The organism is Prevotella sp. P5-126 (assembly GCF_002251185.1).
In the GTDB taxonomy this organism is placed as follows: domain Bacteria; phylum Bacteroidota; class Bacteroidia; order Bacteroidales; family Bacteroidaceae; genus Prevotella.
On the sequence record NZ_NPIZ01000050.1, the window covers coordinates 57,672 to 115,342 of the forward strand.

The following is a 57,671-nucleotide window of genomic DNA, read 5'->3' on the forward strand; positions in this document are numbered from 1 at the left end:
CGTTTGGATAGCTACCGACCATACAGGACTCTTTCTTGTTGACCGCCAAGCGCATGAGGTGCGCCAGTTCTTGACTCAGAAAAACGACGGTACGTCTATCAGCGAAAACACCCTCCGCTTTCTTTATCGCGACCAGCAGGGTCGTATTTGGATTGGTACCTATATGAATGGCGTCAATATGTTTAAAGAGGGACTCTCCAATTTCCGCCATCTTGATCTGGGAAATATCACCACCATCACTTCCGATAAATCCTTCTTCTGGCTGGGAACCAATGATGCGGGTATCATTCGCATGGATCGTAAAACTGGCGAACAGGTTGTTTTCGACCGCAACAACAGTGGCATTGCCACCAATACCATGGTCAGTTCGTTGGTTTCACGTGACGGTACCGTATGGTTTGGAACCTATGAAGGTGGACTGATACGTTTCCGTGGTGGTGCTATCACTAATTTCCGCTCATCGGGTAAACCGGGTGAATTGGCCAATAACAATATCTGGTCGATATGTGAAGACCGTCAGGGCAATATCTGGATTGGCACATTGGGTAACGGTATTCAGCGCTTAACCCGTGCAGGACGCTTTGACACACCTATCACCAGCCATAACTCTATCTTGGTATCAGACTATATCTCGACTGTCAATTTGACGAAGAAAAACTGGTTGATGGTATCCCATTCCAATTTCTATTCGATTGTGAATCCCGTTTCTGGCAAGATTATCAATCGCAATATTATTGACAATAAAGAGGGCATCGGTATTACCGAATCCTCAATATGTACTATGGAGGACAGTCGGGGACTTGCCTGGCAGGGCTCTTCATCGGGTGCAACCATCTGGGACACGAAGACCAATGCTGTCTATCTGATTGATATGCGTTCCGGACTCATTGGCTCTACCGTCAATGCCATGGTGGAAGACAACAACCACACGGTATGGTTGGTGACTGATCATGGCGTATCAAACGTCATCCCGCAGCAAAAAGACGGACGATGGAACTTTATCATCCGCACTTTCAATAGCAACGACGGTCTCCAGAACGGTCCGTTCAACCAGCGTGCCATCTGTAAGACTGCCGATGGACTTATCCTGGTGGGTGGTCAGGAAGGTCTTGATGTCATCAATCCGAAGCTGATGCGCGAAGAGAAGTATAAGGAATATCCCGTATTCAGCGGCCTGAAACTCTTTGAACAGGACGTAAAGGTTGGTGAAAAGATTGACGGTCGCATCATATTACGTAAGGCACTGAACATCTGTCGTGCCGTTCGCTTGAAATACAACGACCAGTTTACCATTCAGTTGGGAAGTTCCAATGGCGAAATCCATCACCGCTCGCGCTTCCTCTATCGCCTCGATGGTGTGAACAACGACTGGATTAGAACCGAAGAAGCCAACCCCAACATTACTTATATGAGTCTGCCTTCAGGATCTTATACCCTGCGCGTACGCATGCTCAACGACGATGGTACCATTGGTAGTGAAGAGGCAACACTCACCATTATCATACAGCCTCCGTTCTGGCGTTCATGGTGGATGATCATGATGCTGTTGCTGGTTGCCGCCTTTGGCATTTGGTGGTGGCGCAAGAATTATATGCGTCGTCAGGCTAAACGCCAAGCCGCCTTCGCATTGCGCCTTGAGATGGAGAAGCGCCAATGGATGGCAGAGATGAAAGCATCGATGGCAGCAGAACAGCCAGCAACAGGAGATGCTGTTGTTGAAGAACCTGTGCGCCACCTTATGATGCATACGGAATATGCCGACCTTGTAGCAGTGATTAAGAAGCAATGTGCTGAATATGTGAAAGGCAACAAGGGTGTAAAGATTAGCAATGTCATGCTTATCGACGAACTCTTTATGGAGTTTGACGTCGTTCTGATCAAGCGCATGCTCAACATCTTGTTTACCAATTCACAGAAATTTGCCGCCAAGAACTGCCACATTAGTGTTGGGCTCATTCGAAAGGACAATGGTAACGTACAGATTCAAGTGGCTGACAATGGTATCGGAGTGGCTGATGAGTATAAACCACATATGTTTGACCATACAGCAGGTGTTGACGAACTCGAACTCGCTCTTGTCAAAGACATCATAGTGGCACATGGTGGCACCATCGAAGTGAAGGACAACCCTGGTGGCGGAACCATCATGGTGATCGACTTGCCAGCAAAAGGCATGGTAGAAGAAGCTGAAATTATGGACGACGACCATGCTGACGATGAAATAAAATAATTGAAAAAAGTAGTATATAATAACCCTAAATGATCAAATGAATATTATTAAAACCCTCATGGTCGGTGCGTTCTCAATGACCGCATTGACAATGGCTGCAGCAGAAGTGCAGCAGAATGGCAACAAGGTAATGGTCAAACCCGATGGTGGTCAGGCCAAAGTTATCTGTCTTGAGGTGATGAACGACAACATCATCCGTGTGCGCGCCACATCCGAGAGTGCATTACCTGTCAAGAAACCCAGTCTGATGATTGTACCGCAGATAGCTCCTGCAAAAAAAACCTATACGATAAGTGAGGACGAGCAGTCTGTAATAGTCAAAGCGAAGAATGTGACTGCCGTAGTCAATAAGGCAACGGGTGCGATCGTATTTTTTGATGCCACAGGAAAACAACTGCTTAAAGAGGCTAAGGATGGCAAGAAATTCCAGAACTTCACAGTCCCTGAGCGCGAATACGGTGTACGCAACATCGGTGGAGTGACCGAAGAGATGAAGCACGGACTGACTTGGCAGATGCTTTTCGACAGTCCTTCCGATGAAGCCTTCTATGGATTGGGACAGCATCAGTCTGAGGAATTTAATATGAAAGGCAAAAACGAAGACCTGTTCCAATATAACACCAAGGTCTCTATTCCTTTCGTACTCTCCAACAAGAACTATGGTATCCTGTGGGACAGCTACAGTTATTGCCGCTTTGGCAATCCTAACGACTATTTGCAGCTGAACCGCGCCTTCAAACTCTACGACCGTCGCGGTAAAGAAGGTCATCTGACTGGTACCTACGTCGATAAGAATGGTAAGAAACTGGTGCGCGATGAGGATAGCATCTATTATGAGTATGCTTGCCCTCCAACTTCAGAAATTGCCAACAAGACCGATAATGGCGGTCTGAAGAACCTCCCCAAGGGCTTCAATCTCCAAGGTGCCACTGTGACATACGAAGGATTTATCGAGCCTGAATGTTGTGGTCGTTGTGCCAAGGCTGGCAAGAATGAGAAGCAACTCTATCAGTTTATCCTCTACTATGCCGGTTATATCAAGGTGTATATCGATGGCAAGGAGGTGGTGCCTGAGCGTTGGCGTACCGCATGGAACCCCAACAGCTATAAGTTTAGCACCGAACTGACCAAGGGTAAGAAGGCACAGTTGCGCATTGAGTGGCAACCCGATGGTGGCGATTCCTATTGCGGACTGCGTGTCTCACAACCTCGCAATAAGACAGAGCGTGAGCAACTCAGCATCTGGAGCGAGATGGCGCGCGATATGGATTACTACTTCATTGCAGGTCAGAATTTCGATGACGTCATCAGCGGCTATCGCACTTTGACAGGAAAAGCATCGCTCTATCCGAAATGGGTGCTCGGCTTCTGGCAGAGCCGCGAACGCTATCAGAGCAGTCAGGACATCGAGGATAACCTCGCAGAGTTCCGTCGTCGCCACATTCCTATCGACAATATCGTGCAGGACTGGAACTACTGGAATCTGCCCGATTGGGGTGCTCACGACTTTGAAGCAAGCCGTTATCCCAACCCACAGGCTATGCTCGACTCTGTTCACGCTATGCACGGACGCTTCATGATTAGTGTATGGCCTAAGTTCTACGACACCACCGAACACTATAAGGAACTCGACGAGAAGGGATGGATGTATCGTCAGGCTGTCAAGGACGATATCCACGACTGGCTTGGCTTCCGTGGTTCGATGTATGATGCCTATGATGAGGGAGCTCGCAAACTGTTCTGGAAACAGATGGACGACCATCTCTATAGCAAGTTTAATAAGAATGGTGTGCCTGGCATCGATGCTTGGTGGATGGATGCCTCAGAGCCTAATGTGCGCGACTGCACTCCGATGTGGTATCGCAAAGCACTTTGCGGACCTACTGCCCTCGGCACTTCTACCGAATATTTCAATGCCTATTCTACCGTCAATGCCGATGCTATCTACAACGGACAGCGTTCGGTATGGAAGGGTAAAGCCAACGAACCTCGTGTGTTCCTGCTCACCCGTAGCGGTTTCGCTGGTGAACAGCGCTATTCTACAGCCACTTGGAGTGGTGATATCGGCACCCGTTGGGAGGATATGCGCGCTCAGATGACTGCCGGACTCAACTATTCTATGTCGGGTGTGCCTTTCTGGGGAATGGACCAAGGTGGCTTCTGTGTAGAAAACCGCTATGTTGCGGCTCAGAAACTCTTCAACGAAACAGGTGAAGAGAACGAAGATTTGAAGGAATGGCGTGAACTCCAGGCTCGCTGGAATCAGTTTGGAGCCTTCATCCCCTTGTTCCGTTCGCATGGTCAGTGGCCTACTCGCGAAATCTGGAACATCGCTCCCGACAATCATCCTGCCTATAAGTCGTTTGTTTATTACGACCAGTTGCGCTATCGCATGATGCCTTATATGTACAGCATGGCTGCATGGGCTCACTTCAAAGACTATACGCTGATGCGTGCACTCGTTATGGATTTCAATGGCGATAAGGAAGTGGAGAATATCGGCAACCAGTGGATGTTTGGTCCTGCGCTCATGGCTTGTCCTGTTGGCTACTACAAGGCTCGCAACCGTAGCGTATATTTCCCCAAACAGTGTGGTTGGTATGATTTCTATACTGGCGAACACTATGATGGTGGTCAGCATTTGGTAGTTGATGCACCCTACGAGAAGATTCCTGTTTTCGTACGTGAAGGTGCCATCATTCCATTTGGTCCTGCCATGGAGTGGTGCGACGAGAAACCTGCCGAACTCATCAATCTCTATGTCTATGAGGGTCAGGACGGATCGTTCCAACTCTACGAAGACGAGGGAACCAACTACAACTACGAGAAGGGTAAGTATGCCACCATCGAGATTGCCTATAACGATGCCGACAAAACTGTCAGCTTCGGCAAGCGCAATGGTGCTTTCAAGGGTATGCTGAAAAACCGTCGTTTCAATGTAGTACTCGTGAAGAAAGACCAGCCCCGCGACCTCAACCTCGACAATCCTGAGGGTAAAATGGTGCAGTACAGCGGTAAGGCTGTTAGCGTGAAACTCTGATTTTAAAGATATTGCAATAGGAGGGGTGTGCCATACGGCACACCCTTCTTGTCTTATATAATACCCAATGACTACCCATTGACCACCTGCATAACCATCGTACTGACATCGCCCTTCTTCTATATACAAGTTGCCTAAATGTTCCATTTACCATGTACAAGATATTGCCCGTTATTTTGCCAAGGCATTTCCAATGTTTTGCAAAAGTATTACCCCATGTTTTGCAAAAGTATTACCCCATGTTTGGCAAAAGTATTGTCTAACGTTTGAAAAAGATCTTTTCAACGATTGATAAAGATGTTATCCAACGTTTGATAAAGATGTTATCCAATATTTGATAAAAGTATTATCCAATATTTGATAAAAGTATTATCCAATATTTGATAAGGGTATTATCCAACGTTGGATAAAAAGATTATCAAGGTTTGGAAAAACGTTGATAAACGATAGCTTTTTATAAGGGAAATAGGATCACACTTTACTTTTGTCCTTTCATGGCGTTAGTTAATTGTTTATGTTTTGTATCCTCAGGGCGTTGCAGGGGTGGTCGAATGGTGGTCGAAAATCTAAAAAACAGAAGGTTCGACCACCCGTTATGGTGTTGTGTTGTAGTCACTTATCTGATTCTGGTGGTCGAGTGGTCGATTTTTACGACGTCGCGTGTGCGTGCGCATATACGCGTACATAATATAAAGGAAGTTCGCCGATGCTCATTGTTCTGTTTTTGTTAGATTCATCCTTTGGTGCGCTACATCCTTGATTCGTCTCAATATCATTCAACAGCCCCGTATGGTTAAGCGCAGATTCAAATTAAAATGATGCTTAATACGACGATAGACAGAAATTGTTTTTTGTGTAATGAAAGTTCTCATTTCCATCCATCTTCATAAATTTGCTGGAAAAATCATAGCAGTTGCCGTTGGGTGGAGGTAAAAAAAAGACAGAAAGCCTTTGTCTTCTTGCTGAAAATCGCTAACTTTGCCCAACGATTTACCAATACTAATTTCTTATGTATAGATTCTTTATTCTGGCATGTGCCATTGGCTGTATGTTGACCGCACAGGCACGCGACCGCCAGAACTTTGACAACGGATGGCGATTTGTGCTGGCAGACTCGGCACAAATGTCAAAAACCGATTATCATGATACGCATTGGCGTGCACTAAACCTACCACACGATTGGGCTGTGGAGGGTGATTTCCTCTGTTCTAACCCATCAGGAGCGGGTGGGGGAGCACTTCCTGGCGGCATTGGATGGTATCGCAAGACTTTCAATCTGCAGAAAAAACAAGGAGAACGCTACTTCATTGAGTTCGACGGAGTGTATATGAATGCCCGTGTCTATATCAACGGTAAGGAAGTGGGCTACCGCCCTTACGGTTATAGCTCGTTTGAATACGACATCACACCTTATCTCATAGCCGGTCGCAACGTGGTGGCTGTGCGTGTGGATAATAGCGATCAGCCTAATTCCAGATGGTATAGCGGATGCGGTATCTACCGCCATGTGTGGTTTACCAAAACCGCCGATGTGCATGTGAAACACTGGGGGATGCATGTGGTTGCCAATCCCGACGGACGTATCTCCGTGACTGCCGATGTGGAAAGTCAGGGCAAAGCCTATAAGGTGCGCAACCAAGTGTTTGATGCCCAAGGACGAGCAGTTGGTTTGAAAGTGCGCCGTCCCCATCTGTGGTCGGTTGATGACCCCTATATCTATAAGGTACGCACGCAAGTGCTGGTAGGTGGAAAAGTGGTCGATGAGGTGTGGACCAACACCGGATTCCGCTCGTTCCGCTTTGATGCCAAGACAGGTTTCTGGCTCAACGGCAAGAACATGAAGCTCAACGGGGTTTGCGAACACCACGATTTCGGTTGTTTGGGTGCTGTGGTCAACGAAGATGCCATGCACCGCAAACTCGTGCGACTGAAGGAAATGGGTGTGAATGCCATTCGGTCATCACACAATCCGCCAGCTCCCGAACTACTCAACATGTGCGACACCATGGGACTTATCGTCATGGACGAGTCGTTTGACATGTGGCACCGCCGTAAGACTCAAAACGACTATGCACGCTTCTTCGACGAATGGCATGAACGCGACCTTGCCGACTTGATACTGCGTGACCGCAATCATCCCTCCATACTGATGTGGAGCATCGGCAATGAGGTGCTCGAACAGTGGTCGTCTGCCGATGCTGATACGTTGACTCTTGAGCAAGCCAACCTCATACTCAATGCCGGACACGATGCTTCGACCCTTGCCAAGGATGGCGAAACCAGCGTCAATACATTGTTGGCAGACCATTTGGCTGACATTGTGCGCCGCTACGATACGACACGTCCCATCACCGCAGGATGTAACGAACCATCACCCGACAACCACTTGTTCAAGGGTAAGGCGCTCGATATTGTAGGCTTCAACTATCATCATCAGTGGATTAAGGATGTACCCAAGAATTTCCCCGGTCGTCCGTTTATCATGACCGAAAGCGTTTCAGCCCTGCAGACAACGGGTTTTTACACCATGCCCAGCGACTCTGTCATCAAAGCACCTAAGGAATGGTGGTTGCCCTATACCGATCCTTCGTTCAAATGCTCGTCTTACGATAACATGCATGCCTCATGGAGCAGTACTCACGAGGAAACATGGGATGTGGTGAAGCATACTCCCTATGTCGGTGGACAGTTTATATGGACCGGTTTCGACTATATCGGCGAACCCACACCTTATTCTTATCCTGCTCGCAGCAGTTATTTCGGCATCATCGACTTGGCTGGTCAGCCTAAAGATGTCTATTATATGTATCAGAGCGAATGGACCAATCGCCCCGTTCTGCATCTCTTCCCCCATTGGAACTGGCTCGATGGCGAACAAATCGATATGTGGTGCTACTACAATCAAGCCGACGAAGTGGAACTCTACATCAACGGCAAGAGTCAGGGCGTGCGCCGCAAGGCAGATAGCCACCAGTATCATGTGATGTGGCGCGTAACCTTTGAACCCGGAGAAGTGAAGGTCGTGGCACGCAAAGACGGTAAAGAGGTGCGCCAGCAGACTATCCATACTGCCGGACAGCCCCATCATTTGCAACTCAGCATCGATTATCAAGGTAAAAACACCACCTTCGTCAAGGTGGAAGTGGTTGATGAGAACGGCAACCGATGCCCTTGGGCAGAGAACCAAGTGTTTTTCGATACCGATGCCACCATCATCGGTGTGGATAACGGAAACCAGACATCACTCGAACGCTTCAAGGACAATAAGCGCAAAGCATTCTTCGGCAGATGCTTCGTCGTACTCGACGGACATGGCACGCTGAAAGCTAAATCATACGGACTACCAACAGCAACTATCAAATTATGATGAAGAAAATCTTATTATCAGCAGCGATCCTGCCCATGGCAGCCGTTGCACAGATACAGACATCGGCAGGTGTACAGTATCTGCAATGCCAGGCAAAAGATATGTCGGGCGAGTTCTCTGACTTTTCCAACACCTATTTCCTGGCTGACAGTCTGGCAGGCTTCGACCTCAACAAGGGTGAAGGACTGCTCAACTGGAAACGCTACCGTCTCGTACCGCGACAGGCTTTCAACCTCAATGGCTATTGGCCTGTGCGCATGAAGATGCTCGATTTCCCCGACACACAGTATGACAACGACCCCAACCTGCGCATCAAAGTGCAGAAAATAGACAACCGCACGCTTCGTGTCACCATCTTCACTTCACCCATCGAACCGAAGATGGACGATGCCAACGACCCCATGTTCTCACCGGAGTTTATTGCACAGCAAACTGGTGAACAGGCTAAAAACGGTCGTGGACGCTGGAACGTGAAAGCTACCGACCAAGCTATTGTCTATAAAAACAATAACGGATCACTCGAAATACAGAAGTATCCGTTCCGTATCGTGCTGCGCGACGGACAGGGCAAACTGCTCACACAGACCCGCCACATCATCGATAACGACAGTACACAGGTGAAACTCCTGCCCTTCAACTTTATCAAACGCGGTTCAGACAATTCGCGCAGCATCAATCCCGTACTGATGCTCTCACCCAACGAGCGCATTTACGGTTGCGGCGAAAGTTTTACATCGCTCAACAAAGTAGGACAGAAAGTGCAAATCTCGGTAGTCGATCCACAAGGACCAGAGACCGATGGCATGTATAAACCCGTGCCTTTCTATTTCTCTAATCGGGGATATGGTATCTTCATGCACACCTCGGCACCTACAACAGCTGATTTCGGCGCCTCTTACATCGGTGCACAGCGCCTCTTTATGGGCGACGAAACGATGGACTTCTTCATCTTCTTCGGTGAACCGAAAGACGTGCTCAATGCTTATACCGACGTCACTGGTAAGTCACCTATGCTTCCCCTCTGGACTTTCGGCACATGGATGAGCCGCATCACCTATTTCTCTCAGGAGGAAGGACTCGACATTGCCCGTAAACTCCGTGCCAACAAGATACCATCAGATGTTATCCATTTCGATACAGGATGGTTTGGCGTAGATTGGCAGTGCGACTATGAGTTTGCCAAAGATCGTTTCAAAGATCCAGTAGCCATGCTCAAGTCGATGAAGAAAGACGGTTTCCATACCTGTCTTTGGCAGTTGCCCTACTTCACACCGAAGAACCGCTACTTCCGTGAACTCGTTGATGGCGGCATGGCTGTACACAACGGCAACGGAACATTGAGCTATGAAGATGCGGTGCTCGACCTCAGCAATCCCAAGACCGTAGCATGGTATCAAGGCAAAATCGCTAACCTCATCAAACAAGGAGTCAGCGCTATCAAGTGTGACTTCGGTGAGGCTGCACCATACGATGGCATCTATGCCAGCGGTAAAACAGGATTCTATGAGCACAACCTCTATCCCCTGCGCTACAACAAAGCACTCTGGCAGGCTGTGCGCGACAATACTCCCGACCATGAAGGTGTCATCTGGGCTCGCAGCGCATGGGCTGGAAGCCAGCGCTATCCGCTCCATTGGGGTGGCGATGCTGCTACCAACGAGATTGGTAGCGTAGGTATGTTGGGCGATCTCCGTGGCGGTTTGTCATTCGGACTCAGCGGATTCTCCTTCTGGAGCCATGACATGGGTGGCTTTGTCACCAAGAGTCCCGACGATCTCTACCGTCGTTGGCTGCCATTCGGATTCCTTTCAAGCCATACACGTGCCCATGGAGCACCTCCTACCGAACCTTGGCTCATCAGCGAAAGCTTTACCAAAGCATTCCGCCAGTCGGCAGAAATGAAATACAAACTCATGCCTTATGTCTATGCACAGGCAAAGGATTGCTCTGAGCGCGGACTGCCTATGGTACGTGCACTGCTCGTGGAATTCCCCGATGATCCAGGTGCATGGTTTGTGGAAGACGAGTATATGTTTGGTTCGCAGATTCTTGTTGCTCCAATGCTCGAAACTGGAAAAAGCCGCACCGTATATCTGCCCCGTGGAAAGTGGATTGATTATCAGACAGGAAAAGTCTATGAGGGGGGCTATCAGACTATCCCAACTGCTGAGATTCCCTGCGTCATCCTCGTCAAGGATGGATCACTCATTCCCCATGTACCTGTCGCACAAAACACAGGCGATATCAAATGGGACAAGGTCGAGCTGAAAGCCTATAAGGCCGATGCTACCAAATGTACAGGACTCCTGTTCCGCCCTGGCGATAAGGAACTGCAACATATCGAGAAATAACTATTCATGAGCCGGGGGATGAACATCAACAATGTTTCATTCCCCGGTATTTTTTATAACTACAATCCCTCTTTGGTATATACGATAACGCTTTATTATCAATTATAGGTACATGCTATGAAAACAATATGGGTGGCACTTGCAGCCATGACCATGGCGGCACCGATGCACGCACAACTGGTCATCAATGAAGTCATGCAGTCTAATATCGACTGTATCATGGACGACATGAACGAATTTCCTGATTCGTGGGTGGAATTATACAACAATGGCGAAAGTAGCGAACAGCTTTCTAACTACAGTATCGGACTTACCAATGATGCTCAAAAGGCATGGGCTTTGCCGGCATCACTTATCAACAAAGGATATCGTGTACTCATCTATTGCGACAAGGCAGCATCGGGTATGCATACTGATTTCCGCCTTGAGTCGGGAAAGAACGGCGAAATCTATCTGTTCAAAAACAATAAAGTGGTCGATAAACTGACCAAAATGAAAAAACAGCCTGCGCCTAATATTGCCTATGGGCGCAAGACAGACGGTAGCGACACATGGGGATATATGGCTATACCAACACCAGGCGGCACCAACTGCGGATCTACCTGCAAGGATCTCTTGGGCGATGTGGTATTCAGCGAACCTGGACGGGTCATGGAAAATGCGCAGACTCTCAAACTCACCCTGTCACTTCCTGACGGAGCGCCTGCAGAAACTGTCATCCGATATACTACAGATGGTAGCGAACCAATAGCATCAAGTTTGCAATATACCGCTCCAATCACCATCAGCGCCTCACAGGTGGTGCGCGCAAAACCATTCTGTACGGGGTATCTGTCACCTCGGTCAGTCACCCAGTCGTATATCTTCCACGGACGACAGATGACGCTTCCCGTTATTTCCATCGTTACTAAGAATGTGTATTTCTATGATAACAAACAAGGAATACTGGTGAAAGGCAACTATAACAGCAGTCAGGAAAACTATAAATACGACTGGCGACGCCCCATCAACTTGGAACTTTTTACTGCCGCAGGTAGTAAAAGTGAGCTCAACCAACTCTGCGAAACACGTGTCATGGGAGGTGCTTCACGTGATAATATGATGAAGTCGATGGCTATTTATGCCAACAAGCGATTTGGTACGAAGCGCCTTCAATATGAATTTTTCCCTGACCAGCGACCGGGTATCACCGATTATAAGTCACTCGCACTGCGCAATGCCGGCAACGACTTCGACTATCTCTACATGCGCGATGCTGTCATCCAACGGTCTATGGCTGCCTATGTCGATCTTGATTGGCAGGCATGGCGTCCTGCCATTGTCTATATCAACGGAAAGTACAACGGTATGCTCAACATCCGTGAACGAAGCAACGAAGATAATATCTATACCAACTATGAGGGATTGGAGGATATTGATATGATAGAAAACGGATGGGAACTGAAAGAAGGCGATTGGGAACATTTCAACCGCTTCAAGGCGTTCTATCAAGAACATGGACATACCCTGGCAGAATATGAAACATGGATGGATTGCAAGGAGTATATCAACCTGATGATCATGAATCTTTTCTACAATAATCAGGACTTTCCCGGCAATAACATCGTATGGTGGAGACCACGCACAGAAACTGGCAGATGGCGATGGGTGGCTAAAGATACAGACTTCGGACTTGGGCTTTATGGTTCGGCAGCTACCTATAAAACCTTTGAATGGTTCTACAACCCCAATTATGACAAAGACCACGCATGGGCAAATACATCTGAGGCTACAAGATTGTTCCGCCGATTAATGGAAGATGCCGATTTTCAACGGGAGTTCATAGACCGTGCTGCCATCTATCTGGGTGACTTCTTGTCGGAAAAGAATATACGGCTGCTATGGGATGATATGTATAATCAGATCAAAACGGAATATCCTCACCATCGCAAGCTTGTCAACGAGTGGTGGCCAAATTATACCAACGAATTGAATACAGCACATAAATGGCTTAACGAACGTATTCCGAGTTTCTATCAGCAGATTTCCGACTTCTATAAAGTGGGAAATCCTGTTCCACTCACCATCAATGCCACGATGGCTGAAAGCGACAGAAACGCCATGACGATCACATTCAATGGCGTGCGCTTGACAGAAGCATGCTTTGACGGAAAATTCTTCAAGAATAGATCCATGCAGATCAATGGGGTGCTCTCCGACGGACGGGAGGTGAAAGCATGGAATATCGTACAGCATCAAGGTATTGCCACTACTACTATACAGCAGTCGGGAGCTACCCTTACTATGGTGCTACCCGATTGCGACAAGGTGGAGATTACCGCTGTAATAGGTGAACCTACTGCCATCACGCAACCTGATACCAAAACATGGCACTGGTCGTTTGCTGCAGGAACACTACAGGTTGACCAGGTGGAGAAGGGTACCAAGGTGTGTGTATATGACCTATTAGGCAGAATACTCCATCGGACTACAGCAACTGGTGCACCGCTTTTCTTCGCAGTTTCTGCCAAGACCTGCATCCTGAAAGTTGGCGATGAAGCTGCAAAAGTAACTGATTCTACTCGACGATAAATCAAAAGGAGTGTTGAAGAATAGTATGATTTGAACATCGTTAAACGCGAAATAGAATACTTATGGACATACAACCAATTGCTTATTTTCGATCACCATTCACCTCGAAATTCGGATTGCCACGACAGAGTGGTATCGTAGAAACGTTGCATGGACGCATAGAACTCACTCGCGATTATGCCACACCAGAGGCACTGCGGGGATTGGAAGAGTATGATTTTCTCTGGCTGATATGGGGATTCTCTGAAAATGTCGATGCACGTAAGCATCCTACCGTGCGACCACCATTGTTGGGAGGAAACGAGCGCGTCGGGGTTTGGGCAACGCGTTCGCCATTCCGACCCAATAATCTCGGACTCTCATCGGTGCGTATTGTGGCGGTGCGTCCCGAAGATGGAGTAGTGGAAGTGGCAGGGGCTGACCTCATGGATGGCACACCTATCTACGATATCAAACCTTATTTGGCTTATGTGGATAGTCATCCTGGTGCACGGGGCGGTTTTACCGATCGCAAACAGTGGCAGCGGTTGGAGGTGGTTATACCTGACGAACTGACGAAGACCCTCTCACCACAGATCGTGCAGACACTGACCGATGCACTTGCGCTTGATCCTCGTCCTCATTATCATGATGATCCCGACCGGCAGTATGTGATGCCTTTCGATGGCTATGAAGTGGTATTCGGTGTGGACGGCAACATGTTGTATGTCAAGAAAATTATCCCTTGTATCGCTGTACCAGAAAAAAAATAACCGCATTATTTGTAGATGACGGAAATTTTTAATATATTTGTGTCCGAAAAATGGTTGACATGATGGAAATGGTATTGATACTTATCTTGGCTATGGGCTGTCTGGTGGCTTTCTGTTGGGCTTGGAAGATGCGGAAAAGAATGCGTGTGTTGGAACGTGATATAATGATGCATCGCATCTTTCTGAAGAATGTTATTCAAGAGTCAGAACTTCCCCTTCGGCAAGTTTCTCGCATGGCTAAGATGCTTTCAAAGGATGATTTATACCTTTCCAAGAATGAAAAACACAATATGGCAGAACAGTTGAATGGCTATGCTTATTTCATCGATACATTGTTGAATGAACTTATGCTCTTCACTAATCCTTCAGATGAGGTGGCACACGTGAGACGGGAACAGTTCAGTCCTAACGAACTTTGTCGACGTTGTCTGGAAATCAATATCTTCAACATTTATCATCGACAGGCTGTCAAGTTGAATTTTCATCGTACCATGAGCGATGAGTTCTTTATAGAAAGTGATCGCCATGTCATAGAGATTATCCTCAATAAGTTGATTCAGAATGCCTGTCGCTTTACCGAAAAAGGGGAAGTGGTCGTGGGGTGTAACACTACAGAGAATGAGGGCATGCTGACACTCGATGTTAGTGATACTGGTGCAGGAATTCCCAAAGATCGTCTGAGTCGCCTGTTTAGTTGGTTTGAACAGCCCGACGATATGCGCGATGAGGCTGAACTTGATTTGAGCATTTGCCAGCGGTTGGCACAAAAAATTGGAGGTGTGCTTTTTATCGACGAACTCTATGCACGTCAGGGAACTCGTGTGGTGCTGGTATTGCCCATCAAGTAGGCTGTAATACAGAAACAAAATTATAGTTTTTCTTTCCGTTACGAAGGGATGGTGTGTCACATCCTGTCGGACTTACAGATCGCTTCTGTCCAAATGGTCGCGCCACAGATATTTGCGTGTTTCGTGTACGATGATGCCGTTAAGCGCCAAGAGCGATAGCAGGTTGGGAATTGCCATGAGTGCATTCATACAATCGGCCATGTTCCATACCACACCCAACTGCATCACGCTGCCTATAAATACAGCAACGATAAAAATCATCCGATAGACAAGCATCCATCGACGACCTTTCAGATATTCTACTGCGCGTTCACCATAATAGCACCAACCTAAGATGGTGGAAAATGCAAAGGTCAACAGACCGAAAGTCAGTAATGGTGTACCAATGATGGGAATTTTAGAAAATGCCATCTTGGTCAGTACCGCACCATTGTCGAAAGTAATGTCGGGGTATGCCAATACACTGCTTACAATAACAATTCCCGTCATGGCACAGATGACTACCGTGTCCCAAAATGTACCAGTGCTGGACACCAAGGCTTGGCGTACTGGGTTGCGTGTCTGTGCGGCAGCAGCTACGATGGGAGCAGAACCGAGTCCTGATTCGTTGCTGAAAAGACCGCGTGCTATGCCATAACGTGCTGCCATCATCACTGTAGTACCTACAAAACCTCCTCCTGCTGCCTGGGGACTGAAAGCCGAGGTGACGATGAGCTTGATGGCAGGCCATGCATAATCGATGTTTACTCCTATTATATAGATGCAACCTAAAATGTAAAAGAGTGCCATGAGGGGTACCAGGGTTGCGCAGACACGTGCAATACTCTTCACACCACCTAAAATAACAGCACCAGTGAGTAGGCAGATGACTGTTCCTGTGATATAGGGTGAGATGTCATAGGTTTCGTAAGCGAGTGTGGCAATGGCATTGGCTTGCACCGTATTGCCGATGCCAAACGAGGCGAGGGCAGTGAAAATGGCAAAGAGAATTGCTGCCCAACGCCATCCCAATCCTTTCTCCAGCGCAAACATAGGTCCTCCAATCACTTTGCCATCAGGTTTCTTCTCGCGATATTTGATAGCCAGTAGGCCCTCTGCATATTTGGTGGCAATGCCAAATACACCAGTCAGCCAACACCACAATACTGCACCAGGACCGCCTAAGGCAATGGCGGTGGCTACACCGATGATGTTTCCGGTGCCGATAGTAGCAGCTAGAGCGGTTGCCAATGATGAGAATTGCGAAACGTCACCGGTTGCATCGGGATCACGTTGTACAGATAGCCGAATGGCTTTGAGTATATGTCTCTGTGGAAAATGCAATCGGATAGTAAGAAAAAGATGGGTTCCCAAGAGCAGGATAATCATGGGCCAGCCCCACAACAGGGAGCTCGTTACGGAGAAAAATTCGTTGATGGTGTTCATGTTGTTGCTGCTTTTGCGTGCAAAGTTAGTTAAAAATGCTCAAAATGTAGTCGATTCTTCGTTTTTTTTGAATTTTGGTTAAACTTTTTATCGTTTGATGCGTCATATTGATAACAAACGTGATTTGGCTCATTGAAAATACAGACGAGACATGAAATGACGAAACATTTGACCTATGTGGTAGAAAGAAAATCAGGACAATGATGGCTGCTCCGATAGTTGGAGTAGCCATCTTTCGCTTTTTATCCGTGTTTATGCTCATCGATATCCATTCTTGAGTACTGTTTGATATATGGTTAATTGCTGTTAAAATCTGCAGTTCTATCTATTTCGATAGATAACATAATTTTATAGATAAGTTGAAAAATATTTGGTAGTGTGAGGTTTTCTTCTTATCTTTGCTCCCTAAAATATGATGAAAGTTCAGGATATGAAGAGATTGATACATACGACAGCCCTCATGGCAGTGGGAATTACCACTTGTTTGGGCTTTGTTTCTTGCTTTAAGGATGAGCCGCTCAATGCAGAATGTGATATTGAGCAGGCTTACATACACGCAGGCGACAAATTGAATAGTTGGTTCCTTTTCGATTCCGACACACTTCAATATGTGCAATCTGACCAGAACAAGATAGAGTTTACCATGAGTGCTATGGCTGATCTTACACAGATTGCTCCACTTTTCAGACTCACTCCCGGGGCTACTATATCACCTGCCAACGGCAGTGTACACGATTTTTCTAAAGGTTCGGTGAAATATACGGTCACTTCGGAAGATGGACAATGGTCACGTATCTATTTTGTCAGCATCAGAAAAATGCTCTATTTCGGTAGTGAACACGAGTTTAATTTTGAAAACTGTTATGAGGACAAAGGGTACTACCATTGGCAAGAACCATGGAAAGATGCTAATGGTAATACGACCAAAGAGGCTATCTGGGCAACAGGAAATCCGGGTTACAAGATTAGCAATAGCTCTACTGCAGCAGAGAATTATCCCACAGCACCTATTGACGAAGGATATGAAGGAAAAGGGGTAAAGCTATCCACTTGCCGAACAAGTGGACTTGCGGACATGGTGCAGAAGCCTATTGCGGCTGGCAACCTCTTTATTGGGCAGTTTGATCCGTCTAATGCATTGCAGGATGCTATGTCTGCCACTAAGTTTGGACGCCCATTCAGTTTCGATACCCAACCCAAGACATTCACAGGATACTATAAGTATAAGGCTGGGGAGAAATTTACCGACCAGTATATGCATGTACTGGAGCAAAAAGACTACGGCACTATCTATGCCGTGTTCTATGATAACCATAATGCAAAGGGCGAAGCGGTGGTGCTCTATGGCAACAACGTACAGACAAGTGAACAGGTTGTGGCACTTGCCCGACTTGATAATATCGACAATACTCCTGAATGGACTCCATTCACTCTCAATTTCATCTACCGTAAAGCTGTAGATATGCAGAAGCTGAAGGCTGGCGGTTACAGTCTCGCTATCGTTTGTTCGTCAAGTACCAACGGTGCTGAGTTTATGGGTGCCGTGGGTAGTACGCTTTGGGTGGATAAGTTTAAGATTACATGTGAATAAGGATGAAATGCCAAGCGATATAGATATTCGGTTATGACAATGAAGAAAATCATAATATGCTCCCTGCTGATGATGTGCACGTTGTGGGCATGGGCAGGAGACGATAATCAAGAACATTGGAGTGCATGGAACAAATATCTGCACAACTATAAATACTATGTACACGTGGGGTATAATATCGGTGGAACAGCACCTATTGGTATGCCTGCCTCTATCCGCACGCTACATAGTTATACGCTGCAACCTAACTTCACCCTTGGAGTAGATGCCCACCATGTTATCTCTGGCAAATGGGGATTCTTGGGCGGTTTGCATTTTGAAAACAAAGGTATGAGAACCGATGCGGGTGTGAAGGGCTACCACATGAAGATTGTGCGTGGTGGCGAACAGTTGGAAGGTGTATTCACAGGAAGTGTGGTGACTAAGGTTGACATGAGTCTTATCACCGTTCCCTTGCAAGCCACTTATGATTTGACCCCACAGGTGCGTCTGAAACTTGGGCCATATGTGAGTTATGCCACAGCCAAGAAATTTGAAGGATGGGCATACGATGGATACCTCCGACGTCAGGAGGAAGGACATGAAAAGGGTGATCCTACCGGACAGAAAGTGATACTGGGACATAATGATGGTGAGCGTGGCAACTACGATTTCTCCAGCGATATGCGCTCTTGGCAGTTTGGTATCGACCTCGGTGCCGACTGGTATATCACTAAGCGTTGGGGTGTCAAGGCTGATTTATCATGGGGATTGACGGGTATCTTCAAGAAAGATTTCGATACCATCGAGCAGACCATGTTTCCCATTTATGGTACGATTGGTGTGATTTATCAACTGAAATAAAAAAATAGGTATCAATTATTATTAACTAAAAAAGAAAGGAAAAAAAATGAAATTGAACAAGATTTTCTATCTGATGGCCATGGTATGTACACTTGGCTTTACTGCATGTGGTGACGATGACGATGCACCCAAAGACGATCCAATCCAGTCGCCTATCGTAGGAACATGGAATGTTTGGTCACAAGGAAATGATTACGATGGTTATACCGGTTCTGTACAGCTCAACTGGGAAGTAGAAGAAGGAACAAGTATTAGTATCGACCTTCTTGGAACTGGTACACCCACTGAAATTCCTATTAAGGAAACCGTTGTTCCTTTGGCAAATAGCCTGGGTAACAAGTTTCTGCCTAAAGTGCTGAAGAGCGTTACTTTCACTCCTGATGGCAAGATCAATGCTGTGGTTTCTGACTATGATGATGACGATATCGCTCCAGAGTGGGAGACTGTTAAGGGCTATGCTACCTATAAGGTTATTAGCGACAATCTCATCAGCGTTTCTATCGACGCAGAAAAGGCCACTGAAGATATTGATGATCCAGCAGAAAAGGCACAGATCAAGACTATCCTTAAATCGTATGGCACTATTCCCGTCAATGTTCGTTGGAATGGTGAAAAGCCTTTCTTCTTTGTTGACAAGGCATACGTACAGCCTATGATTGCTGCTTTGGTTGCTTTCATCGACAAGGTGCCTACAAACGCCATGGAACCAGATGATTTACAAACTTTCACTATGGTTAAGGGTGTTGTGAAGCAGCTGTCTGGTATCATGGACAAAACTTCAAAGTTTGAAGCAGGTATCGAACTGACCAAATAATACTTGGTCGTTTGACTATAAACATAAATCCCTGGCATACAATCTGTGCCGGGGATTATTGTTTTTCATAATTTTTCAGTATCTTTGCATCCAAAGACGCTAAGGTACTCACGCTCGGAAGTAAAAAAGAAAAAGTGATTTTTCTTTTGTACTTCGCTCGCTTAATCGTACCTTTGCAACCAATAAGCTCTACTGATATTTGGTAAAATCATACTAACGATGACACGAGAAGAAATAGTCTTTGACTATCTGCAACAGCACGACATTCCCTACACGTGCTATCACCATCCCGAAGGCAAAACCATTGAGGAGGCTAAACGATGGTGGAAAGACGATGGCAGTATCCATTGCAAAAACTTGTTTTTCCGTAACCACAAGGGAAATCGGCATTATCTGGTATGCTTCCATTGTGACCATGACCTCGATATCCACGATTTGGAACACCGTCTCAAAGCAACGCTCGTATCCCAGGGATTACCTTCTTGTGGTAAACTATCGTTTGCATCGCCCGAGCGCATGATGCGCTATTTGGGACTTGAACCGGGAAGTGTGTCGCCTTTCGGACTCATCAACGATACGGAGCATCATGTGCATCTTTTTCTTGATTGTCATCTGAAAGAGGCTGAGACGCTGTCGTTCCATCCGAATGATTGTAGGGGAACGGTAGTTCTTCGTCGTGATGACTTTGAGCGCTATCTCGACACTCTCGACAATACCTATGAGTATTTGACCTTGTATTGATGATGGTGACTCTATTCTTCTACATCTTCGTTAACGTCTGTTTCTACATCACGTTTAATGGTAACGTTTCCTGTTGAAGAGAGAATAACGCGTACTGGAATATATTCATCGGTCTGTGGGTGACTGATACTACCGGCAAACTCCAAGTCGCTGCCGTTCACCTTGTCATATACCAGTCCGTCAAGAATACCAGTATGGCGGTAGTCGTTGTCAAGACAAGCATCGAAGTTGGCTTTGGTAAATGAGCGTGTAAAGAACACCTCTCCGTCAGCTCTTGTTACAGTAACTACCACTTCGTTATCCACGAATTTCTGTCCTAATTCGTCTGTCACCATAGGCAGTGAGTCACATGGTTGGCGGTGTATCTCCACCTTATAGCTATTGCCTATCCACTGTATCTGGTGACTCTTATTGTAGTCAGCCTGTCGGATAGGTGCCTCTATTTTGGGGCGTTCCACTTTTTCGGTAATAATGTCGTCACTTTGTCTCTTATTGCCGCAAGCGGTCATGAGCACAGCCATGCCCATCACAGCGAGTTGTAATGTCATTCGTTTCATATTTTCAATCTTTACGTTTCGATTTACAAAGGTACGATTAAGTGAAGAAAATGCCAAATATATTTGAGTATTTTTGAATGTGAGTACCTAAGACTGAAAGTCAAAGGTAGTGCAAACCGAGCGAAATACAAAGAAAAAAGTCCTTTTTTCTTTTATTTCCGAGGTGCAGCCTATCTTGGATTCTAAAAATCAAAGGAACGTTTTCGTTAAGCCAGATGAGCAGAGTTAAGTTCACTTAAGCTCTGCCATGGCGAGAAAACGAAGGATGAAATCCACCGTTTTCGTTAAGCCAGATGAGCAGAATAAAGCTCGCTTTAATTCTGCCATGGCGAGAAAACGAAGGATGAAATCCACCGTTTTCGTTAAGCCAGATGGGCAGAATCGAACATTTCTGTGATTTCCGTGTGACATTTTTGGAGGGCACATGGAGGAAACGTAAAAATCCGTCTAAATCCGTCTAAATTCCGATGATTGATTTCTGTGTGAGACCTTATCCGGAGCACCAACGCAAAAAAAAATAGAGGGACTGTTTGGTTATCCCCCTACTTTCAAGTTGTTCCATAGTGTGATTAGTGCCTTCATGTCCGGCAAAACAAGGTCGGCACCCTCGTTGGCAAGTGTTGCGTCGGGTAGTGGACCGGTATTTACAGCAATGGTGAAACACTGTGCTGCAACGGCAGCACGCACACCGAGTGGTGCATTCTCCACCACAATGGCTTCCCAAGGTTGAATGCCTGCTTTCTTCATTCCTATGAGATAAGGCTGCGGATCAGGTTTCCCTCGTGTGACATCAAAACTTGTCACTACCAGATCACTACAAACTAAACCATGCAGATCGCTGTCGAGTTTGGCGAGTAAGGTGCGTTGACCACTACCTGTCACCACACATATCTTCAGTCCGTCTGCCTTGATTTGCTCCATCAATTCGCGGATATTGGGAATCATACCAGCCTTGGGCAGTTCGGCAAAGATGCCAGACTTGACATTATACATCCGTTGCGCTTCCTCATCAGAGAGTTCACGTTGCCATTGTTGGCGCGCTTTGAGTTTGATGGTTTCCACACCGCGCATGCCCTCATAGAGGTAAGCCTCTTCTGGTGTCATGTCGATATCAAACGATGCCATAGCCTTATGCCACGAGTAGGCATGGTTAGGCATGGAGTTGTAGATGACACCATCCATATCGAAAAGCACGGCTTTCGGACAGAATTGTCTGAAGCCGTGCTTTTGTTTATACGATTCTATTTCGTGCATAGATTCTTATTACTGTTCCTGTGCAAGACGCTCCTTGATAGCTTTTGAGTCTGCTTCATAACCGGGCTTTTCGAGCAGGGCAAACATGTTTTTCTTGTATGCCTCAACACCTGGTTGGTTGAAGGGATTCACACCAAGAACGTTGCCACTGATACCGCAAGCAATCTCAAAGAAGTAGATGAGCTGTCCGATGTAGTATTCGTTGAGCTTAGGTACAGAGATGCGGATATTGGGCACACCACCGTCAACGTGTGCGAGACGTGTGCCGAGCTCAGCCATCTTGTTAACCTCGTCAACACGTTTTCCGGCGAGGAAGTTCAGACCATCGAGGTTTTCTTCGTCGCTGGGGAACAGCATGGTGCGGTTAGGTTCTTCTATGCTGATAACGGTTTCGAAGATGGTACGCTCACCATCCTGAATCCACTGACCCATAGAGTGCAGGTCGGTAGTGAAGTCGCAGCTGGCGGGGAAGATACCCTTTTTATCCTTACCCTCAGACTCTCCGTAGAGCTGTTTCCACCATTCAGAGAAGAAGTGGAGCTTGGGTTGGTAGTTGACCATAATCTCAATCTTCTTACCGGCACCATACAGACCGTTGCGCACGGCAGCATACTGAGCAGCGAGGTTCTCTTCGAAAGGAACATTCTTACCGCAGGCTTTCTCCATATCGGCAGCACCCTTCACGAGTTGCTTGATATCGAAACCAGCGCAAGCGATAGGCAGCAGACCTACTGGAGTGAGTACAGAGAAGCGACCACCTACGTTGTCGGGGATGATAAAGCTCTTGTAACCCTCTTTGTCAGCGCAAGTGCGAGCGGCGCCACGCTTAGCGTCGGTCACAGCTACGATAACGTGTTTTGCCTCGTCTTTACCCATCTGAGCCTCACACTGCTTCTTCAGCAGACGGAAGGTGAGGGCAGTCTCGGTGGTAGTACCAGACTTAGAAATGTTGATGACGCCAAATTTCTTTCCTTTCAGATAGTCGGTCATCTCTGCCAGATAGTCTTCACCGATATTGTTTCCTGCAAAGAGGATGGTTGGATTTTTCTTGTCTTGGATGAGCCAGCTGAACGAGTTGCCCAGTGCTTCAATCACTGCACGTGCACCCAGATAGCTTCCGCCGATACCGGCAACCACTACCACTTCACACTTTTCGCGAAGCGTATTGGCTGTTGCCTGCAATTCGTCGAGGAAAGACTCGGTGATGCTGCTGGGCAAATGGAGCCAACCCAAGAAGTCGTTACCCGGACAGGTGCCGTTCTCCAGCGCTTCCTGCGCTGCCTTTACCTTCGGTTCGAAGGCTTTCATTGCGCCAGCCTCAAGAAACGAGGCTGCTTTTGTGATGTCAAGTTTGATATTGCTCATAATTGTTGCAAATATAATTTGGTTATATCTTATCTTTACTTTTTTTCTAATAGGGTCTGCCTCCTATCATCTGAATGAGTCGGTCAGCAGTTTGATTTCAATCTGTGGTGAGATGCGCTCGTAGAGTATGTTATAGACCGCGTCGAGGATGGGCATGTTGACATGGCAGTGGCGGTTTATCTCCTTCATACATTTGGTACCGAAGTAACCCTCTGCTATCATCTCCATTTCAATCTGTGCCGACTTGACGGAGTAACCCTTTCCTATCATCGTACCGAAGGTGCGGTTGCGTGAAAAATTGGAATAGCCCGTAACGAGCAAATCGCCGAGATATACCGAATCTACCACATTGCGCTCAATGGGATGTACCACCTGCAGGAATCGCTGCATCTCCTGTACTGCATTCGACATGAGTACAGCTTGGAAATTATCTCCAAACTTCAGACCGTTGCAGATACCGGCAGCGATGGCATATACGTTCTTCAGTACCGAAGAGTATTCAATGCCGATGACATCGGTAGAGGTCTTGGTCTTGATCACCTGGCTTGCCATGACGTCGGCAAAGGCGTGTGCCTTTTCGCGGTCAGCGCATCCGATGGTGAGATACGACAGGCGGTCGAGTGCCACTTCTTCGGCATGCGACGGACCTCCGATACATGCCAGATTGTCGTAAGGCACATCATATACCTGATGGAAATATTCCGAGCATACGAGGTTCTCATCGGGCACAATACCCTTGATGGCGGTGATGACAAATTTATCGCGGATGCGTGTCTTGAGTTTTTTGAGGTGACTCTTCAGATAGGGCGACGGTGTGACAAAGACAAGGGTGTCATACTGTTGCACAATCTTGTTGATATCCGATGAAAAGTATATTTCGTCGGTATTGAAGCGCACACTCATCAAGTAGGCAGGATTGTGTCCCAACCGTATGAAATCCTCGATACGGTCGTCACGGCGCATATACCATCCGATGTGGTGGGTGTGTCCTACCACAATCTTGGCAATGGCTGTTGCCCAACTACCACCGCCGATGATTGCTATTTTACCGCAGTCGAACATTTCTTTTTAGTGTTTACTGTTTGTAGTTCTTATGCCAATGTCCAATGTCCCGTTGTAGCTGTTGGCTTTCACCAGTATGCTTACAACAGAACATTGGACACGAAGTATTATGCGTTACTTTTGTCAATCCACTGCTGGATGACATCAACAGCAGGTTTGGTCATTTCAAGCTTGTATTTCTTGACAATGTCACCAATCTTCTGTTGCAATCCTTGGGCTTTCTCTTCCTTGATGTTTTGCACAAGGTTGAAACCTGCCTTACGCAGCACGGGTACCCACTCTTCGCCGACACCCACTTCTGCCCATTCGGCAACGCTGCTCTGTGGAATCTTCTTCTCTGGCTTCATCTGTGGGAAGAACAATACCTCCTGGATATAGGTCTTGCCTGTCATCAGCATCACCAGACGGTCGATACCGATGCCAATACCACTTGTAGGAGGCATACCGTATTGCAAAGCGCGTAAGAAGTCTTGGTCGATAATCATTGCTTCGTCATCACCCTTATCAGCCAGACGCATCTGATCTACGAAGCGCTCTTCCTGGTCGATGGGGTCGTTAAGCTCAGAATAGGCGTTAGCCAACTCCTTACCGTTTACCATCAGTTCGAAACGCTCGGTCAGTCCTGGTTTTGAACGGTGCATCTTGGTCAGTGGCGACATCTCAACAGGATAGTCGGTGATAAAGGTAGGCTGGAGGAAAGTGCCTTCGCAGAACTCACCGAAGAGTTCATCAATCAACTTACCCTTACCCATGGTCTCGTCAACATCCATACCTTTCTCTTTGCAGAAGGCGCGGATTTCCTCTTCGCTCTTGCCGTTGCAGTCGAAACCGGTCTTTTCCTTGATAGCGTCAAGGATCGGCAGACGGCGGTAGGGCGCCTTAAACGAAATGATTTGGCCATCGATTTCGCGTTCGGGCTTGCCGTTGACAGCAATACAGATGGTTTCAAGCAGTTTCTCGGTGAATGTCATCATCCAGTTGTAGTCCTTATACTGCACATAAAGTTCCATGCAGGTGAACTCTGGATTGTGGTTGCGGTCCATACCTTCATTGCGGAAGTTCTTGCCAATTTCATATACTCCTTCAAAGCCGCCAACGATGAGGCGTTTGAGGTAAAGCTCGGTGGCAATACGCATATACATGTCTTGATCGAGCGCATTGAAGTGGGTGATGAACGGACGGGCTGATGCACCACCGGCAATAGACTGCAGTGTAGGAGTCTCTACTTCAGTATATCCTGCTTCATCGAGTACACGGCGCAAGGTGCGGATAACGGTGGCACGCTGCAGGAATGTATCCTTCACACCATCGTTCACAATCAGGTCAACATAGCGCTGACGGTAACGCAGTTCGGGATCTTCAAACTTGTCGTAAGCCACACCGTCCTTGTATTTCACGATAGGCAGTGGTTTCAGACTCTTCGACAGCAGGGTCAGTTCCTGTGCATGTACCGAAATCTCACCTGTCTGTGTGCGGAATACGTAACCCTTGATACCGATGAAGTCACCAATGTCAAGCAGTCGCTTAAATACCTTATTATATAAGTCTTTGTTCTCGTCGGGGCAGAGGTCGTCGCGCGAGATATATACCTGTATGCGGCCTTTACTGTCCTGCAATTCTGCAAAACTGGCTTTACCCATGACGCGGCGGCTCATCATACGACCTGCGATGCACACCTGACGGGACTCAGCATCGTCGTTGAAATTGTCGCGGATATCGGTAGAATAGGCATTGGTGGGATATTCTGCTGCGGGATAGGGGTTGATACCCATCTGGCGCAGTTCCTGCAGACTTTCGCGTCTGCCAATCTCTTGTTCACTAAGTTCTAAAACGTTCATATCTGACTTTTCTTCTGTTATATGCGTGCAAAGGTAGTAATTTTATCTGATTATCTCACTTTTTTTATCCCTTTTTTATAATTATCAAGGTGTGTTAATGTCACAGAAAGGGGTGATTGACGAAAAATAGATAAAAAACTGCAATACTATTTGGCTGTTATCAGAAAATATATTATTTTTGCAATGTATTACTATTACAACCAAGCAAATGTTGCACGAAAGAATCAAAACACGGGTAGTTGGTGTCGATATCAATGTAGATCAGACGACCTACGCAGTGATAGACATTCGTGGCCATATCATAGCCAGGGATAGTTTCTCTTCGGAAGATTACCCGAAAATCAATGACTATATCTTAAAGTTGTCAGAGAGCATCCTTGAGATTGTTGAAGCCAATGGCGGATACGAAAGCGTACGATCTATTGGTATTAGTGCACCCAGTGCCAATCAAGTGACTGGATGTATTGAAAATGCGCCCAACCTGCCTTGGAAAGGCGTGGTACCTTTGGCTGCTATGTTGCGCGATAGCTTGGGTATTGCGGTTGTTCTTGGCAACGATGCCTATTCTTTCGCCTTAGGTGAGCATGCCTTTGGTCCTGCCCACGGCATGAAGAACTTTATACTCGTCACCATCGGCAGTGGTACGGGAAGCCGCTTCTTCAGCAATGGAGAAGTCTATAATGGCAATCATGGATTTTCCGGTGAGGTCGGACATATTTGTGTCGAGCCTGGTGGACGTCTTTGTGGTTGCGGTAAACGTGGATGTTTGGAAACCTATACAGCGCAGAAAGGCTTCATACAAACAGCGCGGGAAGTTCTTGCAGAGAGCGAATTGCCCTCTACGCTACGCAGTGTAGATAAACTGACCGTTCGCGCCATTGCTGAAGAGGCTGTGGCTGGCGATGAACTGGCAAAAGAAGTATTGCATCGCACAGCCGAGTATCTGGGATTGGCGTTAGCCAACTATGCTTCTCTTGTCAATCCCGAAGCCATCATCCTGACGGGTGATGTGACAAAGGGCGACCAGATGTTGCTTGAAATGGTCAATGAGGTGTTTGAAGCACATGTGTTCCATAATATGAAGGGCAAAGTAAAACTCTTGCTCTCTCAGATTGACGAACAGGAGCTCAACCTTCTTGGTGCCAGTGTAATGGCATGGGATGTGAAAGAGTACTCACTATTCTTGTAGTAAGTTCCTCCCTCATGCTTCCCATTTTATGAATGACAGAAAACAATAAAAAAGTAGAAACATTGCATTATGGGTGTTACAAAAAAAAATAAAGTAGTGGGAGTTGTCGTCGGATACGATATGGCTACCTTAGCCATTGTCGGTGTGCGTGGCGACATTATTGCTCGCGACTCTTTCTATATATCGACCTACCACGATATCAACGATTTCGCTGGAATGCTCTGTGAGAAAATTACATCACTCATCGCAGCCAATGGTGGTATGGAGAGCATCCGTTCGGTAGGAATCAGTGTGCCCAGTGGCAACTATGTGACGGGATGTGTGGAAAATTCTCCGAATATGCCTTGGAAAGGACGCATCCCCTTGGCATCAATGTTGTGCGACCGCTTGGGCTTGGCAGTAGGTTTGGGTAATGATGCCCATGCCACTGCAGTAGGCGAGGCAGCTTATGGTGTAGCTCATGGTATGCGCAACTTCATCGTTGTCTTGTTGGGCAATGGCGGACTGGGCAGTTGTTTCTTCTGTAATGGTCGTGCCCATTTAGGTGTAGAAGGCTATGCCGGCGAATTTGGCCATACCTGTTGTAAAGTGGGTGGTCGCAAGTGCAATTGTGGTCAAGAGGGATGTCTGGAGGCTTATGTCTCGGCACGTGGCATGATACAGACTGCTCGTGAGATCCTTGATCAGCATCCAGAAATGGACAGTATGTTGCGCCGTATGCCTGAAATGACTATGAAGATCTTGAAGCAAGCCTGCGAAATGGAAGACAAGGTGGCATTGGAAACCGTGCGCTATACGAGTCGCATCTTGGGTATGAAACTTGCCAACTATGCTTCCATAGTCGATCCTGAAGCTGTTATCCTCACTGGCGAACTTGCCATGTTCGGTAAGTGGATGATGCCCGACCTTCGTGCTTGTTTTGAAGAGAATGTGTTCCACAATAGCCGTGACAAGATAGAATTGTTCTTCTCCGATTTCGATGAAGGGGAGCGAGACATCCTTGGAGCCAGTGCCTTGGCATGGACGGTGAAGGAATACTCGTTGTTTAAGTAAACTGTAGGAATGGATATAGAACATATCAAACAAATTATTTCAAGCAGTCCCAATCTCAGTACCGTCCTCGGCATGGAATTTATCTCCACTCCCGAGGACGATATCTGTATGGCACGTATGGCTGTTGATGAACGCACACGTCAGCCTTTTGGCTATCTTAGCGGTGGCGCTTCGTTGGCATTGGCAGAGAATGTGGCTGGTGTCGGTTCGTCGGCACTCTGTCCCGGATGTGCCTGTGTGGGCATTGAAGTCAGTGGCAGCCATGTCAAAGCTGTGACAGAAGGGGAGACGGTGACCGCCACTGCACGATTGCAACATCGTGGAAAGACCCTTCATGTGTGGAATGTAGAACTCCGTGATACGTCTGGTGATTTGATATCCACTGTGCGTGTCACCAATTATATCATACCATCCCATGAATGAAACAACAGCTTTTGCCATATATCGCTTGCCCCATCAACAGCAGTGTGTGCTGGTGGATCAGATTGGCGGACTGCCACGCGAGTTGCCATCGTGTGCCGAACTGTGTGGCTGCGAGGGATTTGTCATGGCTCCCTTTGCTCCTTCTGCAGATTGTCCTATATTGCTGTTGCGCCCGGACAGGGTATATACTTTTGCTTGTGCAGACCATGTGAAGGCATTGATTCCTGTAGATTCGGTAGAAAATATAGAATCGCAGATTGAACCGCAACCTTTTTCTCATGCCGACTATCAGGTAGATTTCGCCAATTTCCACGAACATCTTGTCAATGGCGAGTTTAGCAAACTCGTCCTTTCCCGCAGTGTTGACATCAAGCGTAAGCCAGGTCTTACGGCAATCAGTCTTTTTGCCGAAGCCTGTCGCCGTTATCCACGGGTGATGGTGGCATTGGTTTCCACTCCGCAGGCAGGTACATGGCTTACTGCCACTACCGAAATTCTGTTGTCGGGCAGTGGTCGCTTCTGGCAGACTATGGCTCTTGCCGGCACCATGCCCTACAGCGACAAGGTGCGGTGGAGCGATAAGAATATTCAAGAGCAACGGTATGTGGCTACTTATGTCACTGAGGTGTTGGAACACTATACTTCCGATTTCACCGAACATGGTCCTCGCACGGTGCGCGCTGCCCATTTGGCACATCTGCGCAGCGATTTCCATTTCACCTTGTCGAATACCGACAGGGTGGGAGAACTCATTCAGGCACTCCATCCCACACCGGCTGTATGTGGTCTGCCCAAGGATGAGGCTCGCCAGTTTATCCTTGCCAACGAGCATCACGACCGTCGTTATTATAGTGGTTTCATGGGACCGTTGTCACTTCACGATACGACCCATCTCTATGTCACCTTGCGCTGCATGCAACTCTTCAACAGTCATTGTCGCCTTTATGCCGGTGGTGGCATCTTGCCAGAAAGTAACGAACAGTTGGAATGGCAGGAGACCGAAGCGAAACTCGACACTATGCGTCGTCTTTTCCAGTAATCATTGCATATAAACACTAAATCTCTCGTGATGTATTATTCATCGAAAGAAAACGTCAATATCCTCACCGCTTTATTGGTTGCCCATGGCGTGCGCCATGCTGTGGTGTGTCCCGGCAGTCGCAATGCTCCTATAGTCCACAACCTTGAGGCCTGTCCTGATATCCAGTGTCATCCGCTTACCGATGAGCGCTCGGCAGGCTTTTGTGCGCTGGGCATTACTGATGCTACCAACCAACCCGTAGTGGTGTGTGTCACCAGTGGGTCGGCATTGCTCAATCTCGCCCCTGCAGTGGCAGAGGCTTACTATCGCCACCGCCCATTGGTCGTGGTTTCTGCTGACCGTCCTCCCCAGTGGATTGACCAACTCGATGGGCAGACCCTGCCGCAACCTGATGCGCTTGGACGCTTTGTGGCAAAGGCTGTCTCATTGCCAGAACCTGCTGATGATGAGACACGATGGTACTGCGAACGGTTGGTCAACGAGGCATTGTTGGAACATCGCGCGCCTGTACATATCAATATAGCCATCAGCGAACCGCTTTTCGATTTCTCTTGTCCCTCGCTCCCTGCTGTTCGTTGCATGGAACGCATCGAGGCTGAGATGCCCAACCATGTGTTGAGTCACATCGGCCGTATGTTCATGTTGTCCAAACGTCCTATGCTTATCAGCGGTCAACCCTTCAACCGTCGGTTGGATGAGATGGTGATGATGGTAGAACACGACGAGAGCTATGTGCCCGACCTCGTGGTCTATGTTGGCTTACCCATAGTGAGCAAACGGGTAAGGAAGTTTCTGCGACGTTCCAAAGAGTCGTGGCTGATCAACGAAACAGGTGAGGTCAGCGACCCCTTGATGAATCTCACTAAGGTCATTGTAGGTGATTCCGATATGGTGGTTGATCATTTACACTTCCTGATCGAACAAGACCCCCATCCGTTTGTGCAGCGTTGGCAGACTTTGGCGGCAAAGGTTGATGAGGCTGTGAGTACCTTTGATGCTCCTTTCTCGCAGCTGCTTGCTGTTCGTCAACTTGAAATGCGATTGTCGGCATTGCCCATGGTCTATCGCCATTATGCCAACTCTACCGCCATCCGACTGGCGAATAGTTTTGCTACGGGTGCATTATGGTGCAACAGGGGTGTCAATGGCATTGAAGGGTCACTGTCCACTGCTGTCGGTCAAGCCATGGCAGTCAGTCCGTGGCCTTTGTTCTGTGTCATCGGCGACCTCAGTTTCTTCTACGATCAGAATGCACTATGGAACAATCAGCTACCGTCCAATCTCCGCATTCTGCTGCTCAACAACGGTGGGGGAGGCATTTTCCGCCTTTTACCTGGATTGGAAAAGAGTCCTGCTCGCGACGCCTTGGTGTCGGCAGCCCATCATACAACTGCCGCAGGCATCTGCCAACAGTGTGGAGTGGGTTATCGCACCGCTGTTGATGCTGACTCGCTTACTGATGGGTTGCAGTGGTTAGTGTCTGCATCCGATCGTCCTTTGTTGCTTGAAGTCACCACCGACGCAGCTATTGACGAGCAAGTGATGCGCAGTTACTATCAGACTATTCTCAGATATCCTATAGATTGATTCCATCAATCGGTCATTAGCGATTATCGCTTTTGGAGTATAGCAATCGGGCAGGAAGAAAACATCTTGGTGTTTCTTCCTGCCCGATATTCATGATTTCAAAATCGGCAGTTTGTCCGATATGAGTTTATTGCTTGTGCTGTGAAGCATAGCGCAGCATGTTGAGCAACAGCTGTCGTCCTACAGCATCGGCTTTGTTCATGCCCTGAGTGTTGAAGGTATTCATCGACTCGTTCATACCGTCGAGATCCACCTTCTTCGTATAGGCTTCCGTTCCTTTCAGACAAGCAGGGATGTCGAGTGTGGTAATGAGTATTCTGCCACGTCCTGCAGGAATCTCGGAGAGTGCCGAATACACCTCTTTGCGATGGTCAGACACACAACCGACCAATACTTCACCGCTCATGTCGCGCAAACCGATGCGGCGACGATTGTAGGCTGCAAAACACTGATACTCCCAGTTGAACACACAGTCGGTGGGCAATCCTTCAAAGATGGGGTGTGACCGACAGAAGAAGTTGCCACCATACCATGATCGTCCCAAGGCTTTCTCTCCTCTATAGTCCATCACCTCTTTATCACAAAGCAGATCTGCCCAGCGCACGGGATTATCTACAATGACGAGAGTGTGGCCCGAATAAACCCACTCCAGAATATCGCTGTATCCACTTCCAAACTGTGTGGGTTCAAAGGCTCCTACTATCATCAGGTCTGCCTGTGGTCTGCCACGATGGTAATTCACCGTCTTCACGCCTTGTGCATCAAGGTAGGCAGCCAGTACACCAGTGGTATCAGCCACGGCACATACACCGTCAATACCTGTTGCATTCATAGCCACGGCATAGATCTTATCATCACCGGTAGCCGCGGTGCGTCCGTGTTGTTGCAGTTGGGCTTCGATGCTGACATAACCGGCACAGGGAATGCGCACCTTCCAACCAGTCATCAGATTCTCGCCATAGACCACTCCGCCACTCACTTTGACGCGCTTTTTCATCCGTGCCAATACTTTGCCTTGCGCGTCGCGTGCGGTGAGTTGAAGCATGGCTGGTCCGTGGATATCCTTTCTGTTGACGATATACACATCGGTAGTCGTCGTATCGCCAACGGCAAGCACCTTATGGGTGAGTTTCACTGAGAGATAAAGTGGGCGGTTGTAACGGGCTATCAGCTGTGCATCACCTTTGAGGTTGCGGTAGTTATCTACCACACCCGAATGGTTCTCCAGTTTCATCGACTCCCATCCGTTGATGGCATAGGCATCTACTGTGTTGCTGATGTGAACATTCTCCATCACACGGCCTTGGTAATAATATGCCACATTACCCATCTGTCGAGTCAGACTGTCAACACAGGGGAATGCTTTGCTGAAGCCACGGGTGCGGAGGAAGTTGTCGTAGGCATCATACCATGCTAAATAGTCGGCAGCCTCCCAGTTGTTAGTGCGTCCCGAACGGAGAATCTCGTCGCGGATGAGTTGCAGACGTGGCGGTGTGCCGATGGCTCCTTCTTCTCCCCAATATACTATTTCGCCTTTATTATCAGAGAAACGCAGGTAGTCGTTCTTGCCTTTATAGATATAGTCATGATAGACACCGGGTCCGCCAGCATGGTGGTTGTCCCACCAACCAATGTTGTGGAAGGTGGTATCGCCGGGCATCAGGTGCAGTTTAAAATGGTCGTCGGGTAATCCCTCCGGATTCTTTCCGTTGCACGAATTATAGGTGAGGATGCGCGATGGGTCGAGGCGATGTGCCATTTGCATCTGTCGGCGGTCTTCTGCCTGTGGTGAAGCACCACGCTCGTTGTGCAGATTATAGATGATGAGTGATGGATGTGATCGGTCGCGACGTATCATACGTGCCAGTTTCTCATTGCGGTAGTTGAAATAAAACTGGGTGTAGGCTGTACCGTCATCAAACTTGTTGGCGGGATATTGGTTGCCGCCGGGTTCTTCGAAATAGAGCAGACCGAGTTCGTCGGCTGCGTTGAGCACATCGGTATTGCCGATGGTGCGGTGGAAGTTAAGCATATTCATGCCCAGTTGTTTGGCGTCTCGCACCTGTTTGTAGGCGAGCTCGCGAGAAGGAGTAATACCGTTGTCGGGCCAGAAACTCCATGAGATGGCGGTGATGAGGGTGATGCGCTTGCCGTTGAGGTAGAACTGTCGGTCACCTTTTACGTCGCGCACTTCAAACCATCGGAATCCGAAACGTTGTGTCAACTCATCGTTGCCCAGTTTGGCGGTAAGTTCGTAGAGGTTGGGTTCTTCCACACTCCATAGTTTGGCTTGAGGTAAAGAGAGGGTCAGGGTTTTCTCGCTACCATCCATCTGTTCCTGACGACTCCATACTACCTTGTTGCTTCCGCGTTCTCTCAGTTCGAGTTTCAGTGGTGTGGCTTGTTTCACGCCTTCTGCTGCTATGTGTACTTTGACGGTAGAGGCGGCTGGGGTGTTCTCCACAAACATATCGCGGATAAACGTATTGTCGGTTGCCACGAGGTGAACACGTCCTGTGATTCCTCCAAAACCATGTGAGGGATTGGTGAGGTAGGCTCCCCACGCATAACACTGCGAGTCTTTCCAGTTGAAATTGCCGTTGGGGTCGGTGATGCGAACTGCTACCTCATTCTTGTGTCCCACTTTGGCGTATGGGGTGATATCCACTTCAAAGGGAGTGCTGTTGACCAAATCGTAGCCCACCAATTGGCGGTTGACGAAGATCTCGGCACGGAAGCGCACGGCATCAAACTGCAGAGCGATGCGCTTGCCTTGCCAGTTGGCAGGCACATCAACCTGCGTGCGAAACCATGACACGCCGACATAATTGCCGGTCACACCATAGGTCTGACCATTCCATCCCCACATCTCACCTTCCACAGTGGCAGGAAGATGCACACCAGTCTTCTGTGGGTGGTCGAGCAACTGCCATCCGCCTGTGGGCAGATTGACTGGCAGCGATGCCATGGTGACGGGCGGTGTGAAGAGTTTGTCGTTTGCCCACTGTGCTTGAGGATCGAGGGTGATGTCCCACGCTAATGGCGACAGGTCGATCTTGTCGCGTGCCGCACTCTGTAAAGCAACAGCAGAGAGAGCCATTAGTAACAATCTTTTGATTTGCATAATTGTTGTTTTTTAGATTAGTTAATATGTGATGTTTGGTAGGGTAGTGTGTAGTAGTTGTCGGTGATTGCTGGGCTGTCAGACCGTAGCAGGACTCTTATGTCTTTCGGTCTGCCATATACATTCCCGTCAGAATACAGACGGCACCTATCAGAAAATAGATGGTAATCTTCTCGCCCAATACCCATGAGGCAAAGATCATCGTGGTGATGGGATTGAAATATACCCAGTTGGTGGCTTTCACCGCACCGAGTTTGGAGATACACCAGTTCCATGTCAGGAAACAAATCATCGATGCCAGACAGCCTAAAAACAATAGGTTGCCCACAACCACGGGTTGGGTCAGCACTGCCATGGAAGGCACGCCCGGCACCAATATATAATAAGGTATGATGGTCAGCACACCATAGAAGAATACCTTCCGCGTGATGAAAGCAGCACTATACTTGTCGGTCATTGTCTTCATCAACAGCGAGTAGAATGCCCAACAGATGCAGGCTGTAAATGCCAGGGCGTCGCCCACGGGAGAAAGGTGGAGCACAAATCTGCCGTTGAGCACTACGATGGTCATACCCATAAATGCCAATAGTGAACCTGTCAACTGCATGATATGGATGCGCGAAGAGCGATAGACCAACCGCACCAGTAGTGTGGCAAACAGTGGACAGGAGCATACGATGAGTGAAGTATTGGTGGCTGTGGTGTAGTTCATGGCTTCGTTCTCACTCAGGAAATAGAGTGAACCTCCGGTGATGCCCAACAATACCATCAGACCTTCGTCGCGCCATGAGTCAGCAAAGAGTCGTCGATGGTTGAAACAGAACATCAGCACATATGCCATGGCGAAACGCAGCGTGAATATCTGTGCTGGCGAAAGACCATTAATCATCAACACCTTGGTAGATACAAAGGTGGTGCCCCATATTGCTACAGTTAGGAATGCAACAAGATGGTAGAAGATGTTATTGTTTGTCTTTGGCATCTGAATCTTTGGTGTTATCACGAATCAATACAGTCTTTGTTGTGTGGCTATCGCTACACGCGTGCAAAGATAGTGCAAACCGAGTGAAATGCCAAAGAAAAACTGTGTTTTTAAACATAGAGACTTTGATGTTGTACAGGAAAAAATCGTCAACATTCAAATGTTCTATACTCTGAAAAAGAGTTTCGTTTCTGTTAGTATCTTTATTTTTATAAAAGCATCAAAAGCCTCTACAAAATTTTTATGATCTCCCATAAGCCTAAAGTTTGTATTGTGAAAGTCAATATTAATCTGTCGAAGACAAATCAAGCAAGAAATCATAGATGCTGATAATCTGAATTCCATCATCATCGCTCCATGATTTTGTATGCTCACCAACGATAAGGAGTTTACGGAAAGAATCACCCACTAAGCGCAAGGAACGTTTCTCCTGCTCCATATTGTCGGCATCAGGCATTCTCCAAGCCGATTGTATGTAAATGCGCTGGCTACCTTTATTGCAGACGAAATCAACTTCAAGTGTGACACGGATATTTTGTCCCTTATCGTTTCTTACCCTTTGAGCAACGTTGCCAACATCAACGAGCCAACCACGCATACGCATTTCATTATAGATGACATTCTCCATGATGTGGGTAGGATCTGTTTGTCGGAAAGAAATGATAGAGTTGCGCAAACCGATATCTTGATAATAGTATTTTGATAGCGAGCCGATGTACTTGCGTCCTTTAATGTCATATCGCTCAGACTTCTCAATAAGAAAAGCATTTTGCATATATTCAAGATATACGGAAACCGTCTTGTCCGTGATATTCTGAACGTTGCTTACAGACTTGAAAGTGTTGGCAATATTAAGTGCATTGACAGGTGCGCCTATGCTTGAAGCCACAGTCTTTGAAAGCTCTTCAAATTCAGGTTTTAAGGTAATGTCATTACGCTCATATATGTCACGGAGATATACGGTACGGTATAGCCTACGCAAGAAATCGGATTTCTTATCATCGCCAATTTGAGTTAAGAGTTGTGGAAGTCCACCAAACATAATGTATTCAGACCACGCATCTTCCTTTGAATCAGGAAAAACAGACATAAATTCCTTGAATGACAAAGGCCAAACATGGATTTCATCACCACGCCCACGGAACTCTGTCACCACATCAGATGAAAGGAAGCGTGAATTAGAGCCTGTAACATAAACATCAGTGCCTTCAGTTACCGAGAGAGTGGAAAGAACCTCAACAAAGTCATTCACTTCCTGTACCTCGTCAATAATGATGTAGTATGTATCATCGTCTTTCATTTCCTTTTCTACCCAATCAAGTAAATAGTCAGGGTCTTTGAATGGCTTGTTCTTTCGACTTTCCATATCAATAATTATGATATGGTCTTCCTTAATACCATCATCCAACAGGTGCTGTCGGAAAAGCTTCTTTAGCAAGAAAGACTTTCCCGAACGTCTTAATCCTGTTATAATTTTAATCAATCCGTTGCCTTTAGAACGAATCAGTTGGTCGATATAAGTGCTTCTGTTAACTATCATACATTCCGAAAAAGTGGTACATGTTCCACTTTTTCGGAACAAAGGTAATACTATTCTTTTAAAAATAAGACAGTTTCTTTAGGAATTTGACAATTTTAGCCAAATTCGCTACTCTACATATACACCTCCATGCCATTCACCTCAAATATACACACATCTCGAAGCTGCCGGATTTCATTTGAGTCCAGCAGTTTCATTCGTCTTGTGCCTTTATAGAAGTCATATTTGAGGGAGATGCAACGGTGCCAGGACTGGATCTCACCGCTGCGAGTCCATAGACGGATGTCGATGGGTTCGGGACTGGATAGGATTTTGCGGAGGGTGGTGATGTGGATTGATTGCATAGTGATTGGTGTTAGTCGAAGGTGCGGTGGAATGGATCATCGAAGATGTTCTTACCGTAGTCAATGGTGATTGGGAGATGATGACTGCTATATTTGTACTTGAACTTGATACTGTTCGTGGCGTTGTCCAGTGCGTAAATTTTCACGGATTTTACTTTTGTCCTTACAGGACGTTTGAAAAAATAACCATACATACCCAGGGTGTTACCCTGGGCTAAGAAGATGTTGCCCCATTCGGGGCGTTAGTAACCAAACAAGCAGTGGTGGGCTGGAAATAACAAAACAAGCAAAGGCGGGCTGAAAGCCCAATGGTTTTCTTAGCCCAGGGTAACACCCTGGGGACATTGTGCAATGTACCCGAGTACGTCCTGTAAGGACAAAAGTAACAATCATCGGATTGTTTTCGTTAAGCCATGAGCAGAATCGAACTTTCCGATTAAGTGAACGAAAAATCAAGCTCGCTTTAAGTTTTCCGAACGTGGGGAAAGTCAACGAAGTTAAGCTCGCTTTGATTATGCCGTGGCGAGAAAACAAAGGCATATGCCAATTTAGACGGAATTTAAACGGATTGTTTTTGGTGGTTGCCTGTCGGCAAGAAATTTTTGGAGGAAATCTTTGAGAAAAAACTTTGGCCTATGGCCAGAAATTAATATTTAATTTTAATCATATCTCAATAAAATATTTCTTGCGCTCGCGCAACATCTTTAAAAAGATTTCCCCCAAAGATTTCTAGCCTTCAGGCTACTAAAAAAATCCGTATTCTCCCGTGTGTTCCGTGGATAATAATCTTTCCGTGTGCGACAAAAAAGGGAGGATGAGTTTGAGATAGTACCGCCTTAACTATATAAAAATTGGTAGTTAGGGCGGCGCTATCGCTTATAAGTCCGCCCTAACTATGTTAAAAAAGGTAGTTAGGGCGGTGCTATCCTTGCGTGTCTCAGTTTTTTTGTTTATCTTTGCACCAATAAGATACGGTATAAATGAAATAAAATCAGAACGTTATGAATACAAACGGGATAATAGGACGTGAGTATGAGCAAAAACTCATACTGGAGCGTTGTAAAAGCAGCAAGGCAGAACTGATAGCAATCTATGGTCGTAGGCGTGTAGGAAAGACTTTTTTGGTTCGAAAAATGTTCAATGACCAGTTTGCTTTTTCGTTTATAGGAATGTATGAAGTGAGCCGTGCTGTACAGTTGGAGCAGTTTCGCATGGCATTGGAACATTATACTAAACAGACTGTGCCGAGACTGAAAACTTGGTTTGAGGCATTTGCTGCTTTACGAGAATATCTGTCGGGGGTGTCTCAACAAGAACCGTTAGTTCTGTTCTTTGATGAATTGCCTTGGATGGATACACCCAAAAGTAATTTCATCGCAGCTTTCAGCTATTTTTGGAATTCATGGGCTTCAATGGTTCCTAATATGAAACTTATCGTCTGTGGTTCTTCGACTACGTGGATGTTGTCCAAGTTTATAGGCGATAAGGGCGGACTGTATGGTCGTGTAACTCGTCAGATTTATCTGGCTCCGTTCTCTCTGGGTGAGACCGAGCAGTTCTTAAACGACTTGAAAGGTTTGTCTCTTACCCGTCAGCAGGTGTTGGATGTCTATATGATATTGGGAGGTATTCCTTATTATCTTGACATGCTGGAGCATGGTGTACCATTAGACGTGTGCATTGATAGATTATTTTTCTCGCAGGATTCACCATTACGTGGAGAGTTTGATTTTCTCTTCCGATCCCTATTTCATGACTCCATGCATTATCGTAAGATAGTAGAAGTGCTTTCAGAAAAAATGAAGGGGATGACTCGTAAGGAATTGATGGCTGAATTGAAACTGAAAGGTGGTGGACAGCTATCTGAAATCCTGGAGAATCTGAAGAAATGTGACTTTATCAGAAAATATTCTACCATAGGAAAGAGTGAAAGGGATGCCATTTATCAGTTAACTGATTTATACTCATTGTTCTATACCCGTTTTGTGGCAAATAACAGTGGACAGGATCAGAATTTTTGGAGTAACATGAGCAATTCGGGAAGTCGCACAGCCTGGAGTGGCTATGCTTTTGAACAGGTGTGCCTGCATCATATCCCACAAATCAAAAAAACATTGGGCATTTCCGGTGTTTTGGCGAATGTTTATTCCTGGTCTTGTCGTCCTTTTGTGGATTCTACTGGTGCTGAGTGGCGAGGCGGGCAGATTGATATGTTGATTGATCGTGCCGACGACACGATCAATATTTGTGAGATGAAATATGCCAAAGATGAGTTTGTGATAGATGCCAGCTATGAGCAGCGACTGCGTGACAGAATGTCTTCATTCTCTGTGGCAACCAAGACGAAGAAAGCCTTGTTGCATACTTTCATCACGACTTATGGTGTGAAGCAGAATATGTACAGCGGATTGGTGAATAGTGAAGTGACGATGAATGATCTCTTTTGATAACACCTTAGTCAAACGTTGGACAATACTCTTGCCACCGTTTTCGTTAAGCCAGATGAGCAGAATCGAACATTTCTGTGATTTCTGTGATTTCCGTGTGACCTTTTTGGGGTTGCCTGTCGGCAAGAAATCTTGGAGGACATACCCAAGCAATGCTTACCTTTGAAGTCATCGCTTTCGCATGCCACTGTCAAAAAGACCATCGCAAGCAATGCTGTCGACAGTCATTTGACAGTGGGGTTGTGCTTGTTCATTCTCATGTTCTTCAGTTTCGTGATGTTTTTGTAAGTTTATATATATTGATATGGTTGGTTTCATTCTTCGTCCTTCGTTTTATGGTTGTGTCAGCGCGGTATAGTTATTAGGTGTGGAGAATTTTACTCTCGTTTGCAAAGTTACGAAACATAATTCGAAGATTTTAGAAAAATTTTAGTTTTCACTTTCTTTTGCCGTTGACTAAACACTTTTTAACTTTCTTTTAACGGCCACTTGTTGCGTTTTAAGGCTGTTGTTTCTTGCTTTTAACGTGCATTTTTGGCCTTTTCTTGCTTTTAACGTGTAGTTTGGGGGTGCTTCTGCATGGATATGTTATGATCATCACTATTTCATTGTCGCATGCGAATCTCACGGATTTTGTTTTCGTTGGTGCTCCGAAAAAGGATATTAGAGGTGGACACCCTTCACAAAATCGGTGTTGATATCTTGGATATTGCGCTTGGCTTTACAGTAGGCAGAGTCTGAGATGAAGCCCGATTCGTATGCCACTTCCACTTGAGTGGAAGCAGGATTGGCATTGGCATAAAGGCGAGCATATTCCAAACGGAACATGTTGACGAGACGGTAGTAACCCACTTCGGCAATAAAACGACTGGCACCTGAACGCAGGCCCTTATCCACTCCAGAGAGAATTTGAGTCTTGAGCAGATGTTTGTCGCGATAGTTTTGCAAGATAACCTGCAACACAGCCTCTTTAGCCTCTTTACTATAGCGTGCTCGCAGTTTGGCAACCTTAGGAGCGGTAGTTGCTGTTGTGACTTGCTGTGTCTCTGCCTCAGCGACGGGTTCCTCCTCAGGATTGTCCGCAACAATATCTTCTATGGTGATCGTATCTGGCTGGACATTCTCCGAGAGCGGATCGTCAGACTCTGTTTCTGCCAACGGTTCTGTTTCGGTAGGCATTTGATCCTGTGGTTGCTGTTTCTCGGTTGTTGCAGACTCAGTCACGGACACTGTTTCTGCATCGTCCAGAATCACTTCCTGCTGTTCTGTCTCTGTCGTAGCCTCCGTGTCGTTCTCGGTGTCGTCAGTTGTTTCAGCAGGCGTGTCGGTCTGCGCCATCGACAGCCTTTGGTCGTCATTCTGTGTAGTGTTTTTGTTATCATTGACGGATTTTGACCGTTGTGGATGGAGAATGAGACAGAGGAATATAACCATCCAAACGGAAAAGACGATATGGATGATAGCCATGAGCAGGCGACTGCCTATGACCAAGGGGAACCAGGCAATGCCTATCCATACCACCGGCATCCAAATGACTTTTTCGGCAAAGCGCAGTGGAAAGTCGTCCTCGGTGGCATAGTTCTGAATGTGGTAGTTGTCGATGAGTTGTGTGATGCGGTGGATAACACCCAGAAGTCGTGCGGTGAGTAATACGCTGAATCCCACCATCACCCATAGAAACCAATGGTAATGCTGTTCCAACCAGTTGCCGCTACCTGCAAGGATGGTTACTGCCATGACGGTGAGTAATGAGATAGGAATGGTGAAGACGGTCACGTTGAAGAGTCCGGCCAATGGTTTCCGATGGAAGTAGCGCTGAAATAGCATAGAGAAGCAGCACGGGTAGAAGATGATGCAGAAGATGCGCACATACTGCCAGGCAGCCTCACTCATAGGGCAGAGGAAGTAGGGCAGTTGCAGTATCACGGCTGCACAGAAGAATGTGACCTGTCGGCGTGCGGGATAGTAATAGTCAGCCTCTTGGTCGTAGGGCCGACACATGTGGAACCAACGCACTACGGCACAGATGATGCCCGTGACGATGAAGATGAGACAGACATCTGAATAGAATATAGGTAATGTTAAATTGTAGTGCATGGCGGTATGGTCTTTTTAGGGTGATGTTAATACTTGAAACTTGATCCTCCTACAAACTCGCGCATGATAGAGGTGGGCGGAATCTCACGGTCGGAAATGGGGATGAAATAATGCAGGAATTTCAAGAGGCGGTGTGCCTCGGCATATTCCGGACAGTTGCGAGGCACAGCCGCAAGAATCAGTTCGGCGTGAGGACGGAGCACGGCAAACTCGATATTGAGTGCCGAGTTGAACATCACGTCTGCTGTTTCCTGGAATGGCGCAATCCATTGATCTTCTGCTTCACAGACATTGCGCCATTGGCTGATGGTCTCCTGTGCCGTATAGGCACCTTTATTATAATCGCGGATGATGCGTCGCAGCAGTCGGTTGTCCTGTGTGGGAATCCAGTTGTGCGCATCGAGGGAAATGCTGGTGAGCGCAGAGATGTAGATGCGGAATTTCAGCGAGTCGTCAACACCCTGTGTGAGTCTGGGGTTGAGGGCATGAATACCTTCGATGATGAGCACGCTGTCATCGGTCAGGCATAGCTTCTTACCATTGTATTCACGTCGTCCGGTGACGAAATTGTATTCAGGCACTTCCACCGTTTCACCTTTCATGAGGCGTTGCAGATGATCGCTCAGCAGTTGGCAATCGACGGTTTCTACGTTGTCGAAGTCGTATTGTCCGTTGGGCAGCAGTGGTGTATCGACGCGGTTGACGAAATAGTCGTCGGTAGAGAAGGAGAGCGGGCGCAGTCCACAAGCCAGCAGTTGGATGGACAGTCGTTTGCAGAAAGTGCTTTTTCCCGAACTTGACGGACCGGTGATGAGCACCAGTCGCAGCGGTTTTTCCTTCCGATGGAAGCGGGTTTCTATCTCTTCTGCAATCTTTACGATTTTCTTTTCCTGTAATGCCTCGCTGACCTGTATGAGTTCGGAAGCGTGACCATTGATGACGGCTTGGTTGACATCGCCCGCCGTAGAGAGTCGCATGATGACGTCCCAATGCACTTTCTCGGCAAACACTTCGAAGGTGCGAGGCATTTCGATGCGTTCTGCCAACTGCAACGGATTGTTTTTATCAGGTACGCGCAGCAACAGTCCATCGTGGCAGCGTTCCAGTCCCCATACCTTGAGGTAACCAGCCGATGGCAGTAACGGACCGTAATAATAATCAACAGTATCGCCGAGCGTATAGTAGTCGCTATAGATCTGACCGCAGGTTTCGAGCAGTTGCACTTTATCAGAGAAGTGTCGATCCTTAAACACCCGAAGTGCCTCGTCGGTAGTGGCTTCGGTGCGTCGGAACGGCATGTCGAGGTCGATAATCTCTTGCATGCGTTGCTGTAAAGCCTTGACATCATCGTCGGTGAGCGGTTGTCCGTTTTTCTTCTTGAAATTACAATAGAATCCTCCCGACAGCGGATGTTCTATAAAGAGCCGGCTGGCAGGGAAGAGGTCTGCCGTGGCTTTGTAGAGCACAAAGCACAGCGACCGCACATAGACGCGTCGCCCAGAGCCTTCGCGGGCATCGAGAAACTCCACGTCGCGGTTTTGAAAGAGTCTGAATTTCAGTCCCTGCGAGGTATTGTTGACCTTTGCAGAGACCACTGGGAACGGCATTTTTAGTTCTTCGGCGTAGTCTTGATAGACTTCCAATAGTGAGGTTCCTTCTGGGAAACTCTTGGTTATATTATTATTCTTGCAACGTATCTGTAGCATGATTCTTAGTTTTCTTGGAGACAAAGGTAATACAAAATCATCAAATTGCCATGCAAGATTTGAATTATTTCGTTTTTTTATGCTGCACACATACTCCTTACATCATTCTTTCGGTATAATTTTTATTACATTTTAACAACTTACAGTTTTACAGTTTTACAGTTTTACAGTTTTGAAAAAGCTGAAAATTCTACCAATTAAGAGATTTTAACAATTATAAAATTAACAACAAATATAAATTATATATAAATATATATATATATATTATATAAAAAATCGGCTCGAAAGTCAGAAACCGTTTATAAAAACTGTAAAACTGTAAAACTGTAAAACGCAGTTGGCGCTCTAACACTATGGTTCATTTCTATTACAGCGTCTAACAGCATACCCATGATTTTACCACAGGTTCAAGCCAATAAACGTATAGCGCTCCACTTATCTGCCTTATATTCAGTAACATACAATAACCGCTAAGATTTACACTCCAAAATTAGGCTTTGTAACGCATTGATACACAGAGAAATGTAACAAGGTGACGGACATTTCCATCATAAGTTGGCGACAAGTGGAACAACCTATTGTTTTTTTTCGTACCTTTGCACCGAAGTCCAAGAGAGAATCACTCATCGCACTGAACATTCCGTCCGCACACAGACGTGGGCAACTCCTCAGTAAGTCACCAGTGAATCCGCATTAAATCCCAGAATCAGGCGGGCGACGATGGGACAAAATGGGAGGAACATGGGAGCTGAAAAGGAGAAACCGACGATGTGGGAATGAAGCGAAAAACGAAGGATGAAAACGAAGGTTGAAATCCAACGTTTTCGTTAAGCCAGATGAGCAGAATAAAGCTCGCTTTAATTCTGCCATGGCGAGAAAAGGTGCCATGAAATGGAACTCCAAAATGATAATAAACGTGTAAAGAAACAGACTATGACAACAAGACAATGGAAACCCATCAGAGCGTTTGAAGAGATCCTCTTCGAAGAATACAACGGCATTGCCAAGATTACCATCAACAGACCACGGTACCGCAACGCCTTCACACCAAAGACTACCCTCGAACTGAGTCAGGCCTTCGCCATCTGTCGTGAACTGCAGCGCATCCGCGTCGTACTGCTCACTGGTGCCGGCGACAAAGCATTCTGTTCGGGAGGCGATATGCATGTGAAAGGCCGTGGAGGATATATTGATGAAGAAGGCGTGCCCAGACTGAGTGTCCTCGATGTGCAGATGCAGATACGCCGACTGCCCAAACCCGTTATTGCCATGGTCAACGGCTATGCTATCGGCGGCGGTCATGTGCTCCATCTGGTGTGCGACCTGACCATCGCATCGGAGAATGCCATCTTCGGACAGACCGGTCCTAAGGTCGGATCCTTTGACGCCGGCTTCGGTGCATCCTACCTCGCACGAATGGTGGGACAGAAGAAGGCCCGCGAGATATGGTTTCTCTGTCGCCAGTATTCAGCACAGGAGGCAGAACGCATGGGCATGGTCAACAAGGTCGTGCCATTCGACCAACTGGAAGACGAGTGTGTGGCATGGGCAGAAGAGATGATGGAACGTTCACCCATTGCTTTGCGCATGATCAAAGCCGGACTCAATGCCGAACTCGACGGACAAGCCGGTATTCAGCAGTTGGCAGGCGATGCTACCATGCTCTACTACTTCCTCGATGAAGCACAAGAGGGTGGCAAGGCATTCTTGGAGAAGCGCAAACCCGATTTTGACAAATACCCTCAAATCCCCTGATCAGCAATGTATAAGATAGATTTGGAAGAGCGGGTGCTCCATTTCCGACAGCCTGCCGGAACATCACGAGGCATCTATACCGACCGTCGGTCGTGGTTTGTGACCGTCACCGATGGCAATCGTCAGGGCGTGGGAGAATGTGCTCCGCTACCCCAACTCAGTTGTGACGACCGTTCAGACTACGCCCAACTGTTGCGCCGCTTCTGCGACCAGATAGAACAGACGGGATGTTTCGACCCAGAACTCCTGCGCGACTATCCCTCGATGCTCTTCGGACTGGAAACCGCCATGCTCCATCTGCAAGCGGGTGACATCATCTTCGATACCCCATTCAGCAGGGGAGAAGAGGGAATCACCATCAACGGACTGGTATGGATGGGCAATTTCGAAGAGATGACCCAACGGCTCGACCAGAAACTCGACCAGGGATTCCACTGCGTGAAACTCAAGATTGGTGCCATCCGCTTTGAGGATGAACTCGAACTCGTGAAGCGCATACGCAACAGATACAGCCATCGGGAGGTGGAGCTGCGTGTCGATGCCAACGGAGCATTTGACTTTGAAGATGCACTCTACCGCATGGAACTCTTAGCGCAATATGCAATCCACTCCATCGAACAGCCCATTCGTGCCGGGCAGTGGAGCTTCATGGCAGAACTCTGTCGCAACTCACCATTGCCCATCGCACTCGATGAAGAACTCATCGGTGTGAACGACAGAGACCAAAAACGACAGATGCTCAACATCATCCGTCCCGCTTATATCGTATTGAAACCCTCATTGCATGGCGGTATGATGGGAGTAAGAGAGTGGGTAGAGACAGCTCGCGATATGGGAATAGGCAGTTGGATAACCTCAGCATTGGAGAGTAATGTCGGTCTTGACGCCATTGCCCAACTCACAGCCGATATCTACGGTTCTGCCATCCGCATGCCCCAAGGACTGGGCACCGGCCAACTCTTTACGGATAATATACCCATGCCGCTGACCATCAAGGGTGACAAACTATGGCGATGCAGATAGAAGAGTTTTTGGAGGAATGGCACAACGACTGTGACACCCTGCTCGTACACACCAGTGGATCGACAGGGAAACCCAAACCCCTGTGGGTGGAGAAACGACGCATGGAAGCGTCGGCACGTATTACCTGCCGTTTCCTCGGACTGAAAGCAGGAGACACCGCATTGCTCTGTCTGCCACTCGACTATATAGCCGGCAAGATGATGGTGGTCAGGTCGCTGGTGAGTCAACTGCGGCTGACAACGGTAGAACCCAGCAGCCATCCTCTTGCCCTCTTGCCTCCATCACTACAGCAGATTGACTTTGCTGCCATGGTGCCCCTGCAGGTGTGGCAATCGCTGAAGAATGATGAACAACGGCAACGGATCATGGATATTCGGCAACTGATTATCGGCGGTGGATCCATCGATGATCAATTGGCTGCACAGCTCCGAGATTTCCCACATGCCGTATGGAGCACCTACGGAATGACCGAGACGTTGTCGCATATCGCCCTCCGCCGGCTCAACGGGCCGCAACGGTCGGAATGGTACAAACCCTTTGAAGGTGTCGGTCTGTCGGTTACCGCCGAAGGTTGTTTGACGATAGATGCTCCTGCCGTACATGAGGGAGTGCTCGTGACCAACGATATCGTGGAACTGCGTGCTGACGGATGTTTCCGTATTCTTGGCAGGCGCGATAATGTGATATGTTCGGGTGGCATCAAGATTCAGATGGAAGAGGTGGAGCGGTTGTTGCATGCTTATACCGATGTGCCGTTGATGATAACCCGTGCACCCCATCCGGTATTGGGGCAACAGGTGGTCATGCTGACGGAGAGTGATGACAGGGAAGGCCTTCGCAACATTTGTCGTAATCATCTGCCTCGCTATTGGCAACCACGAAGCATCTTCACCGTAGCACATCTGCCTCAGACTGCGACCGGCAAACCTGCACGTGCCGAAGCTGAACAAATGGCGGTTGCACACGGAATGCATGGATGACGCTCAATAATCACAGATCATCAATCAGCATAGAAAGGGACAGAAAACATAAGGGGGACGTGTCCTCATGGATTCGTCCCTCTTTTCGGTTGTTAGTATTATAAATAGGTAGTAGAACGAAATGATGCCAAAGCATCATGATGGGTATATCGGTTCAGCACTCACGATAGAAATCGAGTGCCTCTTTGATTTCGTCTTCAGTAGCTGTTTGGTCGATGCGGATGTCGCCCACATGGCCCAAAAGCGTGAAGTTGATGGTGTTGCCCACATTCTTCTTGTCGTGGTGCATCAATTCTATCAGTCGAGGATAGTCGTCGCAGGTGATTGCCATCCGTCCGTAGTTCTCCTTGATGAATGCCACGGTCTGACGCATGATGTCGGTGGGAAATCCAGTCTTGACACAACAGAGATACAACTCCACAATCAGTCCGTATGCTACCGCATAGCCGTGAAGAATAGGCTGGCGCTCCAATGCCAACGATTCGAAAGCATGTCCTGCCGTATGTCCGAGGTTGAGTGCTTTGCGGATGCCGTGCTCTGTGGGATCTTCCGTCACGATGTGTTGCTTCACACTCACATTATCAGCCACCATTTCACTGGTGATGTGCGAGGTGACAGGGGAGAAACAAACCAACTGACTCCAGCGTTCTTTGGTGGAAATCAGTCCGTGTTTCAACATCTCCGCATAGCCAGAGAGAATATTCTCCCGATCCATGGTGTGCAGAAATTCAGTATCGAGGATGACACAACAGGCATTGTTGAATACACCGATTTCATTTTTCAATCCTCCGAAATTGATGCCCGTCTTGCCGCCAACACTGGCATCGACCATAGAGAGCAGGGTAGTGGGGATGTTGATATAAGCAATGCCGCGCTTGAATGTGGAAGCAGCAAACCCACCTAAATCGGTGACCATGCCACCACCCAGATTGACCATCAGCGAATGGCGTGTGGCACCAAGGCGTTGCATTTCGCTCCAAACAAAGGATAGGGTATCGAGCGTCTTGTGAGTGTCGGTACAGCCGATGGTGATCAACTGTGCATCGTGCATCGACGGACATTGGCAGACCAGAGGCCAACATGCTTTGAGCGTTGTTTCATCAACAAGCACCAAAAGACGGTCGTGGCTACATGCCGCTACAGCTTCGTCGAGTGCTTTCCGAATGTTTTGTGATATGATAACCTTCTGTTGTTTCATTTCTGTCTGCAAAATTAGTATAAAATTTGCAATTTCGTCTATAAAAGTTATAGATAATTGACGAAATGGGCATTTTTCCTGTTTTTTGGGTTAAACTCTTTGGCGATTTAAGCGTCAAAAACCCCAGATTGAACTTAAAACGTTACCTATAGAAAATGAAAAAGAGATTCCTAATGACCCTGATGACGTTGACCATTGCCATAATAGCCATGGCGCAGCGCTCCATTACGGGTAAAGTGATTGAAAACGACTCGCAGGATCCAGTGGCACAGACCACCGTACGCCTGTTGAAGACAGACAGTACGATGGTGAAAGGTGTGTTGACTGATTTGAATGGACAGTTCTCGCTGAAAGCACCAGCCACAGGCCGATATATTATTCAGGTGACCTGTGTGGGATTTAAAACCTATACCAAGCGCATCAATGTGACAGCCGACAAGAATGTGGCTTTGGGCACTATTGCCCTTTCGCCCGATGCTATTATGCTGAAAGGAGCCACCGTTACCGGACATGCAGCCAAGGTGACTGTCAAGGCCGACACCTTTGTATATAATGCCTCAGCATACCGCACTCCAGAAGGATCGGTAGTGGAAGAACTCGTGCGTCGCCTCCCTGGTGCACAGGTTGACGACTCAGGTAAGATCACCATCAACGGCAAGGAGGTGAAAAAAATACTGATCGACGGTAAGGAGTTTATGACAGGTGACACCAAGACAGCCATGAAGAATCTGCCCACCTCTATTGTAGAACGTGTGCGGGCATACGATCAGAAGAGTGACCAGGCGCGTGTGACAGGTATTGATGATGGCGAAGAGGAAACCGTGCTCGACTTCGGTGTGAAGAAGGGCATGAACCACGGACAGATGCTCAACGTAAATCTCGGGGCTGGTACGAAAGACCGTTACAGCAACCGTGCCTTTGGCGGTACGCAGAGCAAAGACCTTAAGGCCTTCGGTATGATGAGTGCTAACAATGTAAACGATATGGGATTCCCCGGCGGTGGCGGTGGACGCTTCGGCGGTGGACGACAGGGACTGACAGCTACCAAGATGGTGGGCTTCAACCTCAACTATGAGATTCCCGATAAGCTGATTCTCGACGGTAGTGTGCGCTGGAACCACAGCGACGGTGATGCCTATGTGTTGAAATCAACCGAAAACTTCCTAAGCGGAACAGCCTCTACCTTTGGCAACAGCCGTAACCAGAACTATACACGATCCAACAACTGGGATGTACGCATGCGTTTGGAATGGACTCCCGACAGCATGACCAATATCATGTTTCGTCCGCACTTCACCTATGGTTCCAACGACGGACTCAGCAAAGGTTATTCGCTGACCTTTGATGACGACCCCTATACCTATGGCAACGACCCCCTCAACAATGATGAACTGGTGGAAGCCATGCGCAACGACGGACTCGTCAAAAACCGTAACAACGACAACTCGCTCAGTTATAGCGACTCGAAAAATGCTGGTGCAAAATTGCAGATGAACCGCAAGTTGAATGCCAACGGCCGCAACGTGACCTTGACCCTGGGCGCTAACTATGGTGACGGCATGAGCAAATCGTTTACCAACAGTATGGTGGAGTATTTCCAACTGCTTAATAGTGCGGGTAGCGACTCAACCTATCAAGCCAACAGATACGCCGTGACTCCCACTACCAACTGGAACTACAGTATCAAGGCCCTCTACAGCGAACCTATCCTGCCCAAAACTTATTTGCAGTTCAGTTACCAGTATCAGTATAAATACTCGAAGAGCGACCGTGGTACTTACGACCTCAGCAATATCAACGCCAACTTCTTTGATGTCGATGCAGACTACCGCCAGTGGGACAGTTACCTCTCGTTCCTGGGCAATGCCTCGCTCGACAACTATCGCGACAATAAGCTCAGCCGTTATTCGGAATATAAAAACTACATCCACACAGCCGATGTCATGTTGCGCGTGATAAAAAAAGACTATAATTTCAATGTGGGTGTGCAGGTAGTGCCACAGAAGTCACACTTCGTGCAGGACTATCAGAGCGTACATACTGATACCACCCGTACGGTGACCAATGTCACCCCGACAGCCGATTTCCGTTGGAAGATTTCGAAGTTGAGTCAGTTGCGCTTCACCTACCGCGGAAGTACCAGTCAGCCTTCAATGACCGATCTGCTCGATATTACCGATGACAGCAATCCACTCAACGTCAAGAAGGGTAACCCAGGACTGAAACCATCGTTCACCCAAAATTTCCGTCTTTTCTACAACAACTATATCCAGAATCATCAGCGTAGCATTATGGCGCATCTGATGTTTTCAACTACCGACAACTCCATCTCCAATATGGTGACCTACGATAAGACAACCGGTGGACGAACCACACGGCCTGAGAATATCAACGGCAACTGGAATGCCTTCGGTATGTTTATGTTCAATACCGCAATCGATACTGCTGCCTATTTCAATGTGAACACCTTCACGACGGTGAACTACAGCAACAGTGTAGGATATGTCAGTGTGGATAAGGCAGACTCACAGAAGTCAACCACTCGCACTACGAATCTCAGCGAACGCATTGCTGCCAGCTACCGCAACGATTGGTTGGAATTTGAACTCAACGGTTCACTCAGTTATATGCACGCTCGCAGTAAACTGCAGGCCAACAACAACCTCGACACATGGACCTTCTCCTATGGTGCCAGTTTGATGCTGACCGCACCGTGGGGTACGCAACTGTCGTCAGGACTCAATATGAACAGTCGTCGTGGTTTCAGCGACTCGTCGATGAATACCAACGAACTGATATGGAATGCACAACTCTCGCAGTCGTTCCTCCGTGGCAACGCACTCACCGTGTCACTCCAGCTCTACGACATCCTTCATCAGCAATCCACCTTCAGCCGCACGGTCAACGCCATGCAGCGTGCTGATACGGAATACAACGCCATTACCAACTATGCCATGCTGACCGCATCATACAGGCTGAATATCTTCGGAGGCAAGTCGAGCATGCGCGGTCCACATGATAACCGTCGAGGCATGCGCGGTCCTGGCTTTGGTGGAGGCTTCGGCGGTCCTCGCAGATTCTAACATCAACTGTTTTCAACAATACATGAAAAGGTGCAGGCCATTATTATTGGTCTGCACCTTTCTTAGTACGCTCGGCATGAGCATTGTCTAACGGGTGTAAGTCCCGAGTGAGCCCTAATAGCGGGAATCACATAGCCCAAGGCAAGGGTGTCCATCGCGAGGTGGAATCTGAAGGAAGCCGGCGGCAAACATCTGGTCTAACGAACAGAAACTTCATACAAGGCATTTGACCGTGGGTAAGGTTGCTAAACGAACCAAAACCCGATAGCTATTCGGAACGGTCGGTGTAAATGAAGTAGGCATAAGATGGAAAGACAACGCCCTTATCTGAGGAGGTCTCACGGACGTGGTGATTAGTTTCTCTTACAAAAGCCACGGAGTAAAGCTTGCCGTGAGAAGTCAGCAGAAGCCATAGTAGTGGAGTAATCGGTAACGCTCCATGAAGGGCTGAACCTAACAATTAAACGATTAGTAATTGAAAGTTACCTTATGAAAGATAGAATGCAGAAAACATCAGCCCTTGCTAATGACTGCCCCCAAAGAAATAGGACGGAATCCGAAATGTATGGGGGAGTGCAGACTTTCATTTGGATGACCGAAGACAACATCGTGGAAGTTCCATTTGACAAGGAGCACCTATTGGAAGTAATCCTTAGCCCCGACAACTTCAATAAAGCCTACTTGGCAGTAGTGAGGAACAAGGGATGTGGCGGTATCGACAAGATGCCATGCGAGCAGTTGCTCCCATGGCTCAAGGCTAATAAGGATGAACTGATAGGCTCCTTGCTTGACGGTACATACCGTCCGAATCCCGTCCGTAGGGTAGAGATACCCAAGGACAACGGCAAGATGCGCCTGTTGGGCATACCCACCGTGGTTGACCGCATGGTGCAACAAGCCATCAACCAAGTACTGACAATAATCTATGAGCCCCAATTCTCCAAACGAAGCTTCGGCTTCCGCCCGAGGAGAGGCTGCCATGACGCATTGCGAGAAGTGCAGAAGATAGTCGATGAAGGCTACAAGTACGTAGTTGACCTCGACCTTGAACGCTTCTTCGACACAGTGAGCCACAGCAAACTCATAGAGATACTCAGCCGCACCATCAAGGACGGCAGAGTAGTCAGCCTTATACACAAATATCTACGGAGCGGAGTCATAGACAAAGGACTGTGGCATGCAAGCGAGGAAGGCACTCCCCAAGGAGGACCGCTGAGCCCACTTCTCAGCAACATCATGCTGAACGAGTTGGACAAGGAACTCGCACGCAGAGGACACCCCTTTGTGCGCTATGCCGACGATTCAATGATATTCTGCAAGACCAAGCGTGCCGCCGAACGTGTACGAGAGTCAATAACCAAATTCATAGAAGGGAAGCTATTCCTAAAGGTGAACAAGGAAAAGACCGTAGTCTCATACATACGAGGTGTGAAATATCTTGGCTACTCCTTTTATGTAAACAAGGGTAGATGCCAACTCACCGTACACCCGAAATCAAAGGCAAAGATGAAGTCAAGGCTAAAAGAACTGACAAGTCGGAGCAACGGATGGGGATACGAAAAGAGAAAGCAGAAGCTAAAAGAGTACATACAAGGGTGGGTAGGATACTATCACCTTGCCAATATGAAACGTCTTTGTCAAGAGACCGATGAATGGTTAAGACGTAGAATACGCATGTGTATATGGAAGGCTTGGAAGAAAACAAAGACAAAGGTGGCAAACCTCATCAAGTGTGGAATCCGCCCTGATAAGGCATGGGCTATAGGCAATGCCCGCCAAAGCCACTGGCGCATGGCAAAGAACTACTATGTTAACACGGCAATATCCACACTGAATCTAAAGAAGGCGGGCTACTCGTGTCTTACGGATTCGTATCTCGAATGGAACCCAAAATAGGAACCGCCGTATGCCGAACGGCACGTACGGTGGTGTGAGAGGTCGGAAAACGAAAGTAGGAAGAAAACTACTTCGTTTTCCTCCTACTCGATTGGGGGATATTGACGACAGGATTATTCTGCTTTGCGGTCGTCGATATTGTCGCCCTCTGTGGGAGCCATCTCCTCTTCAAAGTCGGTAACACCAGCTTTTACAAGGATGTTGTACCACTGAATGAGCTTTTTGATGTCGCTGTTGTGAACGCGGTCGCGATCCCATTCAGGCAACACCTTGGTGAAATACTCATGGAGTTCGGCAGGACTTGCCTTCTTGTAGTTGAGGCTTGACTCCTTGCCACCTTCCAAATCACGCAGTGAGGCGAGGATGGTCATCAAGGGCACATCGTCTGTTTCGGTAAACATGGCGATGTCGGCCAGTGATGTGATACGGTCGTTGCCGAAAGCAGGCATGCGCTTATGTGTCGCATCGAGTGCCTCAACGATGAGGCTGTTGTTGCCGCGTGACACGAGTTTGTAAAGTCCCGGTTTGCCCGAGATGGCTAAAATAGTCTGTTTCATGATTTGTATGCTAATTGTTTGATAATTGTTTCTATTTGTGGTTCGAGGGGCTGTATGCCGTCGTTGACAATCTCGAAGTCAGACAGCTGCCGCACTTTTTCCTGAGACCATTGGCGTTGCATCCACTGCATCACCTTCTCCCTGCTGATGTGGTCGCGTGACATGACTCGGTTGATGCGCACCTCATCGGGAGCACTCACCATGACAACCTTATCGACCAAGCGGTTGATGCCTGATTCGAAGAGGATGGCACTCTCCATCCACTGGATGCCGCTCTCCTCGAAATCGCGGAATACGGCAGGATGGACGATGTCGTTGATGGCTTGCGCATGGGTATCGCTCTGCAAGAGGAAACGCGTCACGGCAGCCTTGTTGAGCGTGTGTTCGTCTTTGTCGGCCCGACAGAGAAAAGCATCGGGGCCGATGAGTTGGCAGAGTCCTTTATATATAATAGGTGAGGTGCGAATGAGGCGTTTGGCAGCCTCGTCGCAGTCGTAAACCTCGATGTCACGCTGTTTGAGCAGGCGACACACGTAACTCTTACCTGTTCCGATTCCTCCTGTGATACCTATCTTCATTCTTCTTCGATGAGATAATCCACCTGTTTCATTTCGAGAGTGGCGCGACTGATGCCATGAGGCACATTGCGCAGGTAGATGTTACACTTGTCAGACGGATGCTGCATGATTTCCTGGTAGTCTGCCACAACGGTGAAGTCCTCTGGGCGCAACGACCTGAACTGGTTGACACCCGTGATGAAGTTCACCTTGACCTTTTGCGGGAAGGTGCGCAACACTTTACCCTTCGGCATGTTGATGGCTTGAATGGTTACACCATCGATACTCTCTTCGGTGAGAACATCGGTAAAGAATCCGATGCGCACATATTCAGGTACAACCTTCACATCTTTAATATGTGCCAACCGGCAGTCAACCATCAAAGTGTCGCGGAATCCTGCATAGTTGAGCGGCTCGGTGAACATGGCACGAATGCTGTCGAGTTTCTCGCTTGAGGCATAAACGTCAACACTGTCGGGCCAATATTGCACATGTGAGATGAAATAAAGCTGTTCGGGGATGACACGGCCAGCCCATCTTACCGGTACACGCTTGCGCTCACCGTTGTTATAACTGAAATCCACCCTGTCGGGCTTCATGCTGATAATAGAGGTGGACGATTCCAGTTGTAGTTCGATGAGGCGTTTGAGTTCACTGCTGCTAACCGCTCCTTTTCCTTGCCCTCGGTCATAGGTCTTGAAGGGAATATTGACCATTGTGGTGTGGTTGTAAAGATAGCCCATGATGACCCAACCCTTGTCGCGTAAGGTGACGCGGATGGTATCTGTCTCAGACGAGGTGAGTACGGCATTGCGAGGGACTCCCTTGATGCGTATGAGAACCTTCACTTCCTGTTCGTAGGTCTCATTGAGAGTGAGAATAAGCCAGAAAGCTCCCGATAGAAAAAGAAAAAACAGAAACACCAGAAGTTGCTTGCTCATGGTGCTGAACAAGAAACGTCTGGTGATCCGTGTCAGGTGTTGTGGATTCAAAATGCTGACTTAATAGTCGCGGCATGAATGCCGGATGTTATTTTTGAGCGGTCTGCATGGTAGCAGCCACATTGTCATATACAAAGTTTTTATCAACTTTGATAACTACACCATGGGCAATCTCCACTTCGATGATGCCTGTTGCCAGGTCAACGCGCTTCACTTTGCCATAGATGCCACCGCCGGTTACAACTTCTTGACCTTCGGCCAGAGAGTTCTGAAACTGCTGAATCTTCTTGCGTTGCTTCTGCTGAGGGCGAATCATGAAGAAATACATGATGGCAAAGATAGCCACCATCATAATGATAAAACTCATGCTGCCACCCTGGGCACCACCGGCTTGTGCGGCGAGGATAATCTGTGTCATAGTCGTTAATATTGTTTTTATTGTGTAATCTTATCGTTTCTGTCGTCAATGCGCTTGAGCAAACGTCCTGTTTCAATGAGATGATGGGCAATGTTGTCGAGCATACCATTGATGTAACTGCCACTGCGTGGGGTAGAGTAGGCCTTGGCAATCTCTACAAACTCGTTGATGGTAACGTTGATGGGAATGCTGGGGAAGGATAGCATCTCTGCAATGGCCACCTGCATGATGATGATGTCCATATAGGCCAGACGGGAGAAGTCCCAGTTGATGGAAGCTTCGCTCATGAGATGCTGATATTCATCGGCATTGAGGATGGCATAGCGGAACAGCTTGCGTGCATAGTCCTTGTCTTCCTCGCTGTCGTATTCTGGCAGCAACTCCTGACTGGCTTTCTTCTTTTCGTCGAAACGCTTGATGGTCTTCAGTACGAAGGTGTCAACGATGTCCTTGTCGTCGTTCCAGTAAAGACTCTCTTCTTCAAGCAGGGCGTCAAGGTCGTCATTATTCTGAATGAACGTACGATAAATCTTACGCCATACCTCGCGGTCAGCAGCGTAATCGTCTTGCTCGTCAGCCATATAATCGTGGTAAATCTGACTTTCCGTAATCTGAAGATACAACTTTTTAAGAAATTCGGGATTGTCGTTCCACGATTTCTTCTGTGTTTCCATCAGCTCGTTGAGCATCTTGTTCTCTTCAAGCTGCAGTGCAAAACGGTTGTAAGCGAACTTCTGTGATGGCATTTCTGTGCCTTCGCGCTGTGCCCTCGCCTGGGCAACCTCCAAATGTCTGCGCGACTCTTTTGTAATGCCAACAATGAGCGCCAGCAGATAGGCATACATATCGTAGGCCTTGGAGAGGCTGAAAAGAAGTTCCTTCTCTGCCGATTCAATATTCTTGCTGCCGTTTTGATAATAGGCATAGGTTAACTGAACGGTCTTGATTCTTATTAATTCCCGATTAATCATAAATCTGTTGAAAATAATTATTTTGATACTCTTATCAAGTGCAAAAATACAAAGAAATCCATTCTCGTGCAAGAAAAGCGATGAAATAATGTAAAAAAGTAGTGGATGT

General features: G+C 47.5%; 41 protein-coding genes (1 of these 41 only partly in view). 22 read left to right on the forward strand and 19 right to left on the reverse strand.

The window, feature by feature from the left end; all coding sequences use genetic code 11:
• From CIK90_RS04685 to CIK90_RS04715, 7 genes are all read left to right on the forward strand, one after another.
• A protein-coding gene (locus CIK90_RS04685; RefSeq protein ID WP_158214955.1) for a two-component regulator propeller domain-containing protein crosses the window boundary here: on the forward strand, positions 1–2,230 show its 3' portion. The gene continues 851 nt to the left of window position 1, outside the view; the window shows 2,230 of its 3,081 coding nt (coding positions 852–3,081); its start codon lies off the left edge, out of view; its stop codon occupies positions 2,228–2,230.
• A 37-nt stretch (positions 2,231–2,267) separates the two neighbouring features.
• On the forward strand, positions 2,268–5,270 hold the full coding sequence (locus tag CIK90_RS04690; protein ID WP_094464470.1) for a TIM-barrel domain-containing protein: 3,003 nt from the start codon (positions 2,268–2,270) through the stop codon (positions 5,268–5,270).
• Between the two features lie 1,009 nt (positions 5,271–6,279).
• A complete protein-coding gene (locus CIK90_RS04695) occupies positions 6,280–8,637 on the forward strand; it encodes a glycoside hydrolase family 2 TIM barrel-domain containing protein (RefSeq protein WP_094464471.1) in 2,358 nt (785 codons plus the stop codon).
• Positions 8,637–10,988 (forward strand): TIM-barrel domain-containing protein, encoded by a 2,352-nt coding sequence (locus CIK90_RS04700; RefSeq protein ID WP_094464495.1) that lies wholly within the window; start codon positions 8,637–8,639, stop codon positions 10,986–10,988. The genes CIK90_RS04695 and CIK90_RS04700 overlap by 1 nt, the downstream gene beginning before the upstream one ends.
• 117 nt (positions 10,989–11,105) lie before the next feature.
• Positions 11,106–13,559: a CotH kinase family protein gene (locus CIK90_RS04705; protein ID WP_094464472.1), complete on the forward strand. Its 2,454-nt coding sequence runs from the start codon at positions 11,106–11,108 to the stop codon at positions 13,557–13,559.
• A 62-nt stretch (positions 13,560–13,621) separates the two neighbouring features.
• Positions 13,622–14,311: a tRNA (N6-threonylcarbamoyladenosine(37)-N6)-methyltransferase TrmO gene (gene tsaA / locus CIK90_RS04710; protein ID WP_094464473.1), complete on the forward strand. Its 690-nt coding sequence runs from the start codon at positions 13,622–13,624 to the stop codon at positions 14,309–14,311.
• A 59-nt stretch (positions 14,312–14,370) separates the two neighbouring features.
• Complete coding sequence (locus CIK90_RS04715; RefSeq protein WP_158216031.1) at positions 14,371–15,159, forward strand: sensor histidine kinase KdpD; 789 nt, start codon at positions 14,371–14,373, stop codon at positions 15,157–15,159.
• Between the two features lie 72 nt (positions 15,160–15,231).
• On the opposite strand, the gene CIK90_RS04720 is transcribed toward CIK90_RS04715, so the two are convergent.
• Positions 15,232–16,584, reverse strand: coding sequence for a sodium:alanine symporter family protein (locus tag CIK90_RS04720; protein WP_094389784.1), 1,353 nt, complete (start codon positions 16,582–16,584; stop codon positions 15,232–15,234).
• A gap of 430 nt (positions 16,585–17,014) precedes the next feature.
• On the opposite strand from CIK90_RS04720, the gene CIK90_RS04725 reads away from it, so the two are divergent.
• From CIK90_RS04725 to CIK90_RS04740, 4 genes are all read left to right on the forward strand, one after another.
• A complete protein-coding gene (locus CIK90_RS04725) occupies positions 17,015–18,175 on the forward strand; it encodes a PCMD domain-containing protein (RefSeq protein ID WP_254046278.1) in 1,161 nt (386 codons plus the stop codon).
• Between the two features lie 39 nt (positions 18,176–18,214).
• A complete protein-coding gene (locus CIK90_RS04730; protein WP_094389792.1) occupies positions 18,215–19,018 on the forward strand; it encodes a porin family protein in 804 nt (267 codons plus the stop codon).
• Between the two features lie 46 nt (positions 19,019–19,064).
• A complete protein-coding gene (locus CIK90_RS04735) occupies positions 19,065–19,832 on the forward strand; it encodes a hypothetical protein (RefSeq protein ID WP_094464475.1) in 768 nt (255 codons plus the stop codon).
• A gap of 219 nt (positions 19,833–20,051) precedes the next feature.
• Positions 20,052–20,573, forward strand: a complete 522-nt coding sequence (locus tag CIK90_RS04740; RefSeq protein ID WP_094464476.1) for a prolyl-tRNA synthetase associated domain-containing protein — start codon at positions 20,052–20,054, stop codon at positions 20,571–20,573.
• 11 nt (positions 20,574–20,584) lie between these two features.
• Here CIK90_RS04740 and CIK90_RS04745 read toward each other — a convergent pair whose 3' ends face one another.
• From CIK90_RS04745 to lysS, 5 genes are all read right to left on the reverse strand, one after another.
• Complete coding sequence (locus tag CIK90_RS04745) at positions 20,585–21,130, reverse strand: DUF4738 domain-containing protein (RefSeq protein ID WP_094389787.1); 546 nt, start codon at positions 21,128–21,130, stop codon at positions 20,585–20,587.
• Between the two features lie 534 nt (positions 21,131–21,664).
• Entirely contained in the window at positions 21,665–22,384 is a 720-nt protein-coding gene (locus tag CIK90_RS04750; protein WP_094446740.1) for an HAD family phosphatase, read from the reverse strand.
• Positions 22,385–22,393: 9 nt separating this feature from the next.
• Positions 22,394–23,749: a glucose-6-phosphate isomerase gene (locus CIK90_RS04755; protein ID WP_094464477.1), complete on the reverse strand. Its 1,356-nt coding sequence runs from the start codon at positions 23,747–23,749 to the stop codon at positions 22,394–22,396.
• 66 nt (positions 23,750–23,815) lie between these two features.
• The gene (locus CIK90_RS04760; RefSeq protein ID WP_094391096.1) at positions 23,816–24,811 is read right to left on the reverse strand and encodes an NAD(P)H-dependent glycerol-3-phosphate dehydrogenase; all 996 of its coding nucleotides are present in this window, start codon (positions 24,809–24,811) and stop codon (positions 23,816–23,818) included.
• 107 nt (positions 24,812–24,918) lie between these two features.
• Entirely contained in the window at positions 24,919–26,649 is a 1,731-nt protein-coding gene (gene lysS / locus CIK90_RS04765; RefSeq protein WP_094464478.1) for a lysine--tRNA ligase, read from the reverse strand.
• Between the two features lie 208 nt (positions 26,650–26,857).
• Here lysS and CIK90_RS04770 point away from each other — a divergent pair, with 208 nt between their 5' ends.
• The 5 genes from CIK90_RS04770 (at position 26,858) to menD (ending at position 31,943) form a co-directional block, all read left to right on the forward strand.
• Positions 26,858–27,838: an ROK family protein gene (locus CIK90_RS04770; RefSeq protein WP_094391098.1), complete on the forward strand. Its 981-nt coding sequence runs from the start codon at positions 26,858–26,860 to the stop codon at positions 27,836–27,838.
• A gap of 69 nt (positions 27,839–27,907) precedes the next feature.
• Positions 27,908–28,891 carry an ROK family protein gene (locus CIK90_RS04775; protein WP_094440306.1) on the forward strand — a complete coding sequence of 328 codons (984 nt, stop codon included), beginning with the start codon at positions 27,908–27,910 and terminating at the stop codon, positions 28,889–28,891.
• Positions 28,892–28,900: 9 nt separating this feature from the next.
• Positions 28,901–29,314, forward strand: coding sequence for a PaaI family thioesterase (locus CIK90_RS04780; protein WP_094391100.1), 414 nt, complete (start codon positions 28,901–28,903; stop codon positions 29,312–29,314).
• Positions 29,307–30,353: an isochorismate synthase gene (locus CIK90_RS04785; RefSeq protein ID WP_094464479.1), complete on the forward strand. Its 1,047-nt coding sequence runs from the start codon at positions 29,307–29,309 to the stop codon at positions 30,351–30,353. The genes CIK90_RS04780 and CIK90_RS04785 overlap by 8 nt, the downstream gene beginning before the upstream one ends.
• A 30-nt stretch (positions 30,354–30,383) precedes the next feature.
• Positions 30,384–31,943 (forward strand): 2-succinyl-5-enolpyruvyl-6-hydroxy-3-cyclohexene-1-carboxylate synthase, encoded by a 1,560-nt coding sequence (gene menD / locus CIK90_RS04790; RefSeq protein WP_094464480.1) that lies wholly within the window; start codon positions 30,384–30,386, stop codon positions 31,941–31,943.
• 127 nt (positions 31,944–32,070) lie between these two features.
• On the opposite strand, the gene CIK90_RS04795 is transcribed toward menD, so the two are convergent.
• The 5 genes from CIK90_RS04795 to CIK90_RS14525 all read right to left on the reverse strand — a co-directional run bounded on the left by CIK90_RS04795 (position 32,071) and on the right by CIK90_RS14525 (position 38,079).
• Positions 32,071–35,067 carry a glycoside hydrolase family 2 protein gene (locus tag CIK90_RS04795; protein ID WP_094464481.1) on the reverse strand — a complete coding sequence of 999 codons (2,997 nt, stop codon included), beginning with the start codon at positions 35,065–35,067 and terminating at the stop codon, positions 32,071–32,073.
• 97 nt (positions 35,068–35,164) lie between these two features.
• Complete coding sequence (locus tag CIK90_RS04800; protein WP_094440310.1) at positions 35,165–36,049, reverse strand: DMT family transporter; 885 nt, start codon at positions 36,047–36,049, stop codon at positions 35,165–35,167.
• A 286-nt stretch (positions 36,050–36,335) separates the two neighbouring features.
• Positions 36,336–37,589 carry an ATP-binding protein gene (locus tag CIK90_RS04805; protein ID WP_094464482.1) on the reverse strand — a complete coding sequence of 418 codons (1,254 nt, stop codon included), beginning with the start codon at positions 37,587–37,589 and terminating at the stop codon, positions 36,336–36,338.
• A 113-nt stretch (positions 37,590–37,702) separates the two neighbouring features.
• The gene (locus tag CIK90_RS04810; protein ID WP_094391105.1) at positions 37,703–37,933 is read right to left on the reverse strand and encodes a hypothetical protein; all 231 of its coding nucleotides are present in this window, start codon (positions 37,931–37,933) and stop codon (positions 37,703–37,705) included.
• 11 nt (positions 37,934–37,944) lie between these two features.
• Positions 37,945–38,079: a hypothetical protein gene (locus CIK90_RS14525; protein ID WP_256387350.1), complete on the reverse strand. Its 135-nt coding sequence runs from the start codon at positions 38,077–38,079 to the stop codon at positions 37,945–37,947.
• Positions 38,080–38,934: 855 nt separating this feature from the next.
• Between CIK90_RS14525 and CIK90_RS04820 the strand changes: the two genes are divergently transcribed.
• A complete protein-coding gene (locus CIK90_RS04820) occupies positions 38,935–40,380 on the forward strand; it encodes an ATP-binding protein (RefSeq protein ID WP_094464483.1) in 1,446 nt (481 codons plus the stop codon).
• Between the two features lie 663 nt (positions 40,381–41,043).
• Here CIK90_RS04820 and CIK90_RS04825 read toward each other — a convergent pair.
• Together CIK90_RS04825 and CIK90_RS04830 are read right to left on the reverse strand one after the other, a co-directional pair.
• Positions 41,044–42,477, reverse strand: a complete 1,434-nt coding sequence (locus tag CIK90_RS04825; protein ID WP_094464484.1) for a hypothetical protein — start codon at positions 42,475–42,477, stop codon at positions 41,044–41,046.
• A gap of 26 nt (positions 42,478–42,503) precedes the next feature.
• Positions 42,504–44,183, reverse strand: a complete 1,680-nt coding sequence (locus tag CIK90_RS04830) for a nucleoside kinase (RefSeq protein WP_094464485.1) — start codon at positions 44,181–44,183, stop codon at positions 42,504–42,506.
• Between the two features lie 933 nt (positions 44,184–45,116).
• Between CIK90_RS04830 and menB the strand changes: the two genes are divergently transcribed.
• From menB to CIK90_RS04845, 3 genes are read left to right on the forward strand one after another with little or no spacing between them, the layout of a single operon-like run.
• A complete protein-coding gene (gene menB / locus CIK90_RS04835; RefSeq protein ID WP_094390898.1) occupies positions 45,117–45,938 on the forward strand; it encodes a 1,4-dihydroxy-2-naphthoyl-CoA synthase in 822 nt (273 codons plus the stop codon).
• Positions 45,939–45,944: 6 nt separating this feature from the next.
• Positions 45,945–46,961, forward strand: coding sequence for an o-succinylbenzoate synthase (gene menC / locus CIK90_RS04840; RefSeq protein ID WP_094464486.1), 1,017 nt, complete (start codon positions 45,945–45,947; stop codon positions 46,959–46,961).
• Positions 46,952–47,941 (forward strand): AMP-binding protein, encoded by a 990-nt coding sequence (locus CIK90_RS04845; RefSeq protein WP_094464496.1) that lies wholly within the window; start codon positions 46,952–46,954, stop codon positions 47,939–47,941. The genes menC and CIK90_RS04845 overlap by 10 nt, the downstream gene beginning before the upstream one ends.
• A 154-nt stretch (positions 47,942–48,095) precedes the next feature.
• Here the strand turns inward: CIK90_RS04845 and CIK90_RS04850 are convergent, their stop codons facing one another.
• The gene (locus CIK90_RS04850) at positions 48,096–49,139 is read right to left on the reverse strand and encodes a 3-dehydroquinate synthase family protein (protein WP_094464487.1); all 1,044 of its coding nucleotides are present in this window, start codon (positions 49,137–49,139) and stop codon (positions 48,096–48,098) included.
• Positions 49,140–49,294: 155 nt separating this feature from the next.
• Between CIK90_RS04850 and CIK90_RS04855 the strand changes: the two genes are divergently transcribed.
• Together CIK90_RS04855 and ltrA are read left to right on the forward strand one after the other, a co-directional pair.
• A complete protein-coding gene (locus CIK90_RS04855) occupies positions 49,295–52,222 on the forward strand; it encodes a TonB-dependent receptor (protein ID WP_094464488.1) in 2,928 nt (975 codons plus the stop codon).
• A gap of 489 nt (positions 52,223–52,711) precedes the next feature.
• A complete protein-coding gene (gene ltrA / locus CIK90_RS04860; RefSeq protein ID WP_094464489.1) occupies positions 52,712–54,118 on the forward strand; it encodes a group II intron reverse transcriptase/maturase in 1,407 nt (468 codons plus the stop codon).
• A 113-nt stretch (positions 54,119–54,231) separates the two neighbouring features.
• On the opposite strand, the gene CIK90_RS04865 is transcribed toward ltrA, so the two are convergent.
• The 5 genes from CIK90_RS04865 to nusB all read right to left on the reverse strand — a co-directional run bounded on the left by CIK90_RS04865 (position 54,232) and on the right by nusB (position 57,562).
• Positions 54,232–54,675, reverse strand: a complete 444-nt coding sequence (locus CIK90_RS04865) for a DUF5606 domain-containing protein (protein ID WP_094390879.1) — start codon at positions 54,673–54,675, stop codon at positions 54,232–54,234.
• On the reverse strand, positions 54,672–55,253 hold the full coding sequence (gene coaE / locus CIK90_RS04870) for a dephospho-CoA kinase (protein WP_094464490.1): 582 nt from the start codon (positions 55,251–55,253) through the stop codon (positions 54,672–54,674). Before coaE ends, CIK90_RS04865 begins: the two co-directional genes overlap by 4 nt.
• Positions 55,250–56,173: a hypothetical protein gene (locus tag CIK90_RS04875; RefSeq protein ID WP_094434110.1), complete on the reverse strand. Its 924-nt coding sequence runs from the start codon at positions 56,171–56,173 to the stop codon at positions 55,250–55,252. Before CIK90_RS04875 ends, coaE begins: the two co-directional genes overlap by 4 nt.
• An 88-nt stretch (positions 56,174–56,261) precedes the next feature.
• A complete protein-coding gene (gene yajC / locus CIK90_RS04880) occupies positions 56,262–56,591 on the reverse strand; it encodes a preprotein translocase subunit YajC (protein WP_094390881.1) in 330 nt (109 codons plus the stop codon).
• A gap of 17 nt (positions 56,592–56,608) precedes the next feature.
• The gene (gene nusB / locus CIK90_RS04885) at positions 56,609–57,562 is read right to left on the reverse strand and encodes a transcription antitermination factor NusB (RefSeq protein WP_094390882.1); all 954 of its coding nucleotides are present in this window, start codon (positions 57,560–57,562) and stop codon (positions 56,609–56,611) included.
• Between the last annotated feature and the right edge of the window lie 109 nt (positions 57,563–57,671).

Excerpts from the sequence above, each read along its gene's own strand:
- CIK90_RS04690 (WP_094464470.1), top strand. The coding sequence starts at position 2,268 with ATGAATATTATTAAAACCCTCATGGTCGGTGCGTTCTCAATGACCGCA.
- CIK90_RS04695 (WP_094464471.1), top strand. The coding sequence starts at position 6,280 with ATGTATAGATTCTTTATTCTGGCATGTGCCATTGGCTGTATGTTGACC.
- CIK90_RS04700 (WP_094464495.1), top strand. The coding sequence starts at position 8,637 with ATGAAGAAAATCTTATTATCAGCAGCGATCCTGCCCATGGCAGCCGTT.
- CIK90_RS04705 (WP_094464472.1), top strand. The coding sequence starts at position 11,106 with ATGAAAACAATATGGGTGGCACTTGCAGCCATGACCATGGCGGCACCG.
- tsaA (WP_094464473.1), top strand. The coding sequence starts at position 13,622 with ATGGACATACAACCAATTGCTTATTTTCGATCACCATTCACCTCGAAA.
- CIK90_RS04715 (WP_158216031.1), top strand. The coding sequence starts at position 14,371 with ATGATGGAAATGGTATTGATACTTATCTTGGCTATGGGCTGTCTGGTG.
- CIK90_RS04720 (WP_094389784.1), bottom strand. The coding sequence starts at position 16,584 with ATGAACACCATCAACGAATTTTTCTCCGTAACGAGCTCCCTGTTGTGG.
- CIK90_RS04725 (WP_254046278.1), top strand. The coding sequence starts at position 17,015 with ATGAAGAGATTGATACATACGACAGCCCTCATGGCAGTGGGAATTACC.
- CIK90_RS04730 (WP_094389792.1), top strand. The coding sequence starts at position 18,215 with ATGAAGAAAATCATAATATGCTCCCTGCTGATGATGTGCACGTTGTGG.
- CIK90_RS04735 (WP_094464475.1), top strand. The coding sequence starts at position 19,065 with ATGAAATTGAACAAGATTTTCTATCTGATGGCCATGGTATGTACACTT.
- CIK90_RS04740 (WP_094464476.1), top strand. The coding sequence starts at position 20,052 with ATGACACGAGAAGAAATAGTCTTTGACTATCTGCAACAGCACGACATT.
- CIK90_RS04745 (WP_094389787.1), bottom strand. The coding sequence starts at position 21,130 with ATGAAACGAATGACATTACAACTCGCTGTGATGGGCATGGCTGTGCTC.
- CIK90_RS04750 (WP_094446740.1), bottom strand. The coding sequence starts at position 22,384 with ATGCACGAAATAGAATCGTATAAACAAAAGCACGGCTTCAGACAATTC.
- CIK90_RS04755 (WP_094464477.1), bottom strand. The coding sequence starts at position 23,749 with ATGAGCAATATCAAACTTGACATCACAAAAGCAGCCTCGTTTCTTGAG.
- CIK90_RS04760 (WP_094391096.1), bottom strand. The coding sequence starts at position 24,811 with ATGTTCGACTGCGGTAAAATAGCAATCATCGGCGGTGGTAGTTGGGCA.
- lysS (WP_094464478.1), bottom strand. The coding sequence starts at position 26,649 with ATGAACGTTTTAGAACTTAGTGAACAAGAGATTGGCAGACGCGAAAGT.
- CIK90_RS04770 (WP_094391098.1), top strand. The coding sequence starts at position 26,858 with ATGTTGCACGAAAGAATCAAAACACGGGTAGTTGGTGTCGATATCAAT.
- CIK90_RS04775 (WP_094440306.1), top strand. The coding sequence starts at position 27,908 with ATGGGTGTTACAAAAAAAAATAAAGTAGTGGGAGTTGTCGTCGGATAC.
- CIK90_RS04780 (WP_094391100.1), top strand. The coding sequence starts at position 28,901 with ATGGATATAGAACATATCAAACAAATTATTTCAAGCAGTCCCAATCTC.
- CIK90_RS04785 (WP_094464479.1), top strand. The coding sequence starts at position 29,307 with ATGAATGAAACAACAGCTTTTGCCATATATCGCTTGCCCCATCAACAG.
- menD (WP_094464480.1), top strand. The coding sequence starts at position 30,384 with ATGTATTATTCATCGAAAGAAAACGTCAATATCCTCACCGCTTTATTG.
- CIK90_RS04795 (WP_094464481.1), bottom strand. The coding sequence starts at position 35,067 with ATGCAAATCAAAAGATTGTTACTAATGGCTCTCTCTGCTGTTGCTTTA.
- CIK90_RS04800 (WP_094440310.1), bottom strand. The coding sequence starts at position 36,049 with ATGCCAAAGACAAACAATAACATCTTCTACCATCTTGTTGCATTCCTA.
- CIK90_RS04805 (WP_094464482.1), bottom strand. The coding sequence starts at position 37,589 with ATGATAGTTAACAGAAGCACTTATATCGACCAACTGATTCGTTCTAAA.
- CIK90_RS04810 (WP_094391105.1), bottom strand. The coding sequence starts at position 37,933 with ATGCAATCAATCCACATCACCACCCTCCGCAAAATCCTATCCAGTCCC.
- CIK90_RS04820 (WP_094464483.1), top strand. The coding sequence starts at position 38,935 with ATGAATACAAACGGGATAATAGGACGTGAGTATGAGCAAAAACTCATA.
- CIK90_RS04825 (WP_094464484.1), bottom strand. The coding sequence starts at position 42,477 with ATGCACTACAATTTAACATTACCTATATTCTATTCAGATGTCTGTCTC.
- CIK90_RS04830 (WP_094464485.1), bottom strand. The coding sequence starts at position 44,183 with ATGCTACAGATACGTTGCAAGAATAATAATATAACCAAGAGTTTCCCA.
- menB (WP_094390898.1), top strand. The coding sequence starts at position 45,117 with ATGACAACAAGACAATGGAAACCCATCAGAGCGTTTGAAGAGATCCTC.
- menC (WP_094464486.1), top strand. The coding sequence starts at position 45,945 with ATGTATAAGATAGATTTGGAAGAGCGGGTGCTCCATTTCCGACAGCCT.
- CIK90_RS04845 (WP_094464496.1), top strand. The coding sequence starts at position 46,952 with ATGCAGATAGAAGAGTTTTTGGAGGAATGGCACAACGACTGTGACACC.
- CIK90_RS04850 (WP_094464487.1), bottom strand. The coding sequence starts at position 49,139 with ATGAAACAACAGAAGGTTATCATATCACAAAACATTCGGAAAGCACTC.
- CIK90_RS04855 (WP_094464488.1), top strand. The coding sequence starts at position 49,295 with ATGAAAAAGAGATTCCTAATGACCCTGATGACGTTGACCATTGCCATA.
- ltrA (WP_094464489.1), top strand. The coding sequence starts at position 52,712 with ATGAAAGATAGAATGCAGAAAACATCAGCCCTTGCTAATGACTGCCCC.
- CIK90_RS04865 (WP_094390879.1), bottom strand. The coding sequence starts at position 54,675 with ATGAAACAGACTATTTTAGCCATCTCGGGCAAACCGGGACTTTACAAA.
- coaE (WP_094464490.1), bottom strand. The coding sequence starts at position 55,253 with ATGAAGATAGGTATCACAGGAGGAATCGGAACAGGTAAGAGTTACGTG.
- CIK90_RS04875 (WP_094434110.1), bottom strand. The coding sequence starts at position 56,173 with ATGAGCAAGCAACTTCTGGTGTTTCTGTTTTTTCTTTTTCTATCGGGA.
- yajC (WP_094390881.1), bottom strand. The coding sequence starts at position 56,591 with ATGACACAGATTATCCTCGCCGCACAAGCCGGTGGTGCCCAGGGTGGC.
- nusB (WP_094390882.1), bottom strand. The coding sequence starts at position 57,562 with ATGATTAATCGGGAATTAATAAGAATCAAGACCGTTCAGTTAACCTAT.